The sequence below is a fragment of the Candidatus Thiothrix phosphatis genome (assembly GCF_035668035.1).
Taxonomy (GTDB): domain Bacteria; phylum Pseudomonadota; class Gammaproteobacteria; order Thiotrichales; family Thiotrichaceae; genus Thiothrix; species Thiothrix phosphatis.
On record NZ_JAYMYJ010000137.1, the window covers coordinates 1 to 50,433 of the forward strand.

Sequence of the window (50,433 nt, forward strand, 5' to 3'; positions counted from 1 at the left end):
CGCCTGAAGCATTCGACGCCACCCTACAACGCCTGCGGTTGGAGATCGCCGGTTTCGGGCTGCGAAGCGCCAGCACCTTGCCAGATTTGGATAGCGCTTGCGGCCAGTACCACACTTTCCGCGATTTCATCGAATGTGGTGAAACCCAAGCGAAGATTGGTTTGCCAAACCTGCCAAAGCAGGCAGAAACCTATAACGCTTTGGCTGATTTGGCGCAGCATGTCATCGACCCGGTAATGGATTATTTCGGTGGTATAGAGTTGACTTACGGTTTCTGTTCCCTGGAACTCGCCAAACACATCCCGGGCAGGATTGACCCCAAACGCGAGCAGCATGCTTCCCACGAACTTAACACGCGCGGCAACCTGATCTGCGAACGCAAAGGCGCTGCCTGCGATTTCATCGTGCCGGACGAAAACATGTTGGAAGTGGCACAGTGGATTGTGCAGAACACCCCATTCGACCGCCTGTATTTCTACGGCAATGACAAGCCGCTGCATGTCAGTTACAGCGGAGAACACAGCCGAGTGATTGTATTGATGCTACCGGGGAAAAGTGGACGCCTAGTCCCTAAAGTTGTACCGCCAGAAAAATTTTTGGCCTCACCCGAAAATTAACCCGACTATCCAAGAGGGTAGCCATCGCAAGCGGGTCAATCCCCCTGCGATGGCATGCGCATATCTCCACTCAACCCAGCAGTTCTTTCAGAAATTGCGGCAACGCAGCGCTGCCCTTATGGATTTCGGCATTGTAATACTTAGTCGGCAATGTTAATTTTTTCGCAGCAGATTCGCGGGCAAAACGGATCTCGCCGCTTTTGGCGGCAATCGTGCAGCTCCACCAGCCAGTCGGGTAGCACACCTGCTGGAATTGATGCAGCTTGATGTCGCTGAAACCGGCCTTGCGCATGGTGTCGTGCATCGGCTTGATGATTTTCTCGGCGTGAACCAGCGGCGATTCGCTTTGCTGCACCAGCAGGCCGTTTTCACCCAACGCCTTCCAGCAGCCACGGAAAAATTCCTCGCTGTACAATACCGCCCCCGGCCCGACTGGATCGGTGCTGTCGACAATCAGGATGTCGAGGGAGCCCGGTTCGGCATTGCCAATCCAGGCGATCCCGTCTTCAAACGCCAACGTCGCGCGCGGGTCATGGTTGGATTCACACAGTTCAGGGAAGAACATTTCGCTCACGCGGGTGACGCGTTCGTCAATGTCGATCTGAATGGCGGATTCGACTTCCGGGTGTTTCAGCACTTCGCGCAAGGTGCCGCAATCGCCGCCGCCAATGATGCACACGCGCTTAGGAGCTGGGTGGCTGAACAGCACCGGATGCGCCATCATTTCGTGGTAGACGAAGTTGTCGCGGGTAGTGACCATGGTGCAACCATCCAGCGTCATCAACTTGCCAAACGTGGTGGTGTCGTAGATTTCCAGCTTCTGGAACGGGGTTTGTTCCTCGTGGATTTTGCCAGCGTCAGTCAGCTCCAGTCCGAAAATCGTTCCGGAATCAGAGAGTTCAGTAAACCAGGCAGGTTTGGAAGTCATGGCAGCGCCCTTATTGATCACACAAAGGCGCTATCATGCCACAAGCATTCTGTTGGGAGAATGTCCGTTTAATGAATCACGGGGGCTGCACTGCCGGAAACGCTCAGGCCTTCTGCCCAGAAAAAACTGTTGCCTTCTTCAGGGCGGTTGAGCAGCACCATCAACACCACCCACTTGAGGCGGTCGAGGTTGAAATCACTGTCCTGCAATTCCAAAACACGATCCAGGATCTGTTCGCGGGCTTCCGGGCTGATCACGCCCGCCTGCTCCAGGAACACCAAGTAGCCTTGTGATTCCGTATCCAGCCAGCGTTGCTCTTCTGGCGCAAACAGGCGCATACAAGATGCGCTATAAGTCACTTCCACCCGTGCGGCCTCGTCGCCCAGGCTTTCCAGCCAGTCAAAGGCGCGGTTGATTTCACTGTTCAGGAAACCGGCTTCCTGCAGGTAGCCATGCATGGACGCGCGGTCTTCCGGTAAGTTGTCGCCCATTTCAGGGTAGTTGTCGAACAGGTAGAAGAGGACGTCAAGGGTATTTTCTTTCATCAGTTTCCATTTCCTGAACCCAGCCGCATGTAGTGCCCACCACCGCATGCCGCCACCAGGCCGTGAAGTTCCAGCATAAGCAGAATGGATGAAACTTCCTCTGCGGTCAAGCCTGTATTCAGGATAATCCGGTCTATCGGTAGCGGTTCGTAGCCCAGCGCATCAAGCACTTGCGCGTATTCCGGATCAAAGGTATCAATGGGTTGCAGTGCTTCTGCACCCGATAAGGGCAGCTTCCCCTGTGCGGGTGATGCGGCCTTATCTTGTTGCAGCCATACGTTCAGTTGCGGGGCGATTTCCTCCAAAATGTCGTTGGCGGTTTCCACCAGCTTGGCACCCTGCCGGATCAAGTGATGGCAACCACGCGCCAGCGGATTGTGGATGGAACCGGGAATGGCGAACACCTCGCGCCCCTGCTCCATGGCGTGGCGCGCCGTCACCAAGGTGCCGCTTTGCAAGGCGGCCTCCACCACCAGCACGCCGAAACTCATGCCGCTGATGATGCGGTTGCGGCGCGGGAAATGTTGCGGGTGGGCGGGTGTGCCGATGGGGAATTCAGACACAATGCAGCCTTGTGCGGCGATGCGCTCCGCCAGCTTGCGGTTGCGCAGGGGATAGATGATGTCCAGGCCATTGCCGACGACGGAAAGGGTATGGCCACCCGCGTCCAGCGCCGCTTCCTGGCTGTAGGCGTCGATGCCAACCGCCAGCCCGCTGGTGACAGTCAGGCCGTTGGAAGCCAAATGGGCGGCGAAAGCGCGCGCGTTTTCCTTGCCGCCCTGGGTTGGGTTGCGGCTGCCGACCATGCCGATTTGCGGATCGTTGAGCAGCGCCGGGTCGCCGAGGGCGAACAGCAACGGCGGGGCGGTGCGGATGCGCTTGAGCAAGGCGGGATAACGATCATCTTCCAGCGTCAGGATGTGATGCTGGCTGGAAGCTTCCAGCCAACGCCAGTCCGGTTCGGCGGCATCCGCAGGCAGGGAGCGGTAGGCCGCGATGCCCTCACACTTCAGCCCCGCTTCCAGCAAGGCATTGTCAGAAACCTCCAACGCCGCTGCGGCGCCGCCGAAATGTTCCACGATACGGCGCAGGCTGCCGGGGCCAAGCCCTTTTGCCCGCCAGAAATGCAGGCGGGCGCGCAGTTCACGATCAGATAAGCTATTTGCCATGGGAGATAAAAGGGTAATCAGGGGTTGCCAATTTTATCCCCATTCTTCACTTCGCGGGTAGCATCCATGATCAGGCCATAACTGACCCGGTCGGTCACCTTGTACACCACCAGATTGGCGACCTTTTCCGGCGGCAACTGGCTGCACACCGCGCCGGATTTGCTTTTGCAGGACTCCACCGTATCCACGACATATTTGCCCTGCGTGTAAATGCCGAGGGTATGGCCGACCTCGACGCGGTCACGCCGACCTTTGTCGATGGCGGCGATCATGTAATTGCCGCTGAGGTCTTCCGCATCGAACAGGGAAATGATGTCGCCGCGCACCTTGAAGTCTGGCGCATGGAAAACGCTTCCGTTCAGGCTGGCGGCTTCGTCCACCGGCAACAGCAAACGGTCGCCCTTGCGGATTTCCCGTTTGGCGTCCAGCACCGTGGCGGTGGCGGGGTCACCGCTGCGTTCCACCCGGCTGTAGCCGCCGTAGGTGACTTCATACCCCAACAACTGGCCGGTGCGGGCGTCATGCAACGGCTTGTTGGGGTGGAATATGGCGCAACGGCTTCCGGGCTGAGTGTTGCGCAGGTTTTTCACATAAATGGTTTCGCCTTCGGCGATCAACTCATGATCATCCCGCGACGCCAGGATATAGGGGGCGTTCTTGATGGTCGCCTCATCCAGCACCCGTGGCCACACCATGAAGGTGGTCAGGGCGGCGATCGGCTCTCCCTCCCCATGCCGGTCGACACGGATGCGCGGCCCCAATTTGTCGCCCGCGCCTTTCACATAATCCAGGGTCAGGACATCGCCAGGGTAAATCTGGTGGGGGTTGGGGATGGCTTGGTTCCTGTCCCAGATTTCTGGCCAGAACCAAGGCGTATTCAGGAACTTGCGGGCGATGCCCCACAGCGTATCGCCTTTTTTCACCACATAGGTTTGCGGGGCTGTCGGATTTACGACAATTCCTCTATAATCAATCACATCTCTTGACTGTCCAAAGGGCTGCCCATAGTAATTGTCGTAACGGTCAGGGGCGTATGGGGTCTTTGTCGGCGAGGTGCTGCAAGCATTCAAAACGATGGCGGGCACGATGCCGAGGCAGAGGGTTTTAATGAAAAAGGTTGCAGAATGCCGCATGATGGTATCCTTGTGATTCTTATGTATTGGATGTCCGGGGTATCATAAGCGATAGCCTGAAAAGCATTCAGAACTTTTAGATTTTCGGTATTTACTAATGTCATTGCTTGAGATTTTACACCATCCAGACCCACGTTTACGCAAGAAAGCGGCTCCGGTAGGGGAGGTCAACGCCAGCATCCGCCGGATTGTGGACGACATGTTCGAAACCATGTACGCCAACCAGGGCATCGGCTTGGCGGCCACCCAGGTCAATGTCCACCAGCGCATCATCACCATCGATGTTACCGAAAGCAAAACTGAGCCGCTCTGCCTGATCAACCCGGAGATCCTCAGCAAGGACGGCAGCAACGAACATGAGGAAGGCTGCCTGTCCGTGCCCGATTTCTACGAAAAGGTCACCCGCGCCGAACGCATCCGGGTGCGCGCCCTTGACCGCGACGGCCAGCTTTTCGAACGCGACGCCGACGGCATGCTGGCGATTTGCATCCAGCACGAAATGGATCACCTGGAAGGCAAGCTGTTCGTTGATTACCTCTCCAGCCTCAAACAGCAACGCGCGCGCAAAGTCGTGCAAAAATGGGAAAAGGAACAGGCCAAGAAGGCCGCCCGCTGGGCCGCTCAGGCGGCGACGGCATGAGCCCTACGCCAGAGGCCACCACGTTGAAAATTGTTTACGCCGGTACACCGGAGTTTGCCGTACCCGCCCTGCAAGCACTGCTGGCTTCCCGCCATCAGGTGACGGCAGTGTATTGCCAGCCTGACCGACCGGCAGGACGCGGACGCAAACTGGCCTTTGGCCCAGTCAAGCAAACGGCGGTGGAAGCAGGCATTCCGGTGGAACAGCCGCTGTCGCTGAAATCCGTTACGGAGCAGGACAAACTGCGCGCCTACGCCCCCGATGTCATGGTGGTGGCGGCTTACGGGCTGATCCTGCCGCAGGCGGTGCTCGACATCCCACGTTACGGTTGCCTCAATATCCACGGTTCGCTATTGCCGCGCTGGCGTGGCGCCGCCCCCATCCAACGCGCCATCCAGACGGGTGATGCCGAAACTGGCGTCACCATCATGCAGATGGCGGCAGGGCTGGACACCGGCGACATGCTGTACAAAACCGTTTGCCCTATTACGCCTCAGGATGGCGGGCAAAGCATCCACGACAAACTGGCGACTATGGGCGCAGAGGCGCTGTTGCATACGCTGGGCTTGCTGTGCGCGAACCAATTGCAGCCGCAGCCGCAAGACGACGCCCAGGCCAATTACGCCCATAAGTTGAACAAGGCGGAAGCCGCCATCGACTGGACGCAACCGGCGACGGTGATTGACCGCACTATCCGCGCCTTCGACGCCTGGCCAACCGCGTATACCCTGTATCAAGGGCAACCACTGCGCCTATTTTCCTCCTGCGCCCTGCCGGGCGACGGCCAGCCGGGAACCGTGCTCGCCGAAAGCAAGGACGGCATCGACATTGCCGCTGGGGAAGGCGTCGTGCGCATCCTCAGCCTGCAACTGCCCGGCGGCAAACGCCTGGGCGCAGGACAGTTCCTCAATGGCCGTTCCCTGCTGGGAGTGCGGTTTTGAGCGTCCGTTCTGTCGCTGCCCGCTGCCTCCTGCTGGTCATTTATGAAGGCGAATCCCTGACTGACGTGTTGCAGGGTCAAGCTGTCGCCAGCCTCAATGCGCAAGACCAAGCGTTGCTGCGTGACCTGTGTTTCGGCGCGCTGCGTTGGCACGAACGGCTCAACGCCATCCTTGCCCTCCTGCTCGCCAAACCGTTGAAGAAAGCCGACAAGGATGTGGAATGCCTGTTGCGCGTCGGCCTTTACCAATTGCTATACCAGCGCACGCCTGATCACGCCGCCGTCAACGAAACCGTCAAGGCTGCCAGCAAACTGAAAAAATCCTGGGCAGGTGGATTGGTCAACGGCGTATTGCGCGCTTTCCTCCGCCAGCAGGCCGACCTGCTTGCACAGGCGGATGCGGAACCCACCGCCCGTTACGCGTTCCCGGCATGGCTATTGACGCGCATCCGGCAGGCGTGGCCGCAGGATTGGGAAGCCATCCTCACCGCCAGCAATGCCCATCCGCCTATGACCCTGCGGGTCAACCAGCGCCAGCAAAGCACGCAAGCTTACCAACATGCCCTGCAAGCGGCTGGCATCCCGGCAGGCACCGTGCCGGAGGTGGCCAGCGCCCTGGACTTGTCCAACCCGGTCAGCGTCGAACAGCTACCGGGTTTCAGCGCTGGTGCCGTATCGGTGCAGGACGCCGCCGCCCAACTGGCGGCAGGCTTGCTGGACTGCCAGCCGGGCATGCGGGTGCTGGACGCTTGCGCCGCCCCCGGCGGCAAAACCGGCCATTTGCTGGAAATGACCGGCGACCTGGAACTGACCGCCATCGACAACAGCGCCGCACGCCTGCGCCGGGTGACGGAAAACCTTTCCCGCCTACAGGTGCAAGGCCGGGTCATGGCGGCTGACGCTGGTGACCCGCCAGCATGGTGGGATGGGAACGGGTTTGACCGCATCCTGCTTGACGCCCCCTGTTCGGCCACCGGCGTCATCCGGCGGCATCCTGACATCAAGGTATTGCGGCGGGACAGCGACATCGCCGCCCTGCAACAGGAGCAGCAGCGGTTATTGCATAATTTATGGACAACTTTACGCCCGGGCGGCAAACTGCTGTACGCAACCTGCTCGATCTTGCCGGAAGAGAACCTCCGCCAGATGGAAGCATTCATGGACGCACAACACGATGCGGTGCCGCTGCCGATCCAGGGAGGATGGGGGCGCGCACTGGCCATAGGACGGCAAATCCTGCCCGGTGAACAGGGGATGGATGGGTTTTATTACGCACTACTGCACAAAGTGGCGCAGGACTAGACAACGTGACAACAGCAACAATTTCCCGTTTTTATCGCTTATTGGCCGGGCTGGCGCTCATTTGCCTGCTGGGGCTGGCGCTGGCGGCGGACAGCAGCATCCGCTTCCGTGAGTTTTCCATCCGCAACATCAACCAGCCACGGGTGTTGGTGAACAACCTCCAACTGGAATACCAACTGACCGATTACCTGCGCGAAGGCTTGGTTAACGGCATGACCCTGGAAAATGAAATCCTGTTCACCCTGGAATGGCACCATACCTGGTGGTGGAACTCCCAGAAGCATCTGGCCACCGTCCGCACGGAACTGAAATACCATCCCCTGAGCAAGCAATATCAGGTCGTGCAACTGGACAGCGGGGAAACCTGGAACTTCCCCAACCTGCCCGCCGCGCTGGAGCAGCTGGGGAGGCTGGAGGATTACCGTTTGCCGAACTTGCCCGCCAATGCCTACCATAGCGACGCGTCGATTTTCGTGACGGCGAAACTGAGCCCCAAATCCCTGAAACTGCCCTTGAAGCTACAGGAATTGTTCACCGACCGCTATTCACTGCAAAGTGACGGGGTGTTGTGGCCGATACCGTGAAAAAGCGTTTCTGGCAATGGCTGCCGGTGGCAGTGGTGTTTTTCCTGCTGCTGGTGTCGCTGTCGCTCCTGAACCTGACGACCCTCAGCCCGGAAAAAGCCCAGCGCTACGGTGACTGGCCGCTGTACCTGACCTCCCTGCTGCTGGCGTTGCTGAGTGGCATTATCCTGGTCAACCTGACGCGGGTCTTCAACCAATGGCGCACCCGCCAGGCAGGCTCGCGCTTCACCCTGCGGCTGATGACGGGGTTTTTGATCCTCACCTTGTTGCCCGTCCTGTTCGTGTCACTGTTTTCCATCAACCTCATTGGCACCCGCATCGACCGCTGGTTCGCGGTGGAAATCGGGCAGGCGCTGGATGACGCCCTGCACCTCAGCCAGTTGGCGTTGGCCACCCGCAAGCAGGAGCACTTGGCGGATTTGGAGCAGCTCAAGCGCAATATCCAGGGGCTGGACACCTACGGCATCGCCGAGCAGATGGAACAGTTCCTGTCCTTGGGTGCCAGCGAGGTGCTGCTGATCGACAATTCCCAGCGGCTGGTGGCGCAGGCGATGGAGGACACCACCACCCTGATCCCGCACCTGCCTGACCGCAGCGTGTTCCGCACCCTGCAAACCCGCACCTATTTCTACAAGCTGGAGCCGGAAGGGGCGGACAAATTGTCCTCCCGTGTCGCCCTCAGCACCCGTTATGGCGAACAGAACCAGTACAGCGGCGTCCTGACCGCGCTGTTCCCTGTCCCCGAGCTGGAGAAAAGCCTGACGGACAGCGTGGAAAACGCCCAGCGCGAATACGGCAACCTGGTCTACCAACGGGATGCCATCAAGGATGCGTTCCGCCTCACGATCTTGGTGATCATGGTATTGACCACGTTGTTCTCACTCTGGGCGGCGTTCGTCTTTTCACGCCGCCTGACCCGCCCGGTGCGCACGCTGGTGGAAGGCACGCTGGCGGTGGCCGCCGGGGATCTGGACAAGAAAATCCCGGTTTCCGAACGTGACGATTTCAGCCTGCTGGCGCGCTCCTTCAACACCATGACCAAACGCCTGTCTGACGCCCGCCAGGAACGCGAACAGGCGCGCCGCCAGTTGCAGCAGGAACACGATTACCTGCATGTGGTGCTGGAGCACTTGTCTTCCGGCGTCATCACCCTGGATGAAAGTGGCGTTGTCCGCCGGATCAATTCCGCCGCTGGCAATATCCTGCGCCAGCCAGTGCAGGAGCACGTCGGCAAAACCTTGCCGGAGTTGAGTGCCGCCTTGCCGAAATTGCAGGCGTTCCTGAACACGGCGCAGGCCCATTTGCAGGCCGCCAACACCGCCGACTGGCAATCTGAAATCACCCTGACCACCGAGGAAGGCAAGCTGATCCTGGTCTGCCGGGGAGCGCCCTTGCCCGCCGCCGCATCCGCCCAGCAAGGCTCGGTGCTGGTGTTCGACGACGTCACCGACCTGATCCAGGCCGAACACGACGCCGCCTGGGGGGAGGTTGCCCGGCGTCTGGCGCACGAAATCAAGAACCCGCTGACCCCGATCCAGCTTTCCGCCGAACGCTTGACCCGCAAGCTGGCAGGGGAGCTTGGCGAAGAGTCTTCCAACTTCCTCAAACGCATGACCAACACCATTATCCAGCAGGTCGACAACCTCAAGTCGATGGTGAACGCCTTCAGCGATTACGCCCGCGCCCCCAACCTGCATTTGCAGGCCGCCGACTTGAATGGGTTGGCGCAGGAGGTGGTCGAACTGTACCGCGTCAACGAAGGCCAAGTGCGTCTGGAACTGCAACTGGACAGCCAACTGCCCATCTTGCAATTGGACATCCACCGCATCCGCCAGTTGTTGGTCAACCTGATCAAGAATGCGCTGGAAGCGTTGGAGGAAAACCATGTCAGCAATGGCGTCATTACCCTCGCCACCCAGCACCAGCCAGAGGCCAGGCAGGCCATCCTCAACATCCAGGACAACGGCCCCGGCATTCCCGCCGACCTGTTGCCGCGCCTGTTTGAGCCTTATGTCACCAGCAAGCACAAAGGCACCGGCCTGGGCCTGGCGATTGTGAAAAAAATTGTGGAAGAACACGGCGGCCATTTGACGGCGCGCAATCATGACAACGGAGGCGCTATAATCAGCGTAAGATTTTCATATACCCCCCCACCCTAACCCTCCCCATAAGGGGGGAGTGGACAGCGGCTGCCGCTTCGCTCCCTTCACCTCTTGTGGGGGAAGGGCTGGGGATGGGGGGTAATATCAAGGAGCAGGGAGTTATGACAGCACAATACATCATGGTGGTGGACGACGAACCGGATATTCGCCAACTGGTCAGTGAAATCCTTGAAGATGAGGGCTACCGGGTCGTCACGGCTGAAAATGCAGACAAAGCCCGAGAATTGCACCGCAGCCGCAAGCCTGACCTGATCTTGTTGGACATTTGGATGCCAGGGCAAGATGGCATTTCCCTGCTCAAGGAATGGCGCGAAAACGACACCCTGTGTTGCCCGGTCATCATGATGTCGGGGCATGGCACCATCGAAACCGCCGTCGAGGCCACCAAGCTCGGCGCCCACGATTTCATCGAAAAGCCGTTGTCGATAGCCAAGATGCTGCTGACCATCAGCAATGCCCTGCGCTCCAGCCAGTTGGAAAAGGAAAACCGTGGCCTGCGCAAGCAAATGGCCGGTTCGCTGGAGCCGGTCGGTGGCAGCCAGACCATGCAGCGCCTGCGTGAACAGGCGCGCCGCATCGCCCAACATGACCCCCGCGTCTTGTTGTATGGCGAGCCTGGCGCGGGCAAGGAAATGTTCGCCCGCTACATCCACTCCCTCAGCAACCGCAAGCACAGCCCCTTTGTGCGCGCCGCCCTGTCCGCCAGCCGCAACGCCACCCATCCGTTGGGCAACCTGCTGTTTGGCAAGGAGGACAGCGGCAAAATCCAGTACGGCCTGCTGGATGAGGCCAACGGTGGCGCATTGTTCGTGGCGGAAATCTTCGAACTGGACAGCGACAGCCAGATCCGCCTGTTGAACGCGCTCAAGGAAAACCGTTTCATGCGCATGGGCGGCAGCGAATGGGTGGACATGGACATCACCCTGATGGTGGCGTCCTCCCATGACTTGCAGGATGACGTCAAAGGCGGCAAGTTCAGCGAGGAGCTTTATTACCTGCTGAACGTGGTGCCGCTGATGATCCCGCCGTTGCGCGAGCACCCGGAAGACGTGCCGGAACTGCTGAATTACTATGTTGATGTGCTGACGGCGCAGGATGGCCTGCCGTACCGGCACATCACGCTGGCGGCGCAGAATTTCCTGCGCAACCATAGCTGGCCCGGCAATATCCGTGAATTGCGCAATCTGGTGCAGCGCCTGCTGATCCTCGGCACCGACACCGAAGTGTCGCTGGATGAGGCCGAAGAGGCGGTCGGCGCGCGCATCCCGGTCTTTTCGCAGGAAATCGGCCATATCCCGGAAAGCCTGTTCGACCTGCCGCTGCGGCAGGCGCGTGAGCAGTTTGAACACGACTACCTGATTTACCAGCTCAAACAGGCGGATGGCAATGTCAGCAAACTGGCTGACCAGGTGCAGATGGAGCGCACCCACCTGTACCGCAAAATGCGTTCCCTCAACGTCGACCCGAAAAAATACGGACGCTAAACGCACGCCATGAAAATCCTGATCCTTGGCGCGGGGCAAGTGGGCCATTCCGTCGCTGCGTCATTGGCGCATGAAGACAACGACGTCACCATCGTTGACACCAACGCCGCCTCGCTACGGGATTTGCGCGAGAAGCTGGATATCCGGGTGGAAATCGGCCAGGCGTCCTACCCACGGGTGTTGGAGCGCGCCGGGATCGCTGACGCCGACATGCTGATCGCCGTCACCAACAGCGACGAAATCAATATGGTCGCTTGTCAGGTGGCGCACACCCTCTACCACACGCCAACCAAGATCGCCCGCATCCGCTCCTCCCACTACCTGGACCATCCGGAGCTGTTCAATGACGCCGCCGTGCCCATCGATGTGCTGATCAGCCCGGAACAACTGGTGACAGAATACATTTTTCGCCTGATTTCCCATCCTGGTGCTTTGCAGGTGCTCAATTTCGCTGACGGCAAGGTGCAGGTCGTCGGGGTCAAGGTGCTGCACGACGGCCCATTGGTCGGCCATCCGCTCAAGGATCTGCATGAGCACATGCCGGGCTTGCAGGCGCGGGTGGCGGCCATGTTCCGCAAGGGCAAGCCGCTCACGCCCACCCAGGACACGGTGGTGGAAGCCCATGATGAAATCTTCCTGATTGCCAGCCCCAAGCATATCCGCTCCATCATCAGCGAGTTGCGCAAGCTGGACAAACCCTACAAGCGCATTATGCTGGCGGGCGGCGGCAACATTGGCAACCGGCTGGCGCGCCAGTTGGAAAATTCCCGCTATCAGGTCAAGATCATTGAAAAGAACAATGAGCGCGCCGCCAAGCTGGCTGAACGGCTGGACAAGGCCATTGTGCTGGAAGGCGACGCGGCTGACGAAAGCCTGCTGATGGAGGAAAACATCGAGAACACTGATGTGTTCATCGCCATCACCAACGATGACGAGGCCAATATCCTGTCTTCCATGCTGGCGAAACGGCTCGGGGCCAAGCGGGTCATGTGCCTCATCAACCGCCCAAGTTACATTGATTTGGTGGAAAGCAGCATTGATCTGGCCATTTCCCCCCAGCAGATCACCATCGGTGCCTTGCTGACCCATATCCGCCGGGGTGACATCGTGGCCGTGCATGCTTTGCGCCGTGGCTCTGCTGAGGCCATCGAAGTCGTTGCCCATGGCGACCGCAAGACTTCACGGGTGGTCGGCCGGAGGTTGGAAGAGATCAAACTGCCGCCTGGCGCCACCATCGCCGCCGTGGTGCGGAAAGAGGAAGTGTTGATGGCCTCACCGGATATTGTGCTCGAAGCCAAAGACCACATCATCATGTTCGTGACTGACAAACGCTATGTCCCTGCGGTTGAAAAACTGTTCCAGGTTGGCATCCATTACTTCTAAAGGCAGGTCAGCCCATGCAGTTCAAGGCCATTCAGCGCATTTTGGGGTTGTTGCTGATGCTGTTCAGCCTGACCATGCTGCCGCCTATCATGGTCGGTTGGCTGATGGGGGATCCAGACCTTTCCCCCTTCTGGGACGCGGGCGGCGTCCTGTTTGTCACCGGCATTGTCCTGTGGGTGCCGGTCAGGCGGGTTCATGCCATCCTGCGCACCCGGGACGGTTTTCTGTTGGTGACATTGTTTTGGGTGGTGTTGAGCCTGGCAGGGGCCCTGCCTTTTGTCTTTTCCGACGCGGTGGCCGCCAGTTTCACCGATGGGGTGTTTGAAACCGCTTCGGGGCTGACCACCACCGGCGCGACGGTGTTTATTGGGCTGGATGGTTTCCCCCGTTCCATCCTGTTTTGGCGCACGGAACTGCATTGGCTGGGCGGGATGGGTGTGATCGTGCTGGCGGTGGCCATCATGCCGATGTTGGGCGTCGGTGGCATGCAGATTTACAAGGCGGAAGCCCCCGGCCCGATCAAGGACGCGAAACTGGAGCCGCGTATTGCCGAAACCGCCAAATTGCTGTGGTACACCTACCTGGCCTTGACCATCCTGTGTGTGCTGGCGTTCCGCCTCGCTGGGATGGATTGGTTTGATGCCATCGGCTACAGCTTTTCCACGTTGGGAACCGGCGGGTTCGCCAACCATGATTCCAGCTTGGCGTATTTTTCCAATCCGGCTATCCACTATATCGCCGTATTGTTCATGTTTTTGGCGGGCGCCAATTTTGGCCTGCATTTCATTGTTTGGCGCAGCGCCAGTTTCAAGCCTTATCTGGAAGATTCCGAATTCCGCTTTTATTTCCTGCTCACCGCCGCCGCCATCCTGGTTGTGGCGCTTTCCTTGTATGCTTATGGCACGTATCCTGACCCATTTGATGCCTTGCGTTATGCTTCTGTCCAGGTTGTTTCCGTGCTTACCAGCACTGGGCTGGTGCTGGGCGACCATTCGGTGTGGCCCTCGTTCCTGCCCATATTCATTACCTTGTTGGTCACCAGCGGGGGCTGTTCCGGCTCAACTGGCGGTGGCATGAAGTCCATCCGCTTCCTGCTGCTGCTGAAACAGGCCATCCGCGAAATCAACTTGCTGGTGCATCCGCGCGCGCATATCCCGATCAAGGTCAACGGGCAGGTGGTGGATGAACAGGTGGTCAAAGGCGTGTGGGGGTTCTTTTTCATTTATGCCGCGTTGTTCATCCTGTTCATGCTGGGGTTGATGGCGGACGGGCTGGATCAGGTGACGGCATTTTCGGCGGTCGCGGCCACCATCAACAATATGGGGCTGGGGCTGGGCGATGTGTCCGCCAACTTTGCGCCACTGAGTAATTTTTCCAAATGGTGGCTGTCGCTGTGCATGATCATGGGGCGGCTGGAGTTGCTGACAGTGTTGGTCTTGCTGACGCCAGCTTTTTGGCGGCGGTAGTCAGGTTTCGGCCAATAGCTGTTCCGTCATGCGGGCGGCCTGCATTCCATAACTGCCGCCAAACAGGTTGAAGTGGTTGAGGATATGGTAAAGGTTATAGAGCGTCTTACGCACCGCATAACCCTGATCCAGCGGCCAGCTGGCTTGATAGGCGGAATAAAAACGTTCCCCAAAACCGCCAAACAATTCCGTCATCGCCAGATCAGCCTCGCGGTCGCCATAATACACCGCTGGGTCGAAAATGACCGGCCTGCCATCAGGCGTGTAGGCCAGGTTTCCACTCCATAGGTCGCCATGCAGCAAGGAAGCTGGTGGCCGGTAATGGGTAAAGAAAACCGCTAACCGCTCCTGCAAGCGCAACCCCTGTTCGTAAGCCCTGCCCGGATAGCCATTGCGCCTTGCCAGTCCGAGTTGGAAACCCAGCCGCTCCTGACGCCAGAATTCCACCCAATCATTACACTGGCGGTTGGGCTGATGGGTTGCCCCGATGGTGTTGTCGCGGAACCGGCCGAAGTGTTCAGCCGTATGCCGGTGCATGGTGGCTAATTGCTCCCCCGCTTGGTGTGGGTCGCCACTACTGCGCAAGTCAAGGTGTTCCAGAATCAGGTAGGCGTTGTTCGCCACCACGCCATAACCGAGCGGTTCTGGCGCATAGAGGGTGTTGGTTGCCCTGATTGCGTGCAAGCCATCCGCTTCGGCTGCAAACATTTCCAGCTTGCCAGCCTGATTCAGCTTGATGAACCAACGCGAACCATCCGCCAGTTCCGCTGTACACGCCTCATTGATGCAACCGCCGCTGGTGGGCTGGAGCGCCCGCAAATACGCGGAGTTTCCCACATGCCGTTGCAACACCGTTTCGATCAGGTTACTGGTCTGCTTTGGGTAGCCGTTCATCCTCTTCCATCCTGCGCTGTGAGTCCGGTTCTGTATACTTTCCCCCACACGGACGACGCGTATGGCAGGGATGCCTTCTCTTTCCTGAATCAAAAAATAACATATAGCGAAGGGAAAGCCTCATGAGCAAGCCTAAACAAACCGGCATGACGCTGATTGAGTTAATTGTTACGTTCAGCATTGTCGCAATACTGGCTGCCGTAGCAGCCCCTTCCCTTAGCGAAATGATCAGCAACAACCGCCTGACGGCGCTTAACAACCAGATTGTGTCCACACTCAACTATATGCGCGGTGAGGCCGCCAAACGTGCTTATGATGTCACGATGTGTGTGCGGAATGCGAGTGGCACGGGTTGCTCCACCAACACTGCCGATGGTTTTGAAAACGGTTGGATTGTCTTCACCAACTGCAATCCCACAACCAACTCAACACCCGACACCACGACAAATGTGTGTGACTATAACGGCGACAATATCGCAGAGGCGCCAGAAGAAATCTTGTTGGACACCACGATGACGCTGGTTGGAGTCACCATTTCCAATAACCTCAGCACACCGCAAAGAATCAATTATAGACCCAATGGGATCGCGTCCAATGCAGGCACGCTGAATCTGCAATTAAACGGTGAAAGCCGCTACGCGATAACTATAGCACCCCTGACAGGCCGCCTTTCCTCCTGCAAGGTAGGGACATCCGGCTGCTGATCCAATCCCTTGCCGCATGAATTAAGATTTCATTGCGTGTTCACTCCGTTTGACGGAAAATTGCCATAGCATTTGCAACAATAAACATGCGCCAGATCAAGGCGAGGGTGATAAATTTCCGGCATAATATTTGCATGTATAATCATATCTGCCGGTAATGCAAGAAAGGAGAGTCCATGCAATCCAGCCAGGAAAAGTTGTCAAACAATGGCAAGCCGGTTCCGCTTCACCACCCTGCCAACAACGCATTAAAGCAACATTACCACTCAGTCTGCGATGCGCATCTGCGCGACTTGTTTGCGCAAGATCCTCAGCGTTTCGAACGTTTTTCCCTACAGGTCGGTGGCGTTTTATTGGATTACTCCAAAAACCGCATCACTGCCACCACCCTGCAATTGCTGATGCAGCTTGCCGAAGCCGCTGATGTGGCTGGTTGGCGCGAGCGCATGTTCCAAGGCGAAAAGATCAACAACACCGAGCAGCGCGCTGTCCTGCACACTGCCCTGCGCAACCGCAGCAACACGCCGGTGATGGTGGATGGGCAGGATGTCATGCCCGCCGTCAACACGGTGCTGCAACAGATGGGCGGTTTCGCCGAACGGGTGCGCAATGGCGAGTGGCTGGGTTACACCGGCAAGCCGATCACCGATGTGGTCAATATCGGCATTGGCGGCTCTGACCTCGGCCCGCACATGGTGTACCAGGCGCTGAAAGCTTACCGGCATCCCCGCCTGCACATGCACTTCATTTCCAATGTGGACGGTGCCCATGCGGTGGAAAAGTTGGAAACCCTTGACCCTGAAACCACCTTGTTCATCGTCGCCTCCAAAACCTTCACCACCCAGGAAACCATGACCAACGCCCATTATGCGCGCACATGGTTTTTGCAACACGCGCAAGACGAAGCACATATTGCCAAACATTTCGTCGCCGTTTCCACCAACCAGCAAGCCGTCGCCGGTTTTGGCATCGACACTGCCAACATGTTTGAGTTCTGGGATTGGGTAGGCGGCCGCTACTCGCTATGGTCAGCCATTGGCCTTTCCATCGTCCTGGCGGTAGGTGCGGACAACTTTGCTGAACTGCTGGGTGGCGCGCACGAAATGGACAATCATTTCCGCACTGCGCCGCTGGCGGAGAACATGCCGGTCATCCTTGCCATGCTGGGCGTTTGGTACAGCAACTTTTTCGGTGCGGAATCCCACGCCATCCTGCCTTACGACCATTACCTGCGCAGCCTGCCGCTGTACCTGCAACAAGCCGATATGGAAAGCAACGGCAAATCGGTTGACCGCGACGGCAATGCCGTGGATTACAGCACCGGCCCCATTATCTGGGGCACCACCGGCATCAATGGCCAGCATGCCTTCTACCAGTTGATCCATCAGGGAACCCGGCTGATTCCGGCGGACTTCATCATTTCCACCACGGCACCCACCGGCTTGCAGGATCATCACGATATCCTGATGGCAAATTTCCTGGCTCAGACCGAAGCGTTGATGCATGGCCGCACCCGGGAAGAAACCCTTGCCAATGGGGTGGCACCGCCTATCGCGCCGAAAGTGTTTGCAGGCAACCATCCCAGCAACGCCCTGCTGCTGGACGCGCTCACCCCGCACAGCCTGGGCATGCTGATTGCGCTGTACGAACATAAAATCTTTGTCCAGGGAATCATCTGGAACCTGAATGCCTATGACCAGTGGGGCGTGGAACTTGGCAAACAGCTGGCGAAGCGCATCCAACCCGAATTGCAGGCAATGGACACCGTCACAAGCCATGACGCCTCCACCAATGGCCTGATCAACCACTACCGGCAGCAGCGCGGCGGAAGAGCGCCCGGATAACAACCGCTATCTTGACTTGCAGCACGGCAGCAAGGATGCTGCGCTGGTATTCTGAGGACGTAAAAAGCAAAGCAGCGGAAGGCATACACAAGCACAGGGGTGAGGATGGATATAATCGCCGGTGACATTGGCGGCACGAAAAGCTGGCTGGCGTGGGCAACAGCGGAGGGGCAGGAAATGGCCATCTGCTATGAACAGGTTTACGCGAGTGCAGATTTTGCCAGTAGCGAAGCCTTGATGCAGCGGTTTGTATCTGACGCCTCCCAAACGGCCAGGCCGCAGGCCGTATGCCTTGCATTGCCGGGGCCTGTAGTACAGGATGACCGCCCCATCCGCCTGACCAATCTGGATTGGGTGATCAAAAAAAGTAGCCTGCGAAACCTGCTGGGAGCATCACAGCTGCTGTTCATCAATGATTTCCAGGCCGCCGCGCAAGGTGTTTCCACCCTGACGGCAAGCGATACTGTCACGTTGAACCCAGGTGGCGGCAGTGGCGATCCGGCAATACGCGCGATTACCGGCGCAGGCACAGGCTTGGGGCTGGCGTGGATGCACCAGGAAGCCAGCGGCCATTACCGCGCCTTCGCCACGGAAGGCGGGCACACCGACTTCGCCCCCGCCAATGCACAGCAGGAACGGCTGCTGGCCTTTATGCGCCAGCGTTATGCCCATGTCTCTTGGGAACGGCTGGTGTCCGGCCCGGGCGTAAACCAGGTTTATCAGTTTTGTTTGCTGGAAATGACGGGTGAGATTCCAGCCGAGTTGCGGGAGCGTAATGGCGCTGTCGTCAATCAGGCCACGCAGGCAGGCGACCCAGTGGCGACGGCGACGATGCAGCTGTTTGCCGACCTCTACGCCAATTGGGTCGGCAATGTCGCCTTGCTGTACCAGCCGGGGGGAGGGTTGTACCTCGGCGGCGGCATTTCCGCCCGCATCCAGCCATGGTTGCAGACGCAACGGTTTCTGGACGCCTGTTTTGACAAGGGGCGCATGGCGGCGCTGGTTCGGCAAACGCCCATACATCTGATCACCAATACACGTTTAGGCTTACAAGGAGCGCTGGCAGCAGCGGTGCGCCACACAACGGGATGAGGAAAACATTATGACACTGGATAAAAACCAACAGGCAAAGTTGTACCGTTATTACACTGAGCCGAAGATGGTCACGGAACTGACCCGCAAGACACTGGCGCTGGTGTTGGCCGGAGGCGAAGGCTCCCGCCTCAAGGACTTGACCATGTGGCGGGCGAAGCCTTCCGTGCCATTTGGCGGCAAATACCGCATCATCGATTTTGCCCTGTCGAACTGCGTCAACTCCGGCATCCGCCGCGTCGGGGTGCTGACGCAATACAAGTCGCATTCCATGATCCGCCACCTGCAACGCGCCTGGGGTTTCATGCGGGCGGAGATCGGCGAATTCGTGGAAATCCTGCCCGCCCAGCAACGCACCGCCAAAAAGGAATGGTATCAAGGCACGGCGGACGCGCTGTTCCAGAATATGGACATCGTCCAGCGCCATGACCCGGAATATGTGCTGGTGCTGGGTGGCGACCATATCTACACCATGGATTATTCCAAAATGCTGCTCCAGCACGTTGAGTCCGGCGCGGACTTCACCGTCGGCTGCATTGAGGTGCCGGTGGAGGAAGCCAAAGGGTTCGGCGTCATGTCGGTGGATGACAGCTTGCGCATCACCAAGTTCGTTGAAAAACCCACCCACCCGGAAGAGCTTCCCGGCAGGCCCGGCATGGCGCTGGCGTCGATGGGCATTTACATCTTCTCACGCGATTTCCTCTACAAAGTGCTGTATGAGGACGCCACCAAAGTGCATTCCTCCCGCGATTTCGGCAAGGACATCATCCCCTCCAATATCCACACCTCCAAGGCGATGGCCTACCCGTTCCGCAAAGAGAATGGCGACCCCGGTTACTGGCGGGATGTGGGGACTGTGCATTCCTACTGGCAAGCGAATATGGAGCTGTGCTCGGTCGAGCCGGAACTGAACCTGTACGACCGGGACTGGCCAATCTGGACTTACCAGCCGCAGTATCCGCCCGCCAAATTCGTGTTCGACGACGATGGCCGCCGTGGGGAAGCCATCGACTCGCTGATTTCCGCCGGTTGCATCCTCTCCGGGGCGCAGGTCAAGCGCTCACTGGTGTTTTTCGCCACCACCATCGAAAGCTATTCGTCGGTCAAGGACAGCGTGATCCTGCCCAAAGTCAACATCGGCAGCAACTGCCGGATTTCCAGGACCATCATTGACAAGGGCACGGTGATCCCCAGCGGCATGGTGATCGGTGAAGACCTTGACCTTGACCGCAAACGTTTCCACGTCACATCGGAAGGCATTGTGCTGGTGACTGCGGAAATGATGGGGCAAAAACTGCACTCGGGCGACAGGGATATGTTATGGCGCATGGCCGTCTGAATGTGGTCTTGTGCTGGCACATGCACCAGCCCTGGTACCGCAACGGCTTGGATGGTGAATACCGCCTGCCGTGGGTATACCTGCATGGGATCAAGGACTACAGCGACATGGCGATGCATCTGGAACAGCATCCGCGCATGCGCTGTGTGGTCAACTTTGCGCCTGTACTGCTGGAGCAGATCGATGACTATGCCCAGCAACTGACCGCTTTCCTGCAAAACGGCGACCCGATGCGGGACAGGCTGCTGAACCTGCTCGCGGGGGTGGAGCCAGTTCCGGCTGACAAAGCGGCGCGTGCCGAGCTGATTGCGGAATGCCAGCGTTGCCATGCGCCGACGATGGTCCACCCACATCCGCCGTTCCAACGCCTGTTCAAAATCATTGGGGCGACTGATGAAGCGGGGATCGGCGGCCAGCGCTTCCGTTACCCCCTGGCGTATTTGAGCGACCAATATTTCCTGGATTTGCTGACTTGGTACCACTTGGCATGGCTGGGGCAATCCTTGCAGAAGCAGCCGCCGATCCAGCGGCTGTTGGGGCAGGGCGGCGAATTTTCTGCGGCTGACCGCCATGCGTTGCTGGAAGTCATCCGTGACTGTCTGGCCGGATTGATCCCACGCTATCGGGCGCTGCTTGGACGCGGGCAAATCGAACTGTCGATGACGCCTTACATGCACCCCATTGTGCCGCTGCTGAACGATTTCGCCAATATGCGTTGCGCCCTGCCGCATGCGCCCGCTCCGGCCGCCCCCTGCTATCCGGGCGGCGAGGAGCGCTCCCGCTGGCATTTGCTGCACGGCATCGAGGTGTTCAAGCGTTTCTTTGGCGTCAAGCCGCAAGGCGTGTGGCTGTCGGAAGGCGGCGTCAGCGAGGATGCGGTGCGCCAATTGGATGAGGCAGGCATCCGCTGGACGGCGTCCGGCGAAGGCGTCTGGCGCAACAGTTGCCATTTGTCCGGTTATGACGGTGAGGATGAACACAGCAAGCGCAGCCTGTTCATGCCCTACCAGCTGCCTGGCAGCCAGGTGCGGCTGTTTTTCCGCGACGATGGGTTGTCTGACCTGATCGGCTTCAAATACAGCAACTGGCATGCACGCGACGCCGTCGCCGATTTCGTCCTGCATCTGGAAAATATTGCTGTTTTCCTCAGCCACAACGCCCCCAACCAGGTGGTGCCCATCATTCTGGACGGGGAAAACGCCTGGGAATATTACCCGAACAATGGCGCTTACTTTTTGGATGCGCTGTATACTGCGCTGTCCAATTCCGAGCATGTCTGCATGACAACGTTCACCGAGGCCAGCAAGTTGCAGTCCCGTCCGTTGCCCGCCCTATGTGCCGGTAGTTGGGTGTACGGTTCGTTCTCCACCTGGATCGGCGCCACCGACAAGAACCGGGGGTGGGATTATCTGGTTGACGCCAAGCAGGCTTTCGACCAAGCGGTTGCAGCCGGTTCCCTGGACCCGCAGCAACAGGAACTGGCCAGCCGCCAATTGGGCATTTGCGAAGGCTCGGACTGGTTCTGGTGGTTCGGTGATTACAATCCGGCCGACAGCGTGCGTGATTTTGAGCGCCTGTACCGGCAACAATTACGCAAATTGTATGAAATGCTGGCGGCTCCGCCTCCGGCCTATCTGGACAACTCCATCTCCCAAGGCGGCGGCGGGGCCGAAAACGCAGGCACAATGCGCAGGAACACCTGATGAATACATTACAAGCAATCGGACGGGCGGCAGGCATCCTGCTGCATCCGACATCGTTGCCTTCCGGCAAGGCGGATGCGGACGCCTACCACTGGATCGACTGGCTGGCGGAATCCGGCATGCGGGTTTGGCAGATGCTCCCGCTGGGCGTGCCGCTGGTGGAGCTGTCGCCGTATCAATGCGCCTCCGCGTTTGCGGTGAACCCGGCGCTGTTTGCCACCGACCTGGGCGAGTTTGATGCCAACCAATACGCCCAATGGTATAAGGAGCAACGGCACTGGGTTGAGGATTACGCCCTGTTCATGGTGCTGAAACAGCAGTTCCAAGGCCGGGAGTGGCACGAATGGCCGCAGCCGTTCCGCAACCGCGACCCGCAGGCATTGTTCAGGCTGCGCGGCGAGCAGGCGGAGGCGCTGTCCGCCATCATCCACGAACAATACGAATGCTGGCGGCAATGGCAGGCATTGCGCCGCCATGCCGGACAGCGGGGCGTCCACTTGTTCGGTGACATGCCGATCTTCGTCGCTTACGACAGCGCCGACGTCTGGGCGCACCCGGAACGTTTCCTGCTGGATGCCAGCGGCGCGCCGACCTTTGTCACCGGGGTGCCGCCGGATTATTTTTCTGCAACAGGGCAGCGCTGGGGCAACCCGCACTATAACTGGGAAAAAATGCAGGCGGAAAACTTCCTGTGGTGGCGGCAGCGCCTGCAATACCACTTTGAATTTTTCAGCCTGGTGCGGTTGGACCACTTCCGTGGGCTGGCGGCGAGCTGGATGATTCCTGCCCATGAAGAAACGGCCATCAATGGCGAGTGGCGGGCGGTTCCGGGTGACGCCATGCTGGCCAGCATCCAGCAGGAAATGGGCGCAATCCCGCTGGTGGCGGAAGACCTTGGCATCATTACGCCGGATGTCACGGCGTTGCGCGACAAATACGGGCTTCCCGGCATGAGTGTGTTGCAGTTCGCTTTTGACCATTTTGCAGACAATCCGCACAAGCCGCAAAATGTGGGGGGGAACACTGTGTATTATACTGGCACCCATGACAACGACACCCTGCTGGGATGGTTCGACAGCCTGGATGCAAGTGTGCGGCACCAGATCATGCAGGCGCTGGGCGCTGCGTCTGAGGAAGCGGTTCCGGACGCCATGCTTGACACCATCTTGGGCAGCAAGGCGTCACTGGCCGTCATCCCTTTACAGGATTTGCTGCATCTGGGTTCCGAAGCCCGCATGAACACGCCCGGCACCGCTTACGGCAACTGGCGCTGGCGTTTCCATTGGGAGGACATACCGGCTACCATGGCGCCACAATTGCATCACAAACTGGAGGGACACCAGCGAAATGAACGAGAACCTGAGTCGGATACAACACGGCAAACATCACGACCCGTTTGATTGGCTGGGATGGCATCCTCTGCCGGGCGGCCAATGGGCGCTGCGGACTTTCATGCCTGCCGCCGAAGCGGTTGAGGTCGTCGGGCATGGCGAGATGACGCGCCTGGAAGGCACTGATTGCTTTGAAATTGAACTGCCCTCACCGACCGACCCTGCCGCGCACCCTCCCCTGCGCTGGCAGGACAAGCAATCAGGCGACTGGCATGATGCCATCTGCCCCTACACGTTTGCGCCCCAGTTGGGTGAGCTGGATCTGTACCTGCTGCAACAGGGGCGCCATCACCACGCCTGGAAAATATTAGGCTCCCATCCCACCCAAGTCGAAGGGGTGGATGGTGTGCAGTTCGCCGTCTGGGCACCAGCGGTGCAACGCGTCAGCGTCATTGGCGATTTCAACGGCTGGGACGGGCGGCGGCATTGCATGCGTTCGCGCGGCTCTTCCGGCGTATGGGAAATATTCATCCCTGGCCTCCAGCCTGGCCTCGCCTACAAATACGAAATACTGAACCGCCGCGACCAGATCGTGCGCAAAACCGACCCCTATGCGCAACAGATGTTCATGCGTCCGGAAACCACTTCCTGCATTCCGGCGGACGCGCCCTATGTTTGGGAGGATGACGCCTGGATCGACGCCCGGTCGCGCTTCGACTGGCAGCACCAGCCGGTCAGCGTTTACGAACTGCACCCCGGCTCTTGGCGCAGGCATCCGGACGGCGGCTTTTACAACTGGACGGAACTGGCGGACGCCCTGATCCCTTATATAACCGACCTGAATTATACCCACATCGAATTGCTGCCGGTGGCGGAGCACCCGCTGGACGAGTCCTGGGGGTATCAGGTGTCCGGTTATTACGCCCCCACCGCCCGCTACGGTTCGGCGGATGATTTCCGCCTGTTTGTCGACGCCTGCCACCAGGCGGGCATCGGCGTGCTGCTGGACTGGGTGCCAGCGCATTTCCCCAAGGACGATTTCGCCCTGGCGCGCTTTACTGGCGAACCACTGTATGAGCACGCCGACCCACGCCGCGGCGAGCACCAGGACTGGGGCACGCTGATTTTCGATTTCGGCCGCAACGAAGTGAAAAACTTCCTGCTTTCCAATGCGCTGTACTGGATTGAGGAATTCCATATCGACGGCCTGCGGGTGGATGCGGTGGCTTCCATGCTGTACCTGGATTATTCGCGCAAGGCGGGCGAATGGCTGCCCAACCAATACGGCGGGCGCGAAAACATCGAGGCGATCGCTTTCCTGCGTGAAATGAACACCGTGGTGCATGGCTATTTCCCCGGCGTCCTCACCATTGCCGAGGAATCCACTGCCTGGCCTGCGGTGTCACGCCCGGTGGAAATCGGCGGGCTTGGCTTCAGCATGAAATGGAACATGGGCTGGATGAACGACAACCTGTCCTACATCCAGCACAACCCGGTGCACCGCAAATACCACCACAACCTGCTGACGTTCAGCCAAGTGTATGCGTATTCGGAAAATTTCGTGCTGCCGCTGTCGCATGACGAAGTCGTGCACATGAAACACAGCATGCTGGACAAGATGCCGGGCGATTACTGGCAGGCATTCGCCAACCTGCGCCTGTTTTATGCATGGCAATACGCCCACCCCGGCAAGAAGCTGCTGTTCATGGGCTGCGAGTTCGGCCAGTGGTCGGAGTGGAATGTGGGCAGGGAACTGGATTGGGCGCTGGTCAGTTTCCCGGCGCATGACAGCATCCGCCATTTGCTGCGGGACTTGAACCAGTTGTACCGGCAACAGCCAGCGCTGTACCAATATGATTTCGACTGGCGCGGTTTCCAGTGGATCGACTGCCACGATTCCGACCAGTCGGTGTTGAGCCTGATCCGCCAGGGCGACAGGCCGGAAGACAGTATCCTTGTGTTGCTGAATTTTACGCCCATTCCCCGCCACCAGTACCGGATCGGGGTTCCCGCTTCCGGCCATTACCGCGAATTGCTCAATACCGACTCCGAATATTACGGTGGCAGCAATTGTGGCAATGAAGGGGAAATTCCGGTGCAGGCCCATCCGTGGATGGGTTTTGAGCACTCCATCGAAGTAACCCTGCCGCCGCTGGCGGCCCTGTTTCTGCAAGCCCGCTGATGAAAGTACTGTTTGTCGCCAGTGAAGCCTACCCCCTGGTCAAAACCGGCGGGTTGGGGGATGTCGCCTGTAGCCTGCCGCTCGCCCTGCATGAGGCGGGGGCGGAGATACGCCTGCTGCTGCCCGGTTACCGCGACCTGCTGAACAAGCTGGGGGAAGTCCGCATCCTCGGCTGGCTGGAGTTGTGGGGAATGAGCCGCACCCATACTGTCAGGATTCTGGAAAGCCGTCACCCCGCCTACCCCTTCCCGTTGTGGGTGGTGGACTGCCAGGCGTTGTTTGACCGCCCCGGCAACCCGTATTTGCAGCCCAATGGCCAAGACTGGGCGGATAACGCCGAACGTTTCACCGTCTTCGCGCGCGCTGCGGTCGAAATGGCCCGTGACGCCTTGCGGACAGGCTGGGCGGCGGATGTGGTGCATGCGCACGATTGGCAGGCCGGGCTCGTGCCCGCCTTCATGGACACCCTGCCGCACCGCCCTCGGAGCATTTTCACCATCCACAATATGGCTTACGGCGGGCATTTCTCCCGTGGCGACTTCACCGCGCTGCATCTGCCGGGCCATTGGTGGTCTGCGGAAGGGGTGGAGTTCTACGGTGGCTTTTCCATGCTGAAAGCGGGCATTGTCTACGCCGACGCGGTCACCACCGTCAGCCCGACATATGCGTATGAAATCTGCACCCCCGCCTTCGGTTACGGCATGGATGGGTTGCTGAAATCACGCAGCCACAAACTGCACGGCATCCTCAACGGGATTGACACCACAGTTTGGGACCCGGCTGCCGACGCCAATCTGGCGGCTGGCTATTCCTGCGGGGCGATCCAGCCCGGCAAGGGTCGCAACAAGGCCGCCCTGCTGCAACGCTTTGGCGTGGCTGACCCTGCCCCATACCTGCATCTTCCGCTGCTGGGGACGGTTGGCCGTCTTGTCGAGCAAAAAGGCATCGACCTGATCCTGCACGCCATTCCCGACTTGCTGGCGGGCACGGATGCGCGCTTTGTGCTGATTGGCGCAGGCCACCGTCATTTCGAACAGCGTTTGCGCGAGCTGGCGGCGCAATACCCGAACCGGGTGTTCGTCTACATTGGCTATGACGAACAGCTTGCCCATTTGCTGGAAGCGGGTTCCGATATGTTCCTGATGCCGTCACGCTTTGAGCCTTGCGGCCTGAACCAGATGTACAGCCTGCGCTATGGCACGCCGCCGGTGGTGCTGTATACCGGCGGGCTGGCCGACACCGTGGTCAACGCCAGCCATCCTCACCTGCAGGATGGCACCGCCAATGGCTTCGTTTTTTATGAGCCGACCAGCCGGGCGTTGAAAGCCGCCATTTTGCGGGCACTGGACTGCTTTATCCACCCCGAAACCTGGCAGCAGTTGCAGATGACCGGCATGCAACAGGATTTTGGTTGGGAACACAGCGCCGCCAAATACCTCAACCTTTACCAACACCAAACATAATCCGTTCCACAGCAGGAGAGGAGAAACGATATGACAGCGCATTCATCCACTCATATCCCTTACATCCCGGTGCCACTGGATCCGTTAGCGGATGATGCAGAAGCGCTGGGCAGTGATTTCCAGCGTTACCTGTCTTATTACCTGGGGCGATTCCAGGGCTGCCCGCCGGTCTATCTGTATCAGGCGCTGTCCTACACCCTGCGCGACCGCCTGATGGTGGCTTGGCGCAATACCTGGGGCGAACACCTGCAACCCGGCAGGCGGCGCGCGTTTTACATGTCGCTGGAGTTCCTGATCGGGCGCTCGCTGGGCAACAACCTGTTGAATATGGACATCACCGCCGCGACCAAACAGGCGCTGCTGCAATATTGCACCAATCTGGAGGAGGTTTCCGCGCAGGAGCCAGACGCCGGTCTGGGCAACGGCGGTCTGGGGCGGCTGGCGGCCTGTTTCATGGACAGTTGCGCCACCTTGCGATTGCCGGTGGTCGGGTATGGCATCCGCTACGAATACGGCATGTTCCGCCAGCACATTGACAACGGCTATCAGGTGGAAGACCCGGATCACTGGCTGTTGGACGGCAACCCCTGGGAAGTGGAACGCGCCGAATACACCCAGCGCGTGCAGTTCGGTGGGCATACCGAACATTACGCGGATGACAAGGGCAGGCGGCGGGTGCGCTGGATCAGCGGTGATGACGTGTTGGCCATCCCGTTCGACATGCCGATCGCCGGTTACAAGAACAATACGGTCAACACCTTGCGGCTGTGGAAAGCGACCGCCACTGATGAATTCAACCTGATGGAATTCAACGCAGGCAGTTACACCGAAGCGGTGGAGGCCAAAAACCACGCCGAACACATTTCCATGGTGCTGTACCCGAACGACAGCAGCGAAAACGGCAAGGAGCTGCGCCTGCGCCAGCAGTATTTCCTCGCCTCCGCCAGCCTCAAGGACGCCATCCGCATGTGGGAGCGGCAGGGCAACGCCGATTACGGCAAATTTGCGGCGGAAAACGTTTTCCAGATGAACGACACCCACCCGACGGTGGCGGTGGCGGAGCTGATGCGCATCCTGATGGACGAAAAGGGCATGGGTTGGAACGAAGCCTGGGAAATCACCCGCAACTGCATGGCCTACACCAACCACACCCTGCTGCCGGAAGCGCTGGAGCGCTGGCCGTTGCCGCTGTTCGCCAGGCTGTTGCCGCGCATCCTGGAAATCATCTACGAAATCAACGCCCGTTTCCTGCGCGATGTGTCGCTGAAATGGCCGGGCGACACCGACCGCCAACGGCGCATGTCGATCATTGAGGAAGGCCCGGTGCGGCAGGTGCGGATGGCTTGGCTGGCGATAGTCGGCAGCTTCTCCATCAACGGCGTGGCGGCGCTGCATTCGCAACTGCTGGTGGATGGCCTGTTCCACGATTTCTACGAACTGTGGCCGGAAAAATTCAACAACAAGACCAACGGCGTCACCCCGCGCCGCTGGGTGGCGCACGCCAACCCCGGCATGACGGCGCTGATCAGTGAAAAAATCGGTGAGGGCTGGGTGCGCGACCTCAGCCAGTTGGCAAAGCTCAAACCGTTCGCCGCGCCGGAACACTCCGCTTTCCACGCCCAATGGCGGGCGGTCAAATTCGCCAACAAGCAACGGCTGGCGGAACTGGTGAAACTGGAATGCGGGGTTGACTTCAACCCGCAGGCGCTGTTTGACGTGCAGGTCAAGCGTATCCATGAGTACAAGCGCCAGTTGCTCAATATCCTGCATGTGATCCACCTATACCGCCGCATCAAGCTTGGCAGGTTGGACAACTGGGCTGACCGCTGTGTACTGATCGGTGGCAAGGCGGCTCCCGGCTACACCATGGCCAAGCGCATCATCAAGCTGGTCAACAATGTGGCGGAAGTGGTCAATACCGACCCGGATGTGGATGGCCGCCTGAAAGTCGCCTTCATCCCCAACTACCGGGTTTCCAGCATGGAGATCATCGCCCCGGCGGCAGACCTTTCCGAACAGATTTCCACCGCAGGCAAGGAAGCTTCCGGCACCGGCAACATGAAGTTCATGATGAACGGCGCGCTCACCATCGGCACCTACGATGGGGCCAATATCGAAATCCTCGAGGCGGTTGGGGCGGAAAACTTCTTCCTGTTCGGCCTGCGCGCCGAAGATGTGGCGGAACTGCGCCATGCTTACCGTCCGTGGGTGTATACGGAAAATGACGAGGATCTGCGCGGCGTGCTGGAATGGATCCGCAGCGGGCATTTCAACCCGTATGAACCCGGCATTTTCGACATGATCCTGGATGCGCTGCTCAACCCGCACGACCCATGGATGACGCTGGCCGATTTCCGCAGCTATGTGGAGGAACAGGAACGGGTGTCGTTGGCTTGGCAGGATCAGGAGCACTGGACGCACATGAGCATCCTGAACACGGCGGGCAGCGGCTTTTTCTCCACTGACCGCACCATGGAGGAATACAACCGCGAGATCTGGAAATTGACGCCCAGTGGCACCGGGAACGTCTGAACACTTGCCCCCTGGCTGAAACCAATGCAGGGGCGCAACGTTTTGCACCCCTGACAGTTGTGTGACCCTTTAGCGCAATTCCTTTGGCAGCACGAACGACACGTTCTCGCTGATGCCGGAATCCTGCGTTTTCACTTGCGCGCCGCGTTTTTGCAAATGGGCGACCACCCCGTCCACCAGCACTTCCGGGGCGGAGGCGCCCGCCGTGACGCCGATATTCCGCTTGCCTTGCAGCCATTCATCGCGGATGTCTTCCGCGCCATCGATCAGGTAGGCGGGCGTGCCGCGCTTTTCGGCAATTTCCCGCAACCGGTTGGAGTTGGAGCTGTTGGGGGAGCCGACCACCAGCACTAGGTCGCTTTCGTCCGCCAGCCGCTTGAGCGCATCCTGGCGGTTCTGGGTGGCGTAGCAGATGTCGTCCTTCTTCGGGCCGAGGATGGCGGGGAATTTTGTGCGCAAGGTGTCGATCACAATGGAGGCGTCATCCACTGACAAGGTGGTCTGGGTCACAAAGGCCAGTTTGCCCGGATTGCGCACCTCCAGTTGCGCCACTTCTTCCGGGGAATCGACCCGGTAGATGGCACCGCCACCTGCCACGTCGTATTGCCCCATGGTGCCTTCCACTTCAGGGTGGTTCTTGTGGCCGATCAGGATGGTTTCACGCCCTTCGCGGCTGTAACGGGTCACTTCCAGGTGCACCTTGGTCACCAGCGGGCAGGTGGCGTCGAACACCTTCAGGCCACGCCGCCTGGCTTCTTCCTGCACGGCGCGGGAAACCCCGTGGGCGCTGAAAATCACGGTGGCGCCGTCCGGAACCTCGTCCAGTTCCTGCACAAACACCGCGCCCTTGTCGCGCAGGTTGTTGACCACAAAACGGTTGTGCACGACTTCATGGCGCACGTACACCGGCGCGCCCAGCACTTCCAGCGCCCGGTCGACGATTTCGATGGCGCGGTCAACACCGGCGCAAAAGCCGCGCGGATTGGCGAGTATGGCTTGCATGAGGATTCCGTCCGGTTACAGCAGGAACGCCAACTTATCCCATCCAACAGGATGGCGCAAATGCAGCGCCGTTTGGCCGGGAAATGAACGGATTCCAGCCATCACTATAAATTAAGGGTTGCTCCTTATTCGCTTTACTGTCACGACACTGTAAGATAAGCACACCTCGAGTGTTTAAAATATAAGCGAGTCATAGATGCTCCATGCTCATCTCTCTCCCGGGCCGCTGCCATCCCGCATGCAACTGGCGGCGGATGGCAAACTCAAACATTTCCTGACCGTTGAAGGCCTGCCGCCGCTGTTGCTGGAAGAAATCCTCAAGCGCGCTGAACAATTCGTCACTTTGCCCAATAAGCAGCAGAAAAAAGCCCCGTTGCTGCGTGGCAAGACGGTCATGAACCTGTTTTTCGAAAATTCCACCCGCACCCGCGTCACCTTCGAAATCGCCGCCCAACGGTTGGGCGCGGATGTCACCAATTTGGACATCCGCACCTCCTCCACCTCCAAGGGCGAGACCTTGCTGGATACGGTGCGCAACCTGGAGGCGATGAACGCCGACATGTTCGTGGTGCGGCATGAACACGCAGGCGCTGCGCATTTCATCGCCCGTTACTGCGCGCCGCACATCAGCGTGCTGAACGCGGGCGACGGGCGCCATTCCCACCCCACCCAGGCGATGTTGGACATGTTCACCATCCGCCAGAAAAAGGGCAGTTTCCAGCCGCTGAAAGTCGCCATCGTCGGCGATGTGCTGCATTCGCGGGTGGCGCGTTCGCAAATCCACGCACTGACCACGCTGGCGACTGGCGAAGTGCGGGTGGTCGCCCCCAAGACCCTGATCCCCGCCGGAGTGGAAAAAATGGGCGTGAACGTGTTCCACCACATGGAAGAGGGCATTGCCGACGTGGATGTGGTCATCATGTTGCGCCTGCAACGCGAACGCATGCAGAGCGCGCTGCTGCCATCCGAACGCGAATTTTTCAAGCTTTACGGCCTGACCGAGGAACGCATGCAGCTTGCCAAGCCTGACGCCATTGTGATGCACCCCGGCCCGATCAACCGAGGGGTGGAAATCGATTCGCGGGTGGCGGATGGCCCCCAGTCCGTCATCCTGGAGCAGGTCACCAACGGCATCGCCGTGCGCATGGCGGTCATGTCCATGATCATGGGGCCACTGGCGGGAGGCACGGCATGAGCTTACTGATCCGCAACGCCCGCATTATCGACCCCGCCAGCGGCCTGGACGGCCAGCGCAACTTGTTGGTCAACAATGGCCAGATCGCCGCCCTGACCGAAGCCAACGCCGCCATCTCCGCCGATGAGGAAATTGACGCCAGCGGCCTGTGGCTGTTCCCCGGCGCGGTTGACCTCGCCGCCTGGCTGCGCGAACCGGGCCTTGACCACAAAGCCACCCTGCAAAGCGAAACCCTCGCCGCTGCCGCTAGCGGCGTCACCACGCTCTGCTACCAGCCGGAACCGGGCGCCAATTTCGACAGCGCCGCCCAGGTCAAGCTGATTGACGACCTCAACCGCAAGCAGCGTTTTGCCAATGTCGAAGTGCTGGGCAACCTGACCAAGGGGCTGAAAGGCGAATATCTCAGCAACATGGCCAGCCTCAAGCGGGCGGGCTGTGTCGGCGTCACCAACAGCCAGCAACCGTTCCACAGCCTGCAAACCCTGCGGCGGGCGATGGAATACGCCGCCACCCACGACCTGACCGTGTTCATCTACCCGCTGGAGCATGCGCTGGCGGCGGGCGGCTACATGCACGAAGGCGAAGTCTCCACCCGGCTGGGTCTCCCGGCCATTCCGTCGGCGGCGGAAACCGTGGCGGTGGCGCAAACCCTGGCGCTCGCCAGCCACACCGGCGCGCGGGTGCATTTCTGCCGCCTGTCGGCCAAATTGAGCGTGCGCCTGATCCGTCAGGCTAAGGAAAGCGACCTGGACATCAGCGCCGATGTCGCCGCCCACCAGCTGTTCCTCACCGACATGGACGTTTCCGATTTCAACCCGCTTTGCCACGTCATGCCGCCGCTGCGCTCCGCCCGCGACCAGGATGCATTGCGCGAAGGGCTGGCCGACGGCACCATCGACGCCATTTGCTCCGACCATCAGCCGCACGAAGTGGATGCCAAACTGGCGCCGTTCCAGCAGACCGCGCCGGGCATTTCCGCGCTGGAAACGCTGTTGCCGCTGACCCTGCGGCTGGTGGAGGAAAAAGTCCTCAGCCTGCCGGAAGCCCTGCGCAAGATCACTGCCACCCCGGCGCGCATTATCAGCAGCAAGGCTGGCTGCATCAGCGTGGGCGCGCCTGCCGACCTGGTGCTGTTCGACCCGGACGAATTATGGGAGTTGGACTTGAACCGCATGTACAGCGACGGCAAGAATTCGCCATTTGGCGGCTGGAATTTCAACGGCGCGGTCAAACGCACCTTGCTGGCAGGGAAGACCGTCTTCCGTGTTTGACATCGCCCTCTACCAGCCGGAAATCCCCCCCAACACCGGCAATATCATGCGCCTGTGCGCCAACACTGGCTGCCGCCTGCACCTGATCCATCCGCTGGGTTTTTCGCTGGATGAAAAACAGGTGCGGCGCGCCGGGCTGGATTACCGCGATCTGGCGGTGGTGCAGGAACACGACAGTTTCGCCGCCTTCAACCTCTCTATGCAGGAGCGGCGTGTGTTCGCCCTCAGCACCAAGGCTGGCCGCGCCTACAGCGAGACGGCTTTCCAGCCCGGCGATGTGCTGCTGTTCGGCCCGGAAACCCGTGGCCTGCCGGAAGCCTTGCTGCTGGGCCTGCCGGACGAATTGAAACTGCGTGTGCCGATGCTGCCGGACAGCCGCAGCCTCAACCTGTCGAACACTGTGGCGGTGGTGGCGTATGAGGCGTTGCGCCAACAGGGTTTTCCGGACTTGCGGTAGGTTTCTGTCAGGGCTGGCGGCTGCACAAACTTTCCATCACCTTTCCATCGGTATTCAGCTGTTCCTGCACAAATCGTCTTGGCTCAGGCTCATCAGCGCCGCATGTCGTTGTGGCTGGATGTGAAGGTTGTGCTGCTGTCGTTCGCGGTGAATCTTTTTGGTAAACGCCGGGTCAGGCAGCTATTGCTAAACAACAGTCAGTTCCGTAATTGACGGTCATGCAGCTTTGCCAGCAGGGTCAGGGCGACGATAGCACCAAGCAGCGCCAGCGCCATGTCCGACTGTGTATCCCACACATAGCCCTGTGTTCCCAGAAATGCTTCGGCGGAAGTGCCGGAAAGTTCCGCCACCAGCCATTCAATCAGCTCGTAGAAGGCGCTGAGGGCAAGACAAAAGCAGACGATAAAAAAGTTCATCCACCCACGCCCGTTAAACACCTGTTTGCGGATGGCAATTTCGCGGGCAATCAGCGCAGGCACGAAACCCTGCACAAAATGCCCCACCTTGTCGTAATTGTTACGCTCGAAACCGAACCAGCCCTTGAAATAGTCGAACAGCGGCACTTCGGCATACGTGTAATGCCCGCCGACCATCAGGATGATGCAATGAAGCAGGATCAGCCCGTACACCAGCGGCGTCAGCGGAAAAGAACGGCGGGTGAACGCCAGCACCATCAAACCGATCAGGGCAGGCGCGACTTCCAGAATCCAGGTGAAATAATCTTTCGGGTTGATGCCTGACCAGATCAGGACGGCGAAAAACAGGCTCAACCACAGTGCTTGCATCATCAATCATTTCCTCAAAATATCCCTCAAGTCTGCATATCCGCTGCAAACCTGCCACTCATAATGCCAGTTGAGGCCATATAACGAAAAGGGGGAACAGAACCATGCGCATATTTTCACGTTTCATGCTCATCTTCATGCTGGGGTTACTGGCCATGGCGGTCTGGTATGCCAACGAAATCCGGCTTGCCCGTGAGCAAACGCCCACTCTGGTAGCTGCCGCGTTTGAGCAGTATGGGGCAGAACTGACACCTGCGGCGCTTTCCCCTGAGCGCAGGGCCATGTTGCTGGCGGTTGAAGACCCTGCGTTTCTGGCCCATCACGGCGTTGACCTCACCACGCCTGGCGCGGGCATGACCACCATCACCCAGGGCTTGGTAAAACTGCTGTATTTCCCGGAAGGTTTTCACCCCGGTATTGCCAAAATCCGCCAAACCCTGATCGCCCAATACGCGCTGGATGCCTTGACCAGCAAAAACACACAATTGTTGTTGTTCCTCAACATGTCGTATCTGGGCAATGCGGATGGCAAGGGGGGTATATGGTTTCGCCAATGCTGCCCGCACCTATTACGGCAAGGAATTCGCTGCTCTCAGTGACGATGAATTCATGTCTTTGGTCGGAATGTTGATCAGCCCCAACCATTTCAGGCCAGGTTCACCCGCCAGCGCCGAACGGGTGCAGCGCATTTCCGCTTACCTCAAGGGCGAGATTCAACCTGCCAGTCTGCTTGATGTGGAATATGTCGGAAAAACGCAAGGCTCACCAACCGAAGAAATGTTGGTAATGCTGCTTCGGCTAGTGACAGATGCAAAGCCTGAAACAATCGCCTACGGGCAGTAGGCAACAAAGTGACGTTGGCACGGGCGCTTGCGCCTGATGCGCAATCCCAGCAAGATCCATTATAGATAAAAAATCTTGAATAAAATTCTTTTAATGCCATGCGGGTTATGATAGATTTCTGAACAAGTAAATGAACCTTGCATTTTGAATAGTGGATCGCTATTCACGCATAGAGCCTCGCAAAGCATCATCAGCTTGCTCTTTACTAAGGCGGGGACTGCCTACTAGTGCGAATTGCATTGGGTTTCTAGGAAACCAATATCGCACTAGTAGGCGTCCCCGCATCGAGTGTAGCAAGCTGATCTTCTGCCTGAACGAAGGTCATTTACCTCTCAAAATAGCCGACTTCGCGTCGGCTATTTATTTAAATAAAAACGTCAAATGCTCAAAGGGGACGCAGATGAGCCAACTGACGCGCCAACAGCTCTACGACCAGATCAAGGCGAGCTCCAAGGATGAGTACATCCTCAGCGAGATGAAACGCCTGGGCTACTGGAAAGAGGCGGAGCAACCCACGCTGGCCGAATCCCTCATTCAGCGCCGGGGTGAATTGCAGCGCCAGATCAATGCGCTTTCTTCCCAGGCGTCAGACCCTGCCGCCGCCTTGAAAGCCATCCATCAAGAACGCATGGCGGCAGCCCGCCAACAGCGCATCGACACCAAGGTCAAACGCGAAACGGCACGCTACCAACGGGCGTTGGCGTGGCATGAACGCCGTCAGCAACACATCCACTATCTGGGCGACGCCGCCGGATTCCGGCCATCCGCCACTGCGGATGTTGCGGATGTGGAACGCCTGCGCAGCCTGAACCTGCCGGTGTTGTCCAACGCCGCTGAATTGGCGGCAGCCATGGGCGTCACCCTGAATGAACTGCGCTTCCTGACCTACAGCAACCAGGTGGCGCGCATTTGCCATTACCAGCATTTCGCCATCCAGAAAAAATCCGGCGGTGTGCGCCAGATTTCCGCGCCCATGCCGCGCCTGAAACGGCTGCAATACTGGGTGCTGGACAATATCCTGCAACCGCTGGAGCTGACCGAACAGGCGCATGGCTTCGTCAGGGGGCGCAGCATCGTCAGCAACGCCCGTCCGCATGTAGGGCAAAAAGTCGTCATCAACATGGATTTGCAGGACTTTTTCCCCACCGTGACTTACCCGCGCATTTTGGGGACATTCGCCCAACTGGGGTATAACCGGGAAGTGGCCACATTGCTGGCGCTGCTGTGTTCCGAACCGGACACCCAAATGGTGGAAATGGACGGGAAACGTTACTACCTGAACCAATCCACCCGGCGTTTGCCGCAAGGCGCGCCCACCAGCCCAGCCCTGAGCAATGTGATCTGCCGCCGCCTTGACCGGCGCTTGCAGGGGCTGGCGCACAAACATGGCTTCACCTACACCCGCTATGCGGATGACCTGACGTTTTCCGGGGACAACACCGCAGCGATCCGCGCCTTGTTGCATTGGGCAAGGGCAACTGTGACGGAGGAAGGCTTCAACCCGCATCCCGACAAGACCCGCATCATGCAGCAGGGACGGCGGCAGGAAGTGACCGGGATTGTGGTCAACCAGCAGTTGTCGCTGGAGCGCCAGGAGCTGAAGCGTTTCCGCGCCCTATTGTTCCAGATCGAAAAAGACGGTTACGCGGGCAAATCCTGGGGCAATGGCTTCAACCTGCTGGCCAGCATCAAAAGCTATGGGCATTACGTGCGGATGGTGCATCCGGAAAAAGGCGAGCGTTTCCTGGCGCAGATCGCCGCCATCCAGCAAAAGCATGGCAAGCCGGACGGAAACGGGCGCGCTTGGGGGCGCACGACGGATACGTTCCGCACCCGTTCCGCCCAGGGGCAAGCGCCGCTGGAAGGCTTGCGGGTCGCGCCGGTGCAGCCTGCGCCGCCACTGGAACAACTGATCCAGCACCGCGATGTGCTGCCGCAAGTGCAGGCGGCGCTGGGTTTGCAGCCGGTTGCAGAGGCCGCTTCGACGGACATTTCCCCTTCGGCTAGTGCGGAGGGGCAGGCTGCTGGCGAATCTTCCGGCGGCTTGGTCAACACACTCCTGTCCTTTTTGCGGAGGTGACAAGCATGCAACTGACCCGGCGCACAACCCTGCGTTTTCAGGAAGGCTCTTCCGACAAAGTCTATGAAGTCGACATCGTGGCGGTGGACGGCGGCCATCTGGTGAATTTCCGTTACGGGCGTTCCGGCAAGGCGCTGACCGAAGGCTGCAAGACCGCCAGTCCGGTGGCCTTGCCGCAAGCCGAAAAGGTCGCCAACAGCCTGCTGGTCAGCAAAATGAACAAAGGCTACCAGGTGCTGATGGGCTATGACCCGGTCAGTGGTGAAACGGTGGGTGCGCTTACCGCCGCCGCCAGCAACGCCGCCCCGCGCAAAGGCAAGCAGACGCAACAGCGCGAACAGCGTATCCGCGAACGCCTGTCCCAATTCGCGGAGGGCAAGCAGGACGCTGGCGGGCTGATCGAAGGTTTCAGCCTGACCCGCAGCCTCTGGAAGGCCGGGGAATTGCGCATTCCCGAATTGTCCCCGGCGTTGCAGGCGGTGCTGGAGCATCCGCCGGGAGTCACCCGCGCCGACCCGATGTTCTATTACGCGCTGGCCTGGGCCGCTGGGCGCAGCCGCGACGCCGCCGTCCTGCCGTTACTGGACCAGATCAAGGATAAGGTTCCGGCGCACCTTTACCAGTTCGCCTGTTTGCAGGCTGGGCGGGGAGTGCAGGAATGCCTGCCGGAGCCGGAAGAGGCTTTGGATGTCGCCGCTGTGGTCAGCGCCATCCAGTCATTTGACCATTACGCCGCCATGTCATTTAACGTCCTGACGGAAAAGGATCACGCCTATATCCAGCATGTGCTGCACTGGCATGGGCTGACGGACGCTGTGCGGCAAGCGTTGGAACGCACGGTGCTGGGCGACGCTGACCAGGATTGCCTACAACTGCATTTTTCTGCGGAAGACTACGCGAAAATCAGCGCCGGGAAGGCTGCGTTCCCGGCATTGCAGCCCGCCATCCTGGATGTGTTGCGCTACCACTATAATGCGTTGCTCGATAATGAGGCGCAGAAATATGCCAGCGATTTTGCGCTTTACACCGAGTTGCTCACCCAGATCAATCTGGAACAAGCGCTGGATAACAGCTACTACATTGAGCGCGCACGGGAAGGCAATCTCCGGTACATGTGGGACAGTGCTGCCCGCAACCTGAAAAACGCCCTGAAAGCCACCGGCAAGGTCAAGGACATCAATAGCCTGTGGCAGCGGGTGATCAATTACTACAACTTGCAGTCCAGCAAACAGTCGGCAGTGTCCGCAGAGCGTTTGCAGCAATGTTATGCGGTTTTGCGGGAGCAGCAGGCTTACGATGAAGTGGTCAACCAACGTGTGCCCACGCTGCGTGCCGATGGTTACTTTTACCGCTATCAGCAGGATTTCAGCCCGGAACTGGAAAGCCGATACGACACTTCTTTGGCTTACCACATAAAACGGCTGTTCAATGACCGCTTCGCCGCGTTGCGGCAGGAGGCGCTCAAACCGCGTGGGCGTCTGTTGGAACAATACGACCGGCATGTGACGGCATTGTATGCGCGTGCCAGCGTCCAGCCAGAATACCGCGAGGCGGCGCTGGAAGCCATCCGGCTCGCGCCGGTGAACCAGTCGTTCACGGCGGCTTTCCGCAAGCTCTACAAGATGGCGGAATTCCTGGATGACTTCCCGGCGCTGGCGGTGCTGAACCACCGGATCGAGACAACGCCGGATGAAGGCAAGCGCCAGCCGTGGCGTGATGAAAACCCTGCGTTCACCCAGCAGAGCCGCCGTTACCTGCGGCGGCGCACGGTGCGGCTGTTGCGCAAACTGGGGAAATTCGCCCCGCCTGCTTACCTGCAACTGGCGCAGGCAATCCTGCTGTTGGTGGATGACGCCTCCCCAGCCGCGCAACGCAGCGCCAAAAAGCAGTTGGTGTATTTCCCGCAATTGGCGGCGGCCAACTTTATCCTGCATCGCCATAGCCATGTGTATGAGCAGGACTTCAAGGGCGATTGGGCGTTGTATGAAAACCGGGGCAGTGAAGCCAGCCAGCCGGAAGCTTTCGCCAGCGCATGGGCCTATGCCGGGCCGGAACTGCTGACGCTGTTGCTGCAATGCAAGGCGGCGGTGGTCAATGATTTCGCCTTGCGCCGGTTGCAGCCGCAAACTGCCTTTTTGCAGGAGCAGCCGCGCGCTGTGTGGCTGCAATTGTTGCTGCGCCCTTACGAAAACACCGCGACGCTGGCGGTGGGGCAATTGGCCGGGAGCCTGCACGAGCTGGAAGTGATGCACGCGGTGCTGCGGGCGCAGTTCCCCAGCGTGCGCCAGCATGCGTTGCGCCAATTGACCGCTGACCATTTCCAGCAAAACCGGGCATTGCTGCCGCTGTTGCTGCTGTCTGAATACGATGACGTTTATCAGTTGGCGAAAGATTACCTGTACACGGCGCAGGCGGATTATCCGGCGCTGGCCACCACCTTGCTGGAAGGCTTATTGGCGGCGGATGAAAACCGGCGCGTGCTGCTGCCGCGCCTGCAATGGCTGCTGACCCAGCCCTTGCATGCGCAGGTGGCGCTGGCACAGTTGCAGGCGTTGCTGGCACATCCGGAAGCTGGCGTGCAGCATTTGGGGGCTATCCTGCTGGCGGATTCGGATTACGCCTTTGAGGCATTGGGGGATTGCTTCGCGCTGATGGCCGCCTCCGCATTCGAGGAAGTGCGGGCGGGCGCGGTGGCGTTGCTGGCGAAACTGGATGACGCCGGTAAGCGCCGTTATCTGGATTTGCTGTGCAATGCCCTAACGGACACGGCAGCTTACCCGCAGCAGGCCGCGTTGCAGGTATTGCGGGAAGTGGCTGACCCTGGCCTTCAGCAAGCGGTGTTTGCGCACATCCTGCCGGTGTTGTTCCGGGCCGAGCCGGTGGAGGGTTACAGCGACGCCATGCTGGCTATCGTGCAGGCGCTGGCGGCAATGCACCGGACGGTGGATGCGGATGTGCTGTGGCGTTTGTTGGCCGCCCGCAGCAAATTGGCGGAACGGGCGGGCGCCATCCTGCTGGGCGCGCAGCCGGATAGCATTTTCTCCATCAAGCAATGGGCAATACTGACGAAAAACCCAACTTTGCAGGTGCGCAACACGGCGATGCAGGCGTTGCAGGCGTTGCAGGCCAACCGTGCGCAGGTGGCGGAGCAGTTTGCAGAAGCGGTGCGGATACTGGATAACCGCTGGGATGACACCCGCGCGTCCGCGATCGCTTTCTTCCGGGGCTTCCCGGATGACTTCTGGAGCAGTGAGCGGGTGGTGGCGGTGTGCGACAATGTTTACGCTGACGTGCAGCAGTTCGGGCGCGACTTGGTCTTGCGCAGTTTTGCGCAGGGGGCGGGCGAACAGTATTTGCTGCAATTGAGCCAGCATCCCGCCAATGGGGTGCAGTTGTTCGTGTCCCATTTCCTGGAGCAGCACGCGGGCGGCAAACCGGCAGTGATTTTGGCGCTGGCGGGTTATTTCCGGACAATGCTGTCGCTGGTGAACCGTGGCCGTTTGCTCAAGGATCGCGTCATTGCCTTCCTGTTCAAGGCGGCGGCGGAAGATGAGCAAGTGGCGCGCATGGTGGCGGATCTGTTCACTGACCAGTCGTTGAGCACGGTGATTGCGGACAAATCCCGCTATATCAGGACACTGTTTGAATTGCATAACCGCTACGGCATTGAGCAGACGCCGATCAAAGTGGTTGCGCCGCCGGTGAGGGCTTTCTGATGGAGTTTTCCAGACACTATAACGGCGCTTCACAAGTCGCCAGCAATGGGCGTGAAACCAATATGACGTTTGCGCCGGACACCCTGCGCGACCCGACCTTCTTTGTGGCGGATCTGGCGCAGCACATCCCGTTCCGCGAAGCCATGTCCGCGCTGCATCAGGTGGTCGTGTCCGACATGGCTTACCAGCCGAAGGACAAAACCGATTACAAGGCGTGGCTCAAAACGCAGGAAGATTTGTTCCTGGCGGAAGCCGCCGCCCGGCAGGGTGAGATCAAGGCGCAGTTGGAGGCTTTGCGCCGGGAACTGCGCACGGTGCAAAACGCAGAGCAGGCGACGCTGGCACCGTTTTATCAGGCGCGTTCCCGCTATTTCCAGTACCTGTACAAGCACGACATTGATGCGTGGTTTGTGCTCGACCCGGTGATCAGCGTGCATCCGGACAGCATTTTCTTTGAATGCTTTTCGCAGGATGAATCTAGCTACGGCAAGCTCAGTTGCAGTTACGAGGTGTTCCAGCACATCAGCGAGCACGCGTATGGCACGACCAATATCGACTATTCGCATGAGCTGTATCAGGAATTCCAGAAAATCCGCGATTACAAGCGCACCCAATTCGTGGTCGACCCGTCCGGTTTCGCGGTGAAAACCCAACTCAGCGATGATTTCAAAGAGGAAAAGATCGATTTGCCGGATAGTTGGGTGCGCGGTTTCCTGCAAGTCAGCTCTGCCATGAGCCTGCCGTTTGCACAGTTCGACCTGCATCCGGTGGATATGTACAACATCCTGCTGTTCTTGCGGCGGCATAAGGAAAAGAGCGGGCCGCGTTCGCTGCGCTTTCGCCTGACGCCAGACCAGCCGGTGGAAGTGCGGTTTGACCCGTGGGGGGAGGTGCTGACGTGTCCGCGCAGCCTTTACCATGGCGGCAAGGCGGAGGAAATCCGCATCTGGGGGCGGCGGCGGCTGTTCATCCTGGAGCGCCTGTTGCCGATCGCCAAGCGTTTCCGCATCAGTTTGCTGGGGTCGGGGCTACCCAGCTTCTGGATAGCGGATATGGGCGGCATGAGTTTCACCCTGGGCTTGTCCGGTTGGAGCGCCAACGATTTTTCGCGCATGGGCAATTTTGACCTGATGGCCCCGCGTGGCGAGGTCGACAGCGCCACCGCCGAACGGGTGTTCGCCGCGTTGCAGACCACCTGGGTGGAAAGCGCGGAGGCGTTGGCGCTGCGGTTGGGGCTGGACAGCCTGACGGTGAAGTCCGCACTGGGGATTTATTCGCAATACGGGCGGGTGCTGTATGACATGGAGCGGGATGTGTACCGCCTGCGTGAACTCAGCAAAGACCCGTTGCCAATGGAGCAGTTGCGGTTCGGCAATGAACGCGAAGCCCGGGCTGACAATTTCCGCAAGGCCGGTCTGGTGACGGGTCTGGCGCAGGAGGAACAGCAGGATGGCCGCGTGCGCATCCGTGGCGAAGTGATGGACAACGCCCGCGCCTATCAGCCGGAGATTACGCTGGATGCGGACCAACGTCTGGTGGACGCCGCTTGCCAGTGCCATTTCCACCTTCAGAACCAGCTGAAGCAAGGGCCGTGTGAACACATGCTGGCCTTGCGGCTGGAGGCTGCCTCCCTGCAACGTTAGCGATGCCGTGTCAACTACCGGAATGCCCTGATTTCATACCGTGTATTCGCTGGAAGTGCTGAATGCGTCAGCGGCTTCCAGTATACTCGCTGATTTTCAGACATAAACCTAACGCAGATGATGTCGCATGGCTAATTACGACCTTTCCACTTTTCAGGGGCTGATTCAGGCGCTCCAGGACTACTGGGCGCAGCATGGCTGCGTCATCATGCAACCGTATGACATGGAAATGGGCGCGGGCACCTTCCACCCGGCGACCTTCCTGCGCGCAATTGGCCCTGAGCCGTGGCGCGCCGCCTATGTGCAGCCTTCCCGCCGCCCCACCGATGGCCGTTACGGCGAAAACCCCAACCGCTTGCAGCACTATTACCAGTTCCAGGTGTTGCTGAAGCCGTCGCCGGACAACATCCAGGATCTGTACCTCGGCTCGCTGAAAATGCTGGGATTCGACCCGTTGGTGCACGACATCCGCTTCGTTGAGGACAATTGGGAATCCCCCACCCTGGGTGCCTGGGGTTTGGGCTGGGAAGTGTGGCTGAACGGCATGGAAGTCACCCAGTTCACCTACTTCCAGCAGGTCGGCGGGCTGGATTGCCGCCCGGTCAGCGGGGAAATCACCTACGGCCTGGAACGTCTGGCCATGTACATGCAGGGCGTGGAAAGCCTTTACGACCTGGTCTGGACCAAAGGCCCGCAGGGCGTGGTGACCTACGGCAACGTATACCACCAGAATGAGGTCGAGCAGTCCACCTACAACTTCGAATACGCCAGTGTGGAAGACCTGTTCCACACCTTCGACGTGTGCGAACGCGAAAGCCAGCGCCTGATCGAGGTGGGTTTGCCCTTGCCTGCTTATGAGCAGATGTTGCGCGCCTCGCACACCTTCAACCTGCTGGATGCGCGCAAGGCCATTTCCGTCACTGAGCGTCAGCGCTTCATCCTGCGTGTGCGCACCCTGTCCCGCGCCATTGCCGAAGCCTATTACAACGCCCGCGAAGCCCTCGGCTTTCCCATGTTGCAAACAGAAGACAAGGCGGCCTGATCATGATCGACTTACTGGTAGAAATCGGCACCGAAGAACTGCCGCCCAAAGCCCTGAAAAAACTGTCTGAAGCCTTTACCGACGGCATTGTGGCCGGTCTGCAAGATGCTGGCCTGCAAGCGCATGGCGTCTTCCCTTACGCCGCCCCGCGCCGCCTCGCCGTGTGGCTGCAAGGCGTACCGGTACGGCAGGAAGACCAGACCATTGAGCGCAAGGGGCCGGCGGTGCAGGCCGCGTTCGACAAGGACGGCAACCCGAGCAAGGCGGCGGAAGGTTTCGCCCGTTCCTGTGGGGTGGCGTTCGCCGCGCTGCAACGGGTGGAAACCGACAAGGGCGCTTGGCTGGTGTTCCGCCAGCAGCAGCAAGGGCAGGACACCGCCGACCTGTTCCCCGCCATCGTGGAAAAATCCCTCGCTGGCCTGCCCATCCCGAAACGGATGCGCTGGGGCAGTGGTGCGGCTGAATTCGTGCGCCCGGTACATTGGGTCGTGATGCTGGCGGATGACGCCATCGCTGACGCCAAGGTGATTGACGCGGAGATCCTTTCCATCCGCACGGGCCGTCATAGCTATGGGCACCGCTTCCACGCGCCCGCCCCGCTGGAAATCGCCAAGCCCTCCACTTACGCCGAGCAGTTGGGTGGGGCTTATGTCATCGCCCGCTTCGCCGCCCGCCGCGAAATGATCCAGCGCAAGGTGGAGGCGTTGGCGGCTGAACTGGGCGGCAAGGCCATCATGCCGGAAGGGCTGCTGGACGAAGTCACTGCGCTGGTGGAATGGCCGGTGCCGGTCGCAGGCCGTTTCGAGGAGCGGTTCCTGGATGTGCCGCAGGAAGCCTTGATTTCCACTATGCAGGATAACCAGAAATATTTCGCGCTGGTGGACGCCGACGGCAAACTGATGCCGCGCTTCATCACCATCGCCAATATCGAAAGCAACGATGTGGCGCAGATTTCCGCTGGTAATGAACGGGTCATCCGCCCGCGTTTCAGCGACGCCGAATTTTTCTGGAACCAGGACAAGAAGCAACCGCTGGAAAACCGCCGCGAACAGCTCAAGAGCATGGTGTTCCAGCAGAAACTGGGCACGCTGTACGACAAATCCGGGCGGGTGGCGCAACTGGCCGCCACCATCGCCAACCAGTTGGGGGTCGACGAAAAGCTGGCGGTGCGCGCCGCCGAACTCGCCAAGTGCGATCTGGTGACCAGCATGGTGTTTGAATTCACCGAATTGCAGGGCGCGATGGGCCGTTACTACGCCCAGCATGACGGCGAGCCTGCCGAAGTCGCCACCGCGATGGAAGAGCAGTACATGCCGCGTTTCGCCGGTGACGAACTGCCTTCCACCGCCACCGGCCGCATTCTGGCGCTGGCGGAACGCCTCGACACGCTGGCCGGGATTTTCGGCATCGGCCAGAAACCGACCGGGGCGAAAGACCCGTTCGCCCTGCGCCGCGCTGCCCTCGGCGTCCTGCGCATCCTGATTGAACAGCAACTGCCGCTGGATCTGGCGGATTTGCTCGACAAGGCCGCTGATGGCCTGACGCCGCAGCTTGGCAAAAAGCCGGATACGCAGGAGGCGCTGGATTACATCCTCGACCGCCTGCGCGCCTACTACCAGGAACAGGGCATCGGCGCGAGTTTGGTGGATGCGGTCGCTTCCCTCAAACCCACCCAGCCATTGGATTTCGACCGCCGGGTGAAAGCCGTGGCCGCCTTCCGCGCCTTGACCGCCGCCGAAAGCCTGGCTGCCGCCAACAAGCGCATCAGCAATATCCTCAAGAAAGTCGAAGGCGTGCTGCCGGAAACGGTCAATGCTTCCCTGTTGCAGGTGGAGGCGGAAAAGGTGCTGGCGGCGGCTGTACAGGCGCAGCAGGGCAAGGTTCTCCCGCTGTTTGCCGCCGGGGCGTATGAGGATGCGCTGTTGTCATTGGCGGAACTGCGCGAGCCAGTAGACCGTTTCTTCGATGATGTGATGGTCATGGCGGATGATGCAGCGCTGAAAAACAACCGCATTGCGCTGCTCAACCAGATGCGCGGGCTGTTCCTGCGCGTGGCGGATTTGTCCGTCCTGTAAACTTTAGCGGAACTCTGCCGTCGGGGTGCGCACCGCATCCAGGCGGTAGGGGGACGGGTCAAGGCAGGGTTTGTTCCCCAGTATCCGGTCCACCAGCAATTGCACGGACGCCAGCCCCAGCACCACGCCGTTGCGGTAGTGTCCGGCATTCACATACAGCCCGGCGATGTCCGGATGTTCGTCGATATAAGGCACGCCATTGGGGGAGCCGGGGCGCAGGCCGCTCCAGTGGTTGGGGATCGGCAAATCCCGCAGGGCTGGCATGATGGCGTAAGCGGCGGCTTTCAGCTCTGCGTGCGCGGCGGCGGTGGTGTGCTTGTCAAAGCCGCGCATTTCCACCGTGGAGCCGCACAGGATACGCCCGTCCTTGCGTGGAATCAGATAACGCCCCTGGCTCAACACGATGCGTTGCAGCAGGCCACGCGGCCCACGGAACAGGATCATTTGCCCCAATACCGGGCGGACATCCACCTTCAGCGCCTGCATTTCCGGAAATAACCCTGTCCATGCGCCGGTCGTGAGGATCACGTTGTCAGCATGGAAAACCTCATCCCCCAGGCGCACCCCGGTGACGCGCCCATTGGCGGTTTCCAGCCCGGTGACGGGGTAGTGCTCGGCGATTGTTACGGGTAACAGGCGCAGGCTGGTGCGCAGCGCGTGGGCGATGCGTGGATTGCGCACTTGCCCCAGTTCCGGGAAAAACAGGCCACTGCGGAAGCTGTCCGCCAGTTGCGGCTCACAGGTTGCCAAGGCTTCCGCTGTCGTCAAATGTTGCAGTCCATAACCCCAGGTCTGCGCCCACTCCTGCGCGGCGGGGTATTCTTCATCTTCGGCAAACAGCAGGCCGGAGCGTATCCACTGTGGGTCGACGCCGGTTTCTTCGCGCAGGGTTGCGCACAGGGTCGGGTAATGCTGCTGGCTGTAACGGGCAAGTTGTGAAACGGCTGCCGGGTAACGCCACGGATACAGCGGCGAAACGATGCCGCCTCCCGCCCAGGTGGATTCACTGCCAAGCTCGCCCTGGTCAATGATCATGACCTTGAGACCGGCTTTATGCAGGGAACGGGCGGTCAGCATGCCCAACAGGCCACCGCCGACAATAATTGCGTCTTTCATTCGACATCTCAGCAACAGGGGGGCTTAAAGTATACGGAGACGCAGCAGGGGCATCCAGCCATGCCGCGCCCTATCTTTGGAAAATCCTGGGTCTGGCACCGTTTCCATCAATTTTATCAGCGCAGGGTTGCGGTGACATCGCCAATCATGTCTATCAAGTGCTTGGACGAGATGACACCGATCACCGCATCCTGGTCAGCGTTGCCGCTTCTGCTGATCAGCGCGATGTCCCGCTTCTCCTGGTAAAACTGCGCAATGGCCGCTGTCAGGGTCGTGCCTGGACGCAGGACGACGAAATGTTTTTTCTTCAGGGATTGCACCGGAACTTCGTGGTCAAGGTGGCTGCTGTGCAAGTCCACCACGCCGACCACCTTGCCGCCTTCGGTAATGCAGGCGAAATCCTTGTCGCTGGCGGTCATGTCCTGCTCTGACAAAAAGACGATATTGCGGGAAGCTATATCGTTGATCACGACGTGTGAGCCCAGGTCGGCGACCAGTTCTTCGGGGATCATCTGCCCACGCCGGTTCAGCTTCAGGGTGTAAATGTCGCCTTTCATGAAATGGCGGCGCAATGCATAAGCGACGCTGACAGCCGTCATGATGGGCAGGATGGCGTTATAGTCCCGCGTCATTTCATAGACGATGATGGCGGCGGTCAGTGGGGCGCTGGTTGTGCCCGACACCATGGCGGCCATACCCGTCACCGCGAAGACGACCGGATTGACGCCGCTGCCTGGGAACAGCAGGGTGACAAGGTTCCCAAACAAAGCCCCCAGCACTGCGCCCAGGAACAGGGACGGTGAAAAGACGCCGCCAGAGCCGCCGGAGCCGATGGTCAGGCCGGTGGCCAACACTTTCGCCGCCAGTAGGAACAGCAGGAAGCCAGGATGGCTGATGACGTTGGTCAGGGTGTCCTGGATCGTGGCGTAACCGACCCCCTGGACGTAGTAATGGCCGAATTGGAGGTAAATGCTGTAGAACATGGCGCCCAGCAGCAGCGTGCCAATCATGTGCCGCACGTAAGCGTTGACGGGGATTTTTTCAAACAGGTCTTCCGCGAAATAGATGCTGCGGATGAAAACCATTGAAAACAGGCCAATGATGGCACCCAGCGGGATGGCCAGCAGGGAAATCAGCACCCCTTTGCTGGTGTCGGCCCCAAACAGCGCAGGGATGTAGAACGCAGGCTCATCACCAATCAGGTAGTGCCCTACGTTGGCGGAAATGACCGCTGCGATGGCGACTGGGAGGACAGTCCTGCTGTTGATCGACACCAGCAGCAGTTCAATCGAAAACAGGATGCCGCCCAGCGGCGCGTTGAAGGTGGCGGCGATCCCAGAACTGGCGCCGCAGGCGATCAGCAGGTTGCGCTGGCTGACGCTGACCTTGGCCAGCCTGCCGACAAAGGAGCTGAGGGCAGCGGAAATCTGGATAATGGGCCCTTCCCGCCCCAGCGAACCGCCGGTGCCGATAGTAATGGCGGAAGCCAGCGCCTTGACGATGCTGACATTGCCCGGAATCAAGCCACGTTTGTGGTAAATGGCGCTCATCACTTCCGGCACGCCATGCCCTTTGGCTTCAGGGGCAAAGTTGCGGATGAGGAAAACGACAACCAAGCCGCCGAGGACAGGCGCGAAAATGATCATCCAGCCCAGATAGGAGGCAGGCGTGTGAATATTGGCATCGTATTGCGTAGAGAATTGCCCCAGAAAGGCGGCGTTATGGATGATGGCGATGAGGAGACGGAACAGCCATGAAAAAATGCCAGCGAGGACGCCAATGGCGATGGCGATGAGGCAGAGTGCGCCCAGGCTTCTGGAGATCAGCTTTGAATTGTCCAACGGTTTACCTCAGTGTCCACAAGATTTAGGTGGGGCTCCTTGTTGTTGGGAAGGCTCTGCGGCCTTCTTTCTGAGGCGGCCCACCATAACACAGGATGGCGGCGATTTCGAGGCGGGGTGGCGGCACGTTTTATTGGGGGGTGTGCTCGCCCAGCAATGGGCTGTCATGGGCGGAGAGGTAAGCGTCATCAATGGTTTGGCTGATGCGTTGGACGCAACTGCGGCAGTCGCCTGAGCGGCAGTGGCCAGCCAGGACGCCGAATGTCGCCCAGCCACCAAGGGATTGGAAGCCTGTCTGGGTTCCCGCCATGCGGATGAATTTGCCCTGCCGGAAATAATGCAGGCAGGGGATGCTGCGAAACGGGTCTGGGAAGCTTGATTCCTGGTCAATGGCTTCCTTCAGGATGACGTTGGCCAATTCCCAGTTGCGCAGGGCGCACAGGCCCACCGCCAGCAGGCGGGAACAGGTGGCGTCAAAGGCGCTGCTTTGGCGGGCGGTCTGGATTTCGACTTCGGTGATTTCCGTATCCCCCCGGTGCTGGCATTCCAGCGCAAAGATGCAATGGGCCAACGCATTGTCCGGGTTCAGCTCCAGGGCTTGCAGGCACAATTGCCGCCACCTGCCGAGCACGCCTGCCTTGCCGGGGACATTCAGCAGCAGCGCATACAGGCACAGGATGGCGAAGTGCAGATAGGCGAGGGCGTCATCATGGTAAAGCTGGGTGCGCTCTTCGCAGGCTTGCAGGAACGCCTGGAAGCTGTTGCGGGAAAGGTCTTCCTGCACGAAATGGACATGGGTGGCCAGCACCCGGTAGTGGGCGGGGATGGTGGCCTGCCCGCGCCAGTACCGGCTCCAGTAAGCCAGCGCCACGCCTTGGTTGAGGCTGAAGGCTTCCTGCACCAGATGGGTGTAAATCCTGTCCAGTTGTTTGGGGGAGTAAAGCAGGGGCAGTGCAAAGTCGCTGGACCAGACGGTTTCCCCTGTCCTGGCATGCAACAGCGTTTGCCTGACGGTGAAGGTGCGGCCATCCTTCTGGACTGAGGAGCGTAGGATGAATTCAGCGCGATGCTGCACGCGGGCGTATTCCAGTTCATCCTGGCCGATAGGTAAGGAGGCGTGGTCTGCCAGCGCAATCCGCACCTCATGCAGGCGCCCCAACGCCACCGGCAGGCCGGAGATCAGGTTGTAAACCAAGTTGCGGGTGGCGTTGTCCGGGATTCCGGCAGGGTCTTGGCAGCTGATATAGATTCGCGGCCCCACGGACTGGATGCTTTTGACATCCAGTTCCAGCAACGGCTCCTGCCGCTGATGCTCGGGTTGCGTCACCAACTCCTTGAAAACAGGCTCGTAACTGCCCACCGGCAACTGGATATGCAGCGTGCTGCCCCGGCCCTCGGTGGCGTAGTATTCTTCCAGCAGCTTGCGGACTCGGCCTGCTTCTACCCGCACGGCAGGGTTTTCAGTGGGGCAGTAATCGGTGGAGCGCCCCAATGCTTCAACCGCGATGCCGTATTGGGTGATTTTATCCCCCCTTCCCGCCAATTTCTCGGCAATAATATAGGCCAAAAAATTGCTTGCCTGTTTTTTGTTCTCGAATATACGGCTGGTAAGCAGCCGTTTTAGTTCCAGACGGATATTATCCTTATCAACCATACTGCGTGCTTGTCGTTGAATGGACGTGTAATAGGGGGAACCACAGGTCTTTGTCAAGCCCAAATCCAGCCGGTTGGCAGAGAGCGTGTAACGGGTCTCTGCACGGATTTTCATAAAATAAAAATATGGTGACGTTCCTGTCTGAGTGTAAATCCCTATTGCAAGCTACTATACCGCAATATATTTTTTGAACAAGTCTTAATCAGAATTATTTTAGGCAGGTTAATCTATTGGGAAATCCCCCGGCTTTGCCGGGGAGACGTGCATAGTTTGACA

Annotated in this window: 37 protein-coding genes and 1 pseudogene; 28 read left to right on the forward strand and 10 right to left on the reverse strand. The window is 59.3% G+C overall.

The window, feature by feature from the left end; genetic code table 11:
- Positions 1-617, forward strand: a pseudogene (locus VSS37_RS16135) (DNA phosphorothioation-associated putative methyltransferase); the annotation flags it as partial.
- Positions 618-687: 70 nt separating this feature from the next.
- Here VSS37_RS16135 and speE read toward each other — a convergent pair.
- The 4 genes from speE to VSS37_RS16155 all read right to left on the reverse strand — a co-directional run bounded on the left by speE (position 688) and on the right by VSS37_RS16155 (position 4,392).
- A complete protein-coding gene (gene speE / locus VSS37_RS16140; RefSeq protein WP_324696859.1) occupies positions 688-1,545 on the reverse strand; it encodes a polyamine aminopropyltransferase in 858 nt (285 codons plus the stop codon).
- Between the two features lie 68 nt (positions 1,546-1,613).
- On the reverse strand, positions 1,614-2,090 hold the full coding sequence (locus VSS37_RS16145; protein WP_324696860.1) for a Smg family protein: 477 nt from the start codon (positions 2,088-2,090) through the stop codon (positions 1,614-1,616).
- Entirely contained in the window at positions 2,090-3,259 is a 1,170-nt protein-coding gene (gene dprA / locus VSS37_RS16150; RefSeq protein WP_324696862.1) for a DNA-processing protein DprA, read from the reverse strand. The genes VSS37_RS16145 and dprA overlap by 1 nt, the downstream gene beginning before the upstream one ends.
- Before the next feature lie 17 nt (positions 3,260-3,276).
- Positions 3,277-4,392, reverse strand: coding sequence for a LysM peptidoglycan-binding domain-containing protein (locus tag VSS37_RS16155; protein ID WP_324696863.1), 1,116 nt, complete (start codon positions 4,390-4,392; stop codon positions 3,277-3,279).
- A gap of 97 nt (positions 4,393-4,489) precedes the next feature.
- Between VSS37_RS16155 and def the strand changes: the two genes are divergently transcribed.
- From def to VSS37_RS16195, 8 genes are all read left to right on the forward strand, one after another.
- Entirely contained in the window at positions 4,490-5,032 is a 543-nt protein-coding gene (gene def, locus VSS37_RS16160; RefSeq protein ID WP_324696864.1) for a peptide deformylase, read from the forward strand.
- Entirely contained in the window at positions 5,029-5,973 is a 945-nt protein-coding gene (fmt, locus tag VSS37_RS16165) for a methionyl-tRNA formyltransferase (RefSeq protein WP_324696867.1), read from the forward strand. Before def ends, fmt begins: the two co-directional genes overlap by 4 nt.
- Entirely contained in the window at positions 5,970-7,274 is a 1,305-nt protein-coding gene (rsmB, locus tag VSS37_RS16170) for a 16S rRNA (cytosine(967)-C(5))-methyltransferase RsmB (protein ID WP_324696868.1), read from the forward strand. The genes fmt and rsmB overlap by 4 nt, the downstream gene beginning before the upstream one ends.
- A 5-nt stretch (positions 7,275-7,279) precedes the next feature.
- The gene (locus tag VSS37_RS16175) at positions 7,280-7,858 is read left to right on the forward strand and encodes a DUF4390 domain-containing protein (protein WP_324696869.1); all 579 of its coding nucleotides are present in this window, start codon (positions 7,280-7,282) and stop codon (positions 7,856-7,858) included.
- Complete coding sequence (locus VSS37_RS16180; RefSeq protein WP_324696872.1) at positions 7,843-10,017, forward strand: sensor histidine kinase; 2,175 nt, start codon at positions 7,843-7,845, stop codon at positions 10,015-10,017. Before VSS37_RS16175 ends, VSS37_RS16180 begins: the two co-directional genes overlap by 16 nt.
- Positions 10,018-10,121: 104 nt before the next feature.
- Positions 10,122-11,504 carry a sigma-54-dependent transcriptional regulator gene (locus tag VSS37_RS16185; RefSeq protein ID WP_324696874.1) on the forward strand — a complete coding sequence of 461 codons (1,383 nt, stop codon included), beginning with the start codon at positions 10,122-10,124 and terminating at the stop codon, positions 11,502-11,504.
- Between the two features lie 9 nt (positions 11,505-11,513).
- The gene (trkA, locus tag VSS37_RS16190) at positions 11,514-12,887 is read left to right on the forward strand and encodes a Trk system potassium transporter TrkA (protein ID WP_324696875.1); all 1,374 of its coding nucleotides are present in this window, start codon (positions 11,514-11,516) and stop codon (positions 12,885-12,887) included.
- A 14-nt stretch (positions 12,888-12,901) separates the two neighbouring features.
- Entirely contained in the window at positions 12,902-14,353 is a 1,452-nt protein-coding gene (locus tag VSS37_RS16195) for a TrkH family potassium uptake protein (RefSeq protein ID WP_324696878.1), read from the forward strand.
- Here VSS37_RS16195 and VSS37_RS16200 read toward each other — a convergent pair whose 3' ends face one another.
- A complete protein-coding gene (locus VSS37_RS16200) occupies positions 14,354-15,247 on the reverse strand; it encodes a fructosamine kinase family protein (protein ID WP_324696880.1) in 894 nt (297 codons plus the stop codon). It lies immediately after the preceding gene.
- A 122-nt stretch (positions 15,248-15,369) separates the two neighbouring features.
- Between VSS37_RS16200 and VSS37_RS16205 the strand changes: the two genes are divergently transcribed.
- The 9 genes from VSS37_RS16205 (at position 15,370) to VSS37_RS16245 (ending at position 29,437) form a co-directional block, all read left to right on the forward strand.
- Entirely contained in the window at positions 15,370-15,951 is a 582-nt protein-coding gene (locus VSS37_RS16205; RefSeq protein WP_324696882.1) for a GspH/FimT family pseudopilin, read from the forward strand.
- A gap of 176 nt (positions 15,952-16,127) precedes the next feature.
- Positions 16,128-17,795: a glucose-6-phosphate isomerase gene (pgi, locus tag VSS37_RS16210; RefSeq protein WP_324696884.1), complete on the forward strand. Its 1,668-nt coding sequence runs from the start codon at positions 16,128-16,130 to the stop codon at positions 17,793-17,795.
- 105 nt (positions 17,796-17,900) lie between these two features.
- On the forward strand, positions 17,901-18,887 hold the full coding sequence (glk, locus tag VSS37_RS16215; RefSeq protein WP_324696885.1) for a glucokinase: 987 nt from the start codon (positions 17,901-17,903) through the stop codon (positions 18,885-18,887).
- A gap of 10 nt (positions 18,888-18,897) precedes the next feature.
- Entirely contained in the window at positions 18,898-20,226 is a 1,329-nt protein-coding gene (gene glgC, locus VSS37_RS16220; RefSeq protein WP_324696886.1) for a glucose-1-phosphate adenylyltransferase, read from the forward strand.
- Positions 20,208-21,929 (forward strand): glycoside hydrolase family 57 protein, encoded by a 1,722-nt coding sequence (locus VSS37_RS16225; protein WP_324696887.1) that lies wholly within the window; start codon positions 20,208-20,210, stop codon positions 21,927-21,929. The genes glgC and VSS37_RS16225 overlap by 19 nt, the downstream gene beginning before the upstream one ends.
- A complete protein-coding gene (gene malQ, locus VSS37_RS16230) occupies positions 21,929-23,329 on the forward strand; it encodes a 4-alpha-glucanotransferase (protein WP_324696889.1) in 1,401 nt (466 codons plus the stop codon). Before VSS37_RS16225 ends, malQ begins: the two co-directional genes overlap by 1 nt.
- The gene (gene glgB / locus VSS37_RS16235) at positions 23,277-25,442 is read left to right on the forward strand and encodes a 1,4-alpha-glucan branching protein GlgB (protein ID WP_324696891.1); all 2,166 of its coding nucleotides are present in this window, start codon (positions 23,277-23,279) and stop codon (positions 25,440-25,442) included. The genes malQ and glgB overlap by 53 nt, the downstream gene beginning before the upstream one ends.
- Positions 25,442-26,905: a glycogen synthase GlgA gene (gene glgA, locus VSS37_RS16240; protein ID WP_324696893.1), complete on the forward strand. Its 1,464-nt coding sequence runs from the start codon at positions 25,442-25,444 to the stop codon at positions 26,903-26,905. Before glgB ends, glgA begins: the two co-directional genes overlap by 1 nt.
- A gap of 30 nt (positions 26,906-26,935) precedes the next feature.
- Positions 26,936-29,437, forward strand: coding sequence for a glycogen/starch/alpha-glucan phosphorylase (locus VSS37_RS16245; RefSeq protein ID WP_324696894.1), 2,502 nt, complete (start codon positions 26,936-26,938; stop codon positions 29,435-29,437).
- 69 nt (positions 29,438-29,506) lie between these two features.
- Here the strand turns inward: VSS37_RS16245 and ispH are convergent, their stop codons facing one another.
- Positions 29,507-30,439, reverse strand: coding sequence for a 4-hydroxy-3-methylbut-2-enyl diphosphate reductase (gene ispH, locus VSS37_RS16250; protein WP_324696896.1), 933 nt, complete (start codon positions 30,437-30,439; stop codon positions 29,507-29,509).
- Positions 30,440-30,635: 196 nt separating this feature from the next.
- On the opposite strand from ispH, the gene VSS37_RS16255 reads away from it, so the two are divergent.
- The 3 genes from VSS37_RS16255 to VSS37_RS16265 are packed head-to-tail and all read left to right on the forward strand — an operon-like array spanning position 30,636 to position 33,362.
- Positions 30,636-31,634, forward strand: a complete 999-nt coding sequence (locus VSS37_RS16255) for an aspartate carbamoyltransferase catalytic subunit (protein ID WP_324696898.1) — start codon at positions 30,636-30,638, stop codon at positions 31,632-31,634.
- Complete coding sequence (locus tag VSS37_RS16260; protein ID WP_324696900.1) at positions 31,631-32,905, forward strand: dihydroorotase; 1,275 nt, start codon at positions 31,631-31,633, stop codon at positions 32,903-32,905. The genes VSS37_RS16255 and VSS37_RS16260 overlap by 4 nt, the downstream gene beginning before the upstream one ends.
- Positions 32,898-33,362, forward strand: a complete 465-nt coding sequence (locus VSS37_RS16265) for a tRNA (cytidine(34)-2'-O)-methyltransferase (RefSeq protein ID WP_324696901.1) — start codon at positions 32,898-32,900, stop codon at positions 33,360-33,362. Before VSS37_RS16260 ends, VSS37_RS16265 begins: the two co-directional genes overlap by 8 nt.
- Positions 33,363-33,559: 197 nt before the next feature.
- On the opposite strand, the gene VSS37_RS16270 is transcribed toward VSS37_RS16265, so the two are convergent.
- Complete coding sequence (locus VSS37_RS16270; protein WP_324696902.1) at positions 33,560-34,150, reverse strand: DUF2238 domain-containing protein; 591 nt, start codon at positions 34,148-34,150, stop codon at positions 33,560-33,562.
- 101 nt (positions 34,151-34,251) lie between these two features.
- Between VSS37_RS16270 and VSS37_RS16275 the strand changes: the two genes are divergently transcribed.
- From VSS37_RS16275 to glyS, 7 genes are all read left to right on the forward strand, one after another.
- Positions 34,252-34,746 carry a transglycosylase domain-containing protein gene (locus VSS37_RS16275; protein WP_324696903.1) on the forward strand — a complete coding sequence of 165 codons (495 nt, stop codon included), beginning with the start codon at positions 34,252-34,254 and terminating at the stop codon, positions 34,744-34,746.
- The gene (locus VSS37_RS16280) at positions 34,673-34,990 is read left to right on the forward strand and encodes a transglycosylase domain-containing protein (protein WP_324696905.1); all 318 of its coding nucleotides are present in this window, start codon (positions 34,673-34,675) and stop codon (positions 34,988-34,990) included. Before VSS37_RS16275 ends, VSS37_RS16280 begins: the two co-directional genes overlap by 74 nt.
- 400 nt (positions 34,991-35,390) lie before the next feature.
- Positions 35,391-37,070: a reverse transcriptase family protein gene (locus tag VSS37_RS16285; protein WP_324696906.1), complete on the forward strand. Its 1,680-nt coding sequence runs from the start codon at positions 35,391-35,393 to the stop codon at positions 37,068-37,070.
- A 5-nt stretch (positions 37,071-37,075) separates the two neighbouring features.
- Positions 37,076-40,786: a hypothetical protein gene (locus VSS37_RS16290; protein WP_324696907.1), complete on the forward strand. Its 3,711-nt coding sequence runs from the start codon at positions 37,076-37,078 to the stop codon at positions 40,784-40,786.
- On the forward strand, positions 40,786-42,429 hold the full coding sequence (locus VSS37_RS16295) for a hypothetical protein (RefSeq protein WP_324696909.1): 1,644 nt from the start codon (positions 40,786-40,788) through the stop codon (positions 42,427-42,429). Before VSS37_RS16290 ends, VSS37_RS16295 begins: the two co-directional genes overlap by 1 nt.
- Positions 42,430-42,556: 127 nt before the next feature.
- Positions 42,557-43,471 (forward strand): glycine--tRNA ligase subunit alpha, encoded by a 915-nt coding sequence (glyQ, locus tag VSS37_RS16300; RefSeq protein ID WP_324696911.1) that lies wholly within the window; start codon positions 42,557-42,559, stop codon positions 43,469-43,471.
- Positions 43,472-43,473: 2 nt separating this feature from the next.
- Complete coding sequence (gene glyS, locus VSS37_RS16305) at positions 43,474-45,546, forward strand: glycine--tRNA ligase subunit beta (RefSeq protein ID WP_324696913.1); 2,073 nt, start codon at positions 43,474-43,476, stop codon at positions 45,544-45,546.
- A gap of 3 nt (positions 45,547-45,549) precedes the next feature.
- Here the strand turns inward: glyS and thiO are convergent, their stop codons facing one another.
- From thiO to VSS37_RS16320, 3 genes are all read right to left on the reverse strand, one after another.
- Entirely contained in the window at positions 45,550-46,662 is a 1,113-nt protein-coding gene (thiO, locus tag VSS37_RS16310) for a glycine oxidase ThiO (protein WP_324696914.1), read from the reverse strand.
- Positions 46,663-46,778: 116 nt separating this feature from the next.
- Positions 46,779-48,503 (reverse strand): chloride channel protein, encoded by a 1,725-nt coding sequence (locus VSS37_RS16315; protein ID WP_324696915.1) that lies wholly within the window; start codon positions 48,501-48,503, stop codon positions 46,779-46,781.
- Between the two features lie 130 nt (positions 48,504-48,633).
- Positions 48,634-50,157 (reverse strand): hypothetical protein, encoded by a 1,524-nt coding sequence (locus tag VSS37_RS16320; RefSeq protein WP_324696917.1) that lies wholly within the window; start codon positions 50,155-50,157, stop codon positions 48,634-48,636.
- Positions 50,158-50,433 lie beyond the last annotated feature (276 nt).

Excerpts from the sequence above, each read along its gene's own strand:
- speE (WP_324696859.1), bottom strand. The coding sequence starts at position 1,545 with ATGACTTCCAAACCTGCCTGGTTTACTGAACTCTCTGATTCCGGAACG.
- VSS37_RS16145 (WP_324696860.1), bottom strand. The coding sequence starts at position 2,090 with ATGAAAGAAAATACCCTTGACGTCCTCTTCTACCTGTTCGACAACTAC.
- dprA (WP_324696862.1), bottom strand. The coding sequence starts at position 3,259 with ATGGCAAATAGCTTATCTGATCGTGAACTGCGCGCCCGCCTGCATTTC.
- VSS37_RS16155 (WP_324696863.1), bottom strand. The coding sequence starts at position 4,392 with ATGCGGCATTCTGCAACCTTTTTCATTAAAACCCTCTGCCTCGGCATC.
- def (WP_324696864.1), top strand. The coding sequence starts at position 4,490 with ATGTCATTGCTTGAGATTTTACACCATCCAGACCCACGTTTACGCAAG.
- fmt (WP_324696867.1), top strand. The coding sequence starts at position 5,029 with ATGAGCCCTACGCCAGAGGCCACCACGTTGAAAATTGTTTACGCCGGT.
- VSS37_RS16185 (WP_324696874.1), top strand. The coding sequence starts at position 10,122 with ATGACAGCACAATACATCATGGTGGTGGACGACGAACCGGATATTCGC.
- trkA (WP_324696875.1), top strand. The coding sequence starts at position 11,514 with ATGAAAATCCTGATCCTTGGCGCGGGGCAAGTGGGCCATTCCGTCGCT.
- VSS37_RS16195 (WP_324696878.1), top strand. The coding sequence starts at position 12,902 with ATGCAGTTCAAGGCCATTCAGCGCATTTTGGGGTTGTTGCTGATGCTG.
- VSS37_RS16200 (WP_324696880.1), bottom strand. The coding sequence starts at position 15,247 with ATGAACGGCTACCCAAAGCAGACCAGTAACCTGATCGAAACGGTGTTG.
- VSS37_RS16205 (WP_324696882.1), top strand. The coding sequence starts at position 15,370 with ATGAGCAAGCCTAAACAAACCGGCATGACGCTGATTGAGTTAATTGTT.
- pgi (WP_324696884.1), top strand. The coding sequence starts at position 16,128 with ATGCAATCCAGCCAGGAAAAGTTGTCAAACAATGGCAAGCCGGTTCCG.
- glk (WP_324696885.1), top strand. The coding sequence starts at position 17,901 with ATGGATATAATCGCCGGTGACATTGGCGGCACGAAAAGCTGGCTGGCG.
- glgC (WP_324696886.1), top strand. The coding sequence starts at position 18,898 with ATGACACTGGATAAAAACCAACAGGCAAAGTTGTACCGTTATTACACT.
- VSS37_RS16225 (WP_324696887.1), top strand. The coding sequence starts at position 20,208 with ATGGCGCATGGCCGTCTGAATGTGGTCTTGTGCTGGCACATGCACCAG.
- malQ (WP_324696889.1), top strand. The coding sequence starts at position 21,929 with ATGAATACATTACAAGCAATCGGACGGGCGGCAGGCATCCTGCTGCAT.
- glgB (WP_324696891.1), top strand. The coding sequence starts at position 23,277 with ATGAACGAGAACCTGAGTCGGATACAACACGGCAAACATCACGACCCG.
- glgA (WP_324696893.1), top strand. The coding sequence starts at position 25,442 with ATGAAAGTACTGTTTGTCGCCAGTGAAGCCTACCCCCTGGTCAAAACC.
- VSS37_RS16245 (WP_324696894.1), top strand. The coding sequence starts at position 26,936 with ATGACAGCGCATTCATCCACTCATATCCCTTACATCCCGGTGCCACTG.
- ispH (WP_324696896.1), bottom strand. The coding sequence starts at position 30,439 with ATGCAAGCCATACTCGCCAATCCGCGCGGCTTTTGCGCCGGTGTTGAC.
- VSS37_RS16255 (WP_324696898.1), top strand. The coding sequence starts at position 30,636 with ATGCTCCATGCTCATCTCTCTCCCGGGCCGCTGCCATCCCGCATGCAA.
- VSS37_RS16260 (WP_324696900.1), top strand. The coding sequence starts at position 31,631 with ATGAGCTTACTGATCCGCAACGCCCGCATTATCGACCCCGCCAGCGGC.
- VSS37_RS16270 (WP_324696902.1), bottom strand. The coding sequence starts at position 34,150 with ATGATGCAAGCACTGTGGTTGAGCCTGTTTTTCGCCGTCCTGATCTGG.
- VSS37_RS16275 (WP_324696903.1), top strand. The coding sequence starts at position 34,252 with ATGCGCATATTTTCACGTTTCATGCTCATCTTCATGCTGGGGTTACTG.
- VSS37_RS16280 (WP_324696905.1), top strand. The coding sequence starts at position 34,673 with ATGGCAAGGGGGGTATATGGTTTCGCCAATGCTGCCCGCACCTATTAC.
- VSS37_RS16285 (WP_324696906.1), top strand. The coding sequence starts at position 35,391 with ATGAGCCAACTGACGCGCCAACAGCTCTACGACCAGATCAAGGCGAGC.
- VSS37_RS16290 (WP_324696907.1), top strand. The coding sequence starts at position 37,076 with ATGCAACTGACCCGGCGCACAACCCTGCGTTTTCAGGAAGGCTCTTCC.
- VSS37_RS16295 (WP_324696909.1), top strand. The coding sequence starts at position 40,786 with ATGGAGTTTTCCAGACACTATAACGGCGCTTCACAAGTCGCCAGCAAT.
- glyQ (WP_324696911.1), top strand. The coding sequence starts at position 42,557 with ATGGCTAATTACGACCTTTCCACTTTTCAGGGGCTGATTCAGGCGCTC.
- glyS (WP_324696913.1), top strand. The coding sequence starts at position 43,474 with ATGATCGACTTACTGGTAGAAATCGGCACCGAAGAACTGCCGCCCAAA.
- thiO (WP_324696914.1), bottom strand. The coding sequence starts at position 46,662 with ATGAAAGACGCAATTATTGTCGGCGGTGGCCTGTTGGGCATGCTGACC.
- VSS37_RS16320 (WP_324696917.1), bottom strand. The coding sequence starts at position 50,157 with ATGGTTGATAAGGATAATATCCGTCTGGAACTAAAACGGCTGCTTACC.